Annotated in this window: 48 protein-coding genes, 3 tRNA genes and 1 rRNA gene (2 of these 52 only partly in view); 22 read left to right on the plus strand and 30 right to left on the minus strand. The window is 45.8% G+C overall.

All coding sequences use genetic code 11. The features are described from left to right. Positions 1-79, plus strand: a 5S ribosomal RNA gene (rrf, locus tag ACLWMH_RS01110) (it extends 32 nt beyond the left edge of the window). Between the two features lie 784 nt (positions 80-863). Here the strand turns inward: rrf and ACLWMH_RS01115 are convergent. The 4 genes from ACLWMH_RS01115 to ACLWMH_RS01130 all read right to left on the minus strand — a co-directional run bounded on the left by ACLWMH_RS01115 (position 864) and on the right by ACLWMH_RS01130 (position 3,272). Beyond that, entirely contained in the window at positions 864-1,019 is a 156-nt protein-coding gene (locus ACLWMH_RS01115; RefSeq protein WP_411914920.1) for a hypothetical protein, read from the minus strand. Between the two features lie 252 nt (positions 1,020-1,271). Beyond that, entirely contained in the window at positions 1,272-1,634 is a 363-nt protein-coding gene (locus ACLWMH_RS01120; RefSeq protein WP_411914921.1) for a GntR family transcriptional regulator, read from the minus strand. Then, positions 1,631-2,410 carry a hypothetical protein gene (locus ACLWMH_RS01125; protein ID WP_411914922.1) on the minus strand — a complete coding sequence of 260 codons (780 nt, stop codon included), beginning with the start codon at positions 2,408-2,410 and terminating at the stop codon, positions 1,631-1,633. The genes ACLWMH_RS01120 and ACLWMH_RS01125 overlap by 4 nt, the downstream gene beginning before the upstream one ends. Before the next feature lie 28 nt (positions 2,411-2,438). Beyond that, entirely contained in the window at positions 2,439-3,272 is an 834-nt protein-coding gene (locus ACLWMH_RS01130; RefSeq protein ID WP_411914923.1) for an ATP-binding cassette domain-containing protein, read from the minus strand. Positions 3,273-3,960: 688 nt separating this feature from the next. Between ACLWMH_RS01130 and ACLWMH_RS01135 the strand changes: the two genes are divergently transcribed. Then, on the plus strand, positions 3,961-4,410 hold the full coding sequence (locus ACLWMH_RS01135; RefSeq protein ID WP_411914924.1) for a hypothetical protein: 450 nt from the start codon (positions 3,961-3,963) through the stop codon (positions 4,408-4,410). On the opposite strand, the gene ACLWMH_RS01140 is transcribed toward ACLWMH_RS01135, so the two are convergent. Continuing rightward, a complete protein-coding gene (locus ACLWMH_RS01140; RefSeq protein WP_411914925.1) occupies positions 4,387-4,617 on the minus strand; it encodes a plasmid mobilization protein in 231 nt (76 codons plus the stop codon). The two genes, ACLWMH_RS01135 and ACLWMH_RS01140, sit on opposite strands and share 24 nt — an antisense overlap. 146 nt (positions 4,618-4,763) lie before the next feature. Between ACLWMH_RS01140 and gpmA the strand changes: the two genes are divergently transcribed. The 11 genes from gpmA to ACLWMH_RS01195 all read left to right on the plus strand — a co-directional run bounded on the left by gpmA (position 4,764) and on the right by ACLWMH_RS01195 (position 16,066). Next, positions 4,764-5,510 carry a 2,3-diphosphoglycerate-dependent phosphoglycerate mutase gene (gpmA, locus tag ACLWMH_RS01145; protein ID WP_411914926.1) on the plus strand — a complete coding sequence of 249 codons (747 nt, stop codon included), beginning with the start codon at positions 4,764-4,766 and terminating at the stop codon, positions 5,508-5,510. A gap of 21 nt (positions 5,511-5,531) precedes the next feature. After that, on the plus strand, positions 5,532-5,948 hold the full coding sequence (mce, locus tag ACLWMH_RS01150; protein WP_411914927.1) for a methylmalonyl-CoA epimerase: 417 nt from the start codon (positions 5,532-5,534) through the stop codon (positions 5,946-5,948). A gap of 54 nt (positions 5,949-6,002) precedes the next feature. After that, positions 6,003-7,556 (plus strand): acyl-CoA carboxylase subunit beta, encoded by a 1,554-nt coding sequence (locus tag ACLWMH_RS01155; protein WP_411914928.1) that lies wholly within the window; start codon positions 6,003-6,005, stop codon positions 7,554-7,556. Positions 7,557-7,565: 9 nt separating this feature from the next. After that, positions 7,566-8,552: an OadG family transporter subunit gene (locus ACLWMH_RS01160; RefSeq protein WP_411914929.1), complete on the plus strand. Its 987-nt coding sequence runs from the start codon at positions 7,566-7,568 to the stop codon at positions 8,550-8,552. A gap of 18 nt (positions 8,553-8,570) precedes the next feature. Continuing rightward, positions 8,571-8,753, plus strand: a complete 183-nt coding sequence (locus ACLWMH_RS01165; RefSeq protein ID WP_411914930.1) for a hypothetical protein — start codon at positions 8,571-8,573, stop codon at positions 8,751-8,753. 38 nt (positions 8,754-8,791) lie between these two features. Then, positions 8,792-9,217, plus strand: a complete 426-nt coding sequence (locus tag ACLWMH_RS01170) for a biotin/lipoyl-containing protein (protein WP_411914931.1) — start codon at positions 8,792-8,794, stop codon at positions 9,215-9,217. 22 nt (positions 9,218-9,239) lie between these two features. Next, entirely contained in the window at positions 9,240-10,397 is a 1,158-nt protein-coding gene (locus tag ACLWMH_RS01175) for a sodium ion-translocating decarboxylase subunit beta (protein WP_411914932.1), read from the plus strand. A gap of 346 nt (positions 10,398-10,743) precedes the next feature. Continuing rightward, positions 10,744-12,420, plus strand: coding sequence for a putative transporter (locus ACLWMH_RS01180; protein ID WP_411914933.1), 1,677 nt, complete (start codon positions 10,744-10,746; stop codon positions 12,418-12,420). 183 nt (positions 12,421-12,603) lie between these two features. Further along, a complete protein-coding gene (locus ACLWMH_RS01185; protein ID WP_411914934.1) occupies positions 12,604-13,314 on the plus strand; it encodes a succinate dehydrogenase/fumarate reductase cytochrome b subunit in 711 nt (236 codons plus the stop codon). A gap of 20 nt (positions 13,315-13,334) precedes the next feature. Continuing rightward, positions 13,335-15,278: a fumarate reductase/succinate dehydrogenase flavoprotein subunit gene (locus ACLWMH_RS01190; protein WP_411914935.1), complete on the plus strand. Its 1,944-nt coding sequence runs from the start codon at positions 13,335-13,337 to the stop codon at positions 15,276-15,278. A gap of 32 nt (positions 15,279-15,310) precedes the next feature. Further along, positions 15,311-16,066: a succinate dehydrogenase/fumarate reductase iron-sulfur subunit gene (locus ACLWMH_RS01195; protein ID WP_411915593.1), complete on the plus strand. Its 756-nt coding sequence runs from the start codon at positions 15,311-15,313 to the stop codon at positions 16,064-16,066. 131 nt (positions 16,067-16,197) lie between these two features. On the opposite strand, the gene mutS is transcribed toward ACLWMH_RS01195, so the two are convergent. After that, the gene (gene mutS / locus ACLWMH_RS01200) at positions 16,198-18,828 is read right to left on the minus strand and encodes a DNA mismatch repair protein MutS (RefSeq protein WP_411914936.1); all 2,631 of its coding nucleotides are present in this window, start codon (positions 18,826-18,828) and stop codon (positions 16,198-16,200) included. A gap of 221 nt (positions 18,829-19,049) precedes the next feature. Between mutS and ACLWMH_RS01205 the strand changes: the two genes are divergently transcribed. Beyond that, positions 19,050-20,837 (plus strand): immunoglobulin domain-containing protein, encoded by a 1,788-nt coding sequence (locus ACLWMH_RS01205; protein WP_411914937.1) that lies wholly within the window; start codon positions 19,050-19,052, stop codon positions 20,835-20,837. A 247-nt stretch (positions 20,838-21,084) separates the two neighbouring features. Here the strand turns inward: ACLWMH_RS01205 and ACLWMH_RS01210 are convergent, their stop codons facing one another. From ACLWMH_RS01210 to ACLWMH_RS01230, 5 genes are all read right to left on the minus strand, one after another. Then, on the minus strand, positions 21,085-21,666 hold the full coding sequence (locus ACLWMH_RS01210) for an HDIG domain-containing metalloprotein (RefSeq protein WP_411914938.1): 582 nt from the start codon (positions 21,664-21,666) through the stop codon (positions 21,085-21,087). A 181-nt stretch (positions 21,667-21,847) separates the two neighbouring features. Beyond that, entirely contained in the window at positions 21,848-23,185 is a 1,338-nt protein-coding gene (gdhA, locus tag ACLWMH_RS01215) for an NADP-specific glutamate dehydrogenase (protein ID WP_411914939.1), read from the minus strand. 96 nt (positions 23,186-23,281) lie between these two features. After that, entirely contained in the window at positions 23,282-24,013 is a 732-nt protein-coding gene (locus ACLWMH_RS01220; RefSeq protein ID WP_411914940.1) for a YebC/PmpR family DNA-binding transcriptional regulator, read from the minus strand. Between the two features lie 69 nt (positions 24,014-24,082). Continuing rightward, positions 24,083-26,557, minus strand: a complete 2,475-nt coding sequence (gene pheT / locus ACLWMH_RS01225) for a phenylalanine--tRNA ligase subunit beta (RefSeq protein WP_411914941.1) — start codon at positions 26,555-26,557, stop codon at positions 24,083-24,085. Positions 26,558-26,591: 34 nt separating this feature from the next. Beyond that, positions 26,592-27,539, minus strand: a complete 948-nt coding sequence (locus tag ACLWMH_RS01230; protein ID WP_411914942.1) for a mechanosensitive ion channel family protein — start codon at positions 27,537-27,539, stop codon at positions 26,592-26,594. A 568-nt stretch (positions 27,540-28,107) separates the two neighbouring features. On the opposite strand from ACLWMH_RS01230, the gene ACLWMH_RS01235 reads away from it, so the two are divergent. The 3 genes from ACLWMH_RS01235 (at position 28,108) to ACLWMH_RS01245 (ending at position 31,400) form a co-directional block, all read left to right on the plus strand. After that, positions 28,108-30,174, plus strand: coding sequence for a DUF349 domain-containing protein (locus tag ACLWMH_RS01235; protein ID WP_411914943.1), 2,067 nt, complete (start codon positions 28,108-28,110; stop codon positions 30,172-30,174). Positions 30,175-30,185: 11 nt separating this feature from the next. Beyond that, positions 30,186-30,476, plus strand: a complete 291-nt coding sequence (locus ACLWMH_RS01240; protein WP_411914944.1) for a hypothetical protein — start codon at positions 30,186-30,188, stop codon at positions 30,474-30,476. Positions 30,477-30,611: 135 nt separating this feature from the next. Continuing rightward, positions 30,612-31,400, plus strand: coding sequence for a nitrilase-related carbon-nitrogen hydrolase (locus ACLWMH_RS01245; RefSeq protein ID WP_411914945.1), 789 nt, complete (start codon positions 30,612-30,614; stop codon positions 31,398-31,400). 66 nt (positions 31,401-31,466) lie between these two features. Here ACLWMH_RS01245 and ACLWMH_RS01250 read toward each other — a convergent pair whose 3' ends face one another. From ACLWMH_RS01250 to ACLWMH_RS01265, 4 genes are all read right to left on the minus strand, one after another. Then, positions 31,467-32,504 (minus strand): endonuclease/exonuclease/phosphatase family protein, encoded by a 1,038-nt coding sequence (locus tag ACLWMH_RS01250; RefSeq protein WP_411914946.1) that lies wholly within the window; start codon positions 32,502-32,504, stop codon positions 31,467-31,469. A 112-nt stretch (positions 32,505-32,616) separates the two neighbouring features. Beyond that, positions 32,617-33,096, minus strand: coding sequence for a cytidine deaminase (locus ACLWMH_RS01255; RefSeq protein WP_411914947.1), 480 nt, complete (start codon positions 33,094-33,096; stop codon positions 32,617-32,619). A gap of 4 nt (positions 33,097-33,100) precedes the next feature. After that, positions 33,101-34,765 carry a hypothetical protein gene (locus ACLWMH_RS01260; RefSeq protein WP_411914948.1) on the minus strand — a complete coding sequence of 555 codons (1,665 nt, stop codon included), beginning with the start codon at positions 34,763-34,765 and terminating at the stop codon, positions 33,101-33,103. 73 nt (positions 34,766-34,838) lie between these two features. After that, entirely contained in the window at positions 34,839-36,380 is a 1,542-nt protein-coding gene (locus ACLWMH_RS01265; RefSeq protein ID WP_411914949.1) for a hypothetical protein, read from the minus strand. A 333-nt stretch (positions 36,381-36,713) separates the two neighbouring features. On the opposite strand from ACLWMH_RS01265, the gene ACLWMH_RS01270 reads away from it, so the two are divergent. Further along, a complete protein-coding gene (locus ACLWMH_RS01270; protein ID WP_411914950.1) occupies positions 36,714-38,174 on the plus strand; it encodes a YhjD/YihY/BrkB family envelope integrity protein in 1,461 nt (486 codons plus the stop codon). A gap of 15 nt (positions 38,175-38,189) precedes the next feature. Here ACLWMH_RS01270 and ACLWMH_RS01275 read toward each other — a convergent pair whose 3' ends face one another. Genes ACLWMH_RS01275 through ACLWMH_RS01285 form a run of 3 tightly spaced genes read right to left on the minus strand, consistent with a single transcriptional unit; the run spans position 38,190 to position 43,906 of the window. Continuing rightward, on the minus strand, positions 38,190-39,422 hold the full coding sequence (locus tag ACLWMH_RS01275; RefSeq protein ID WP_411914951.1) for a class I SAM-dependent rRNA methyltransferase: 1,233 nt from the start codon (positions 39,420-39,422) through the stop codon (positions 38,190-38,192). Positions 39,423-39,441: 19 nt separating this feature from the next. After that, positions 39,442-41,418: a DNA primase gene (gene dnaG, locus ACLWMH_RS01280; protein WP_411914952.1), complete on the minus strand. Its 1,977-nt coding sequence runs from the start codon at positions 41,416-41,418 to the stop codon at positions 39,442-39,444. A gap of 4 nt (positions 41,419-41,422) precedes the next feature. Further along, complete coding sequence (locus tag ACLWMH_RS01285; protein ID WP_411914953.1) at positions 41,423-43,906, minus strand: bifunctional UDP-N-acetylmuramoyl-tripeptide:D-alanyl-D-alanine ligase/alanine racemase; 2,484 nt, start codon at positions 43,904-43,906, stop codon at positions 41,423-41,425. Between the two features lie 236 nt (positions 43,907-44,142). On the opposite strand from ACLWMH_RS01285, the gene ACLWMH_RS01290 reads away from it, so the two are divergent. The 3 genes from ACLWMH_RS01290 to groL all read left to right on the plus strand — a co-directional run bounded on the left by ACLWMH_RS01290 (position 44,143) and on the right by groL (position 47,218). Next, positions 44,143-44,874, plus strand: a complete 732-nt coding sequence (locus ACLWMH_RS01290) for a glycosyltransferase family 2 protein (protein ID WP_411914954.1) — start codon at positions 44,143-44,145, stop codon at positions 44,872-44,874. 376 nt (positions 44,875-45,250) lie between these two features. Next, positions 45,251-45,523, plus strand: a complete 273-nt coding sequence (locus ACLWMH_RS01295) for a co-chaperone GroES (RefSeq protein ID WP_411914955.1) — start codon at positions 45,251-45,253, stop codon at positions 45,521-45,523. 45 nt (positions 45,524-45,568) lie between these two features. Next, a complete protein-coding gene (gene groL / locus ACLWMH_RS01300) occupies positions 45,569-47,218 on the plus strand; it encodes a chaperonin GroEL (RefSeq protein WP_411914956.1) in 1,650 nt (549 codons plus the stop codon). Between the two features lie 164 nt (positions 47,219-47,382). Here the strand turns inward: groL and ACLWMH_RS01305 are convergent. The 12 genes from ACLWMH_RS01305 to nusB form a co-directional block, all read right to left on the minus strand. Next, positions 47,383-47,459: transfer RNA gene (locus tag ACLWMH_RS01305), tRNA-Asn, on the minus strand. A gap of 227 nt (positions 47,460-47,686) precedes the next feature. Then, the gene (locus ACLWMH_RS01310; protein ID WP_411914957.1) at positions 47,687-48,655 is read right to left on the minus strand and encodes an NAD(P)H-dependent flavin oxidoreductase; all 969 of its coding nucleotides are present in this window, start codon (positions 48,653-48,655) and stop codon (positions 47,687-47,689) included. A 15-nt stretch (positions 48,656-48,670) separates the two neighbouring features. After that, positions 48,671-49,168: an OmpH/Skp family outer membrane protein gene (locus ACLWMH_RS01315; RefSeq protein ID WP_411914958.1), complete on the minus strand. Its 498-nt coding sequence runs from the start codon at positions 49,166-49,168 to the stop codon at positions 48,671-48,673. A gap of 42 nt (positions 49,169-49,210) precedes the next feature. Continuing rightward, on the minus strand, positions 49,211-49,723 hold the full coding sequence (locus ACLWMH_RS01320) for an OmpH/Skp family outer membrane protein (RefSeq protein ID WP_411914959.1): 513 nt from the start codon (positions 49,721-49,723) through the stop codon (positions 49,211-49,213). A gap of 67 nt (positions 49,724-49,790) precedes the next feature. Further along, positions 49,791-52,511, minus strand: coding sequence for a BamA/OMP85 family outer membrane protein (locus tag ACLWMH_RS01325; protein ID WP_411914960.1), 2,721 nt, complete (start codon positions 52,509-52,511; stop codon positions 49,791-49,793). Then, positions 52,508-53,218 carry a polyprenyl diphosphate synthase gene (gene uppS, locus ACLWMH_RS01330; RefSeq protein ID WP_411914961.1) on the minus strand — a complete coding sequence of 237 codons (711 nt, stop codon included), beginning with the start codon at positions 53,216-53,218 and terminating at the stop codon, positions 52,508-52,510. Before uppS ends, ACLWMH_RS01325 begins: the two co-directional genes overlap by 4 nt. Continuing rightward, complete coding sequence (locus ACLWMH_RS01335) at positions 53,215-53,898, minus strand: outer membrane beta-barrel protein (RefSeq protein ID WP_411914962.1); 684 nt, start codon at positions 53,896-53,898, stop codon at positions 53,215-53,217. The genes uppS and ACLWMH_RS01335 overlap by 4 nt, the downstream gene beginning before the upstream one ends. Continuing rightward, positions 53,885-55,303 (minus strand): DUF6242 domain-containing protein, encoded by a 1,419-nt coding sequence (locus tag ACLWMH_RS01340; protein ID WP_411914963.1) that lies wholly within the window; start codon positions 55,301-55,303, stop codon positions 53,885-53,887. Before ACLWMH_RS01340 ends, ACLWMH_RS01335 begins: the two co-directional genes overlap by 14 nt. Positions 55,304-55,496: 193 nt before the next feature. Beyond that, positions 55,497-55,568, minus strand: a tRNA-Glu gene (locus ACLWMH_RS01345). Positions 55,569-55,595: 27 nt separating this feature from the next. Continuing rightward, positions 55,596-55,853, minus strand: coding sequence for a 30S ribosomal protein S20 (gene rpsT, locus ACLWMH_RS01350; protein ID WP_411914964.1), 258 nt, complete (start codon positions 55,851-55,853; stop codon positions 55,596-55,598). Between the two features lie 93 nt (positions 55,854-55,946). After that, positions 55,947-56,018 (minus strand) — tRNA-Glu (locus tag ACLWMH_RS01355). Positions 56,019-56,094: 76 nt separating this feature from the next. Next, positions 56,095-57,147 carry a transcription antitermination factor NusB gene (nusB, locus tag ACLWMH_RS01360; protein ID WP_411914965.1) on the minus strand — a complete coding sequence of 351 codons (1,053 nt, stop codon included), beginning with the start codon at positions 57,145-57,147 and terminating at the stop codon, positions 56,095-56,097. 302 nt (positions 57,148-57,449) lie between these two features. Here nusB and folP point away from each other — a divergent pair, with 302 nt between their 5' ends. Beyond that, positions 57,450-57,671 carry the beginning of a dihydropteroate synthase gene (folP, locus tag ACLWMH_RS01365; protein WP_411914966.1) on the plus strand. It continues 639 nt past the right edge of the window, so the window shows 222 of its 861 coding nt (coding positions 1-222); it begins with the start codon at positions 57,450-57,452; the stop codon falls past the right edge of the window.

Consider the following 57,671-nt stretch of genomic DNA (forward strand, 5'->3'; position numbering starts at 1 on the left):
TCCCATTCCGAACAGAGAAGTTAAGCCCAATCGCGCCGATGGTACTGCGTAACAGTGGGAGAGTAGGTAGCCGCCATCTTTTGAAGAGGCATTTGAGTAGCCAAAGGCTAACTTGAGTGCCTCTTCTTCTTTTTTATTGCATCGCTGCGCTGCCTCTATTCTCTATGAGTATCTTTTGGCACGCATTTATACCTCCTTCATTTATCTATTCTCCCCTCTTTCATCCTTTCCCTCCTTTCCCTCCTTTCCTCAATCGTATCTTCTCTATACGTACTTGCGTAGCTGCTCTCTTCGAGCATTTATCTTCAGTGCGTACTATCTTCTGGTCGTACTATTCTCTTGACGTACTATCTTCTGTGCTTACTATTTTCTAGTCGTACTATCTTCTGGGCATGTCTATTGTCTACATGTATCTATGCTCTACCCCCCCTGCACGACCTACTCTTCTCCCTTAGCTGTTCGGGTTGCTTAGCTTTTTACTTTGTATACCCCTTTTTACCATCTTATCAGCTCTTCTTCTTAATCCTGCTTCCCCTTCTCTCAATATCCTTTCAATTGGCATTTCTGCTTGGCTGCTCTTGTTGCCAGCTAATTGACTTTCCTTTATACGACAGGGGTTTATCTTACTCTCTGTGTATAAGGAAATGCCACTGCTTTCTTGCAAAACTACTTGCGAGCAGGGCTGATTTGTGGTCTAGCGATTTGCCGACTTGTATGTGCGCCTACTGGATATTCTACAAGCAATTCTCAGGCTGCTTATCTTTTTAGTGCCGCCAAGTGGTGCGCCAAGTGGTGCGATGTGCATCCTAAAGCCAATCTCCCCACGATGGCTTTTTCGCTGTTTTACCTATCAATTGAAAGACTTATTCGCTGTAAAATACTTTAATCTTACGAGCTGTGCCATAATTTGCTTTTACTATTCTCTGAGAAATGTGGCGAATGGCTTGTGTTGTGCTTGGCTTTATTCCGGTAACTGCCGGTATGTTGTTAAATCGCTTTTCCAATGAAATATAGGACACAGCATTTTTTTATAGTAGTGCTATTGCAGTGCTTAGGCCTATGTGTAACCGCTGTAGAACTTGAAATATTCTATAATCCGCTCCATTTGTCGCTCCTTCCTTATTCCGTTTGTGGATGATTGGTCAGCTTATTAGAATGCATAAATAGGAAAAGATCGGCTTCCAAACGGGTGAGCCGACCTTTTTACACCAGTAAAGAGCGGTCGGAATGCTTATAGACCGCAATGTTTGTTTTTCATAGTTTGTATGGTATTATTGTGCTTCTTTTGGGTAGTTTTTATAGGCATCTACAATTTCGTCTATAGATATTTTGAGCAGTGCCATTTCTTTAAACAGAGCGGGGAGAAGGCTCTTTTTTAGCCGCTCTTTACGCTCTTCGATTATTTTCTCCGGAGCTCCGGGCGCAACAAAGTATCCCATGCCGCGTTTGTTGTATATCAGTTCATCGCGCTGCAGTTGTTCAAACGCTCTCATCACTGTATTGGGATTTACTTCTACATCCATGGCGATGTCCCGTACGGAGGGAATTCGCTCATCTACGTTGTATTCGGCAGAGAGTATTTTATCCTTCAGTGATTCCGCTATTTGGATGAATATGGATTGTGAGTCTCTCATGATCTTTGCTGAAGTTTTTTAAGCCGGAAGTAGCAGATTACGTAATTTCCGATGGTGATTAGGTAGAAAAGACTCTTACTGATAGCAAAAACTGCGTTGTAGGGATCTACATGAGTGATATAAAAATCGGGAGAGTTCCATCCGAATGCGTCCAAAAGTAGGGAAATCAGTCTTGTGATGATAAATAACGAAACGGCCAACGCTACAATGAATGTAACGGACTGCGCCATATTTCTAAAGCGAATAACGCTGTACAGGGCTATGGAACAGGCAAAGAGTATGTTCATTATTATGCTGAAAATCGCACTGAAGGAGTTATTCGTAATCCAATGATTTCCCCAAATGAACCATAGTTTGCCCGGATTTGCCCGAAAGTATGACGGATTAAGCAACGCCTCAACGAATAGAGAGCATTGTATGATGATATATCCCATTATGACCATCAGGATACCCAAAATGAGCAAGTGGGCATATCGCTCTCCGTTGGTTGCGGGGATGGTACTATACGATACGGAGGACATAGCGTGCAGCCTTCTGCTCACATACATGAAGTAGAAGAGGCTCAGTAGTACCACATAGGGTACACTCATAAAGTAGACAACGCCGGTATAGTATAGATAATCCCCTGAGAAGAGTGTGCGCAAAAGGAGCGGTACTAAGAATAGTGCGAAGGAGCCTGCGATCAAACTGAGCAGCTGAAGTCTGTTGAGCTTCAGGTCCATAAGGAGCAGTTGCCCCACACGTTTTATGGAAAAACTGTTTTTAATCTGTTTCATAGTGATATAGTGCAATGATTAGGTTGTTTTATTGTTGCAGTGTGCGGAGTATCGCTTCTTTGTTACAGGTAAGCGCATTGAAGAGTAATTCAGTAGAGAAAACGCTCTCCGGCTCTTCCTTTTCCTTGGCGAATACGCCAAATCGCCCGGCAGGGGTCATTTCCTCATATAGAGGCGTATCTCCCTGCTGTACAGGGCGGAACGTAAATTTGTCGGATAGCTCGCTGATACTACGGGTCAAGGTGATTTGGTTCTCCTGCATAACTACCAAGTAGTCAATGATTTGCTCCAAATCGCGCACTTGATGGGTGCTGATCATGATGATGCGATCCTCGCATAGGTATTTGGCGAGAAGCCGACGGAACAGACTCTTGGAAGGAATGTCCAATCCGTTGGTGGGTTCGTCCAAAAGGAGGAGATGCGTGCCGAGTGAGAGGGCAAGGGCGATAGCTGCCTTTTTTTGTTGGCCTTGCGACATTTTGTCCATACGCATCTTGTAATCCAGCTCAAACTCTTGCATCAGGCTATCGGCCTCACTTTGGGAAAAGTTGGGGTAGAAAGGGGCTACTGCCGCAAAGTAGTTCCCCACGGAACAACCTTTTAGTGTAGGGTTATTCTCGGCAAGGTAGTACACATCGCCAAGGAAGCTCACTTTCCTGCGTGCCGGCTCTTCGCCGAGTACCTTCATTTCTCCTTTTGTGGGGAACATTTGTCCCGCAATTAGCTTCATAAGCGATGTTTTTCCCTCGCCATTCTTACCCAAAAGCCCGATGATGTGCCCGGGTTCAACCGACATGCTTAGCCCCTTGAATAGGAGCGACTTGCGCGGGTACTTGAACTGTAAATCATTAATAGCAATCATACGCTGTGTTTTCCAATGGTTATTCTTCTATTTCTGTTCTATCTTTCTTTTATTCATTAGTGTATTACTAACCTAACACACCACAAAGGTGATACTAATTTGCAACCTATACAATAGTAGGATAATTATTTATAGTTATTTAACATTAGCCGGATAGCTTTTGCCGTACAAAAAAGCTCTGTAGAGCGCCCAATCTCCCTTGCGAGAATGGTACCTTTTGCGGGTAGCGCTCTTTCCCTCCGAATAGATTGTTAGAAGTACAAACGTGGTTATTCAATAAAAGATCAGTACCTTTCGGATGAAAGGTATAGATGTTTCATTTGAAGCATCTATATCTTTTGGTTGAAGCATCTATACTTTTTAAGCCGATCCGGTGGCAGAAGTTGCATGTGCTCATTTCGCTGTGAAGATTTCAGCCAAAGGCTCGCCATTTCCTCCCCTCAAATCGTTTATTCAGTACAAAAAGGATAACTTTGTATGAGTGCACTTGATAATCTGTTGTCACATTACCATAGGAATGCAACCAATAGACTGAAATAAGCTACACACAATGGCTAAGAAAAAGAAAATAGCAGAGGCGGGTACGCCCAGCCTCGAAAAACAGTCTCGATGAAAATGGACGTACGTCCATGGAACAAAGAAATGCTGACGCAAAAGCTAAACAGGAATTAGAAGCTTTACAACAAATATGGGACGCAATGAGACGATAAGAAACATATTATATTCTATCTTGGCCGTTTTTATTTTGGCTAGTTGTCAAAATAAAAATGACATCAATAAGATAGTCTCGAATCATTGGCAGCAAGATAGCATAGATTGTATTGTAGACTTTTCTTCTTGTTTTAGCTTCGACTGGGATATATGTTATTATTTCTCCAGCAAATGCTCTTTAGAGGAGATTAACAAGGATTTAGGCATACGGTTTAATGAGTTCGAAGACACAAGTGATAGAATGATTTTTGTTCAAGACAAAAGAATCATTTACACACAAGACTGGTATTATATACCAGATAAACCACAAACTGGCGTAATATTTGATCATAATATAAGAAAACTAAAAATAAAGAAAGGCGATGCGAAATTTAGAGTAGAAAAGAAACATGATATGTACTTGCTAACTCCAATCTATGTAAAGTAAGCCTGTCCTATTCGTCAAGGCAAGGATTTTTGTAAGTCTCTCTAAGTAAGAGATTGTCGAAGGGTTTTCTACGATAACCTTGAAAGTCTCTCCCAAGAGCCTTGCTCGGACAAAGTCGCTCTTTGTCTTTACTCCCCGGCTTTCGGATAAAAGTATAGAAGTTTTGGCTGAAGCATCTGTACTTTTTGAGTCGGTCCGGGGGCTCAAGTTTCAGGTTCTTATTTCTCAGTGATAAGAGACCTATTCTTCCCTTTTTTTTATTGCTCTTTCCGGCCTTATACAGTCGAATCGCTTATTGGAATAAATAAGGTAACTTTGCGACAGAGAAAACACAAATAAAAAGTAAGAATAGCATGAAAAGATTGGTTTTATTACGTCACGGCGAAAGTACGTGGAATAAGGAAAATCGGTTTACCGGTTGGACAGATGTTGATCTGAGCGAGAAGGGCATAGAAGAAGCGCATCGGGCAGGTCAGTTGCTTTTGGCGGAGAAATTCCACTTTTCGGCTGCCTTTACCTCCTATCTGAAGCGCGCTATAAAGACGCTTAATATCGTATTGGACGAGATGGATCTGGATTGGATTCCTGTGGAAAAGAGCTGGCGTCTTAACGAAAAGCATTATGGTGAGTTGCAAGGATTGAATAAATCGGAGATGTCTGCCAAGTATGGCGAAGAGCAGGTGCACATATGGCGTCGTAGCTATGATGTACCTCCAATGCCAATGACTAAAGAGGATGAGAGAAGTCCTTTCCAAGATCCGCGCTATAAGGGAGTGGAAGGGGATTTACTCCCCCTTACGGAGTCGCTTAAAGATACCGTTGCACGTATTCTCCCCTTCTTTGAAGGCTCTATTCTGCCCTCACTAAAAACTCATGATGATGTACTTGTAACGGCACACGGCAATAGCTTGAGAGGTATTGTAAAAGTACTCAAGGGAATAAGCGACAAAGATATTCCCGCACTGAATCTTCCTACGGGGGTACCCTATGTCTTTGAATTTGACGAACAGTTGAATTTGAAGTCCGACCGCTTCTTGGGTGATCAGGATGAAATAAGGAAGTTGCAGGAGGCTGTAGCTAATCAGGGGGCAAAAAAATAATCACATAACTATCGTAACAACATGGACTTAACTCATATTGAACACATTGGCATTGCCGTGAAAAGCATAGAAGAGGCCCTTCCTTTCTTTGAGGGGGTATTGGGACTCAAATGCTACAATATAGAAGAGGTAGCGGATCAAAAGGTAAAGACTGCATTCCTTAAAGTGGGTCAGACTAAGCTGGAGCTGCTGGAGCCTACCAGTGATGAGAGCCCTATAGCTAAGTTTTTGGAAAAACGAGGCGAGGGGATCCATCATATTGCCTTTGCTGTGGAAAATTCCACTGAAGCACTCAAAGAAGCCGAAGCGAAGGGCGTGCGCCTTATTGATAAGCAATCGCGCAAGGGAGCTGAAGGGCTCAACATAGGCTTCCTGCATCCAAAGAGTTGCCACGGGCTGCTTTTAGAGCTTTGTGATTGTGCAGATAAGAAAGCATAAGTTTATGTTCACTAGTAACACGACACTAATTTTCCAATCACTATATATTAAAATATGAGCCAACAAATAGAGAATATTAAAGAGCTGATTTCTAAGCGTGAGCAAGCGCGCCTTGGAGGCGGTGAAAAGCGTATTGAAAAGCAGCATGAGCGCGGCAAATATACGGCACGTGAGCGTATCGCTATGCTGGTTGACGAAGGGAGCTTCGAAGAGATTGATATGTTCGTTGAGCTTCGTTCTACCAATTTTGGTCTTGATAAGAAGAAGATACTTGGCGACGGTGTGGTAGTCGGTAGCGGTACGATAGATGGGCGCTTGGTATATCTCTTTGCACAAGATTTTACCGTGCTGGGAGGTGCTTTGGGCGAAATGCTTGCCAAGAAGATTTGTAAGGTTATGGACCTTGCAATGAAGATGGGAGCTCCCGTAATCGGATTGAACGACTCAGGCGGTGCGCGTATTCAGGAAGGAGTGAATGCTCTTTACGGATACGGAGAAATATTTGAGCGTAATATACTTGCTTCAGGCGTAATTCCTCAGATCTCTGCCATCTTTGGTCCATGTGCAGGTGGAGCTGTTTATTCGCCGGCACTAACGGACTTTAATATCATGGTAAGAGGATCCTCTTATATGTTCCTTACCGGTCCGAAGGTAGTAAAGACTGTGACGGGGGAAGATGTCTCTCAAGAGGATTTAGGCGGAGCCGATGTACACGCTTCCAAGAGTGGAGTATCGCATTTTGCAGTAGATACGGAAGAAGACGGTATCCGACTCATTCGTCACTTGTTGAGCTTCTTGCCACAAAACAATCTTGAAGAGCCTCCCTATGTAGCGTGCAATGATCCGATTGATCGCAAGGAGGATTTGCTGAATGAAATTATCCCCGATGAGCCCAATAAGCCTTACGATATGTATGAAGTAATTGCTGCTATCGTGGATAATGGTGAGTTTTTGGAAATACATGCCGACTATGCACGTAATATCATAGTGGGCTTTGCTCACTTCAATGGGATGAGTGTGGGTATTGTAGCCAACCAGCCCCAGGTAATGGCGGGTAGCTTGGATTGTAACTCTTCTCGTAAGGCTGCGCGCTTTGTACGCTTCTGCGATGCTTTCAATATTCCTATTGTAACGCTGGTCGATGTACCGGGATTCTTACCGGGTACGGGTCAGGAATACAATGCCGTTATTTCGCACGGAGCTAAGTTGCTTTATGCCTATGGAGAGGCTACGGTACCCAAAGTAACGGTAACCCTTCGTAAAGCCTATGGAGGAGCCTACATTGTAATGGGCTCTAAGCATTTGCGTGCTGACCTGAACTATGCGTGGCCCTCAGCAGAAATTGCCGTAATGGGTCCGAGCGGAGCCGTTGAGATTATCTTTGCTAAAGAGGTTGCAGCTTCAGAAGATCCGGCAAAGACAGCGCTGGAAAAGGAGGAGGAATACCGCAAAGCGTTTGCCAATCCTTATAACGCTGCTTCCTATGGGTATCTGGATGATGTGATCGAACCGCGTAATACGCGCTTCCGCATTATACGTGCGCTCGAACAGCTCCGCACAAAGAAGGAAGGAATCCCGGCAAAGAAACACGATAACTTACCGCTTTAAGCCTAATTTATGATTGCTAATAAGCAGGCTTTAGGGTGTCTTCTGCTACTTGTAGTAGCGGTGTTCACTCTGCCCTCGTGTGGCAACAGGCAACCCAAGACAGGGCCTGTTGTCCTCAACGAGGTACTTGTGGATAATGAAAGTGGCATTGTGGATGGATATGGTGAGCGCACTGCGTGGATAGAGCTATACAATCGTACGGCCGCTACAGTAGATGTGAATGGTTGCTATCTGACCAATGATCGCCACGACCTGAAGAAGTACGCTATTCCGGCAGGGGATAAAAGAACGAAGATAGCTCCCTCTCGGCACTTACTTTTCTATGCGGATGGAAACGCTTCAAAAGGAGTCTTCTACACGAACTTCAAGCTGAATAAAGGCGAAGAGACTTTTATCGCTTTGGTAGCAAGTGATGGAGAGACTATTTTGGATAGTGTGACTATACCGGCTACATTAGCGACCGACCAATCTTATTGTCGTATCCCCGATGGAAATATATCCCCCAAGGACAAGGAGGCGAATAATATTTGGAAGGTGGCAGGTGCCGGAGCTAACAGCTCACCGGTGGTTACGCCGCAAGAAAATAATGATGCTAAGAATAAAGCAGATCAGCACAGTGCACTTAAGGAGCGTGACCCTCATGGTGGGGTAATGACCCTTACGGCTATGTTAGTTGTTTTCTTAGGGTTAACCCTTCTTTTCTTAGCGTTTAAGCTAACGGGCTATATCTCCGTTCAGCTTGCACAACGCCGCTCACAAAAGACTGGAAAGAAACCTGCCAAGGGCATGACAAAAGGAGATAGTGCATTTATTCCCGGAGATGTATCAGCCGCTATTGCAATGGCTATCTACGAAGCTCAAAATGAGGTACATGATGTAGAAGGAGATGTGATTACTTTGCTGCACGCTTCGCGTAAGTACTCACCTTGGAGCTCTAAGATCTACGGCTTGCGTACCCCTCTCGGTGCTAAGGTGCCGGCTCGAAAGAATAGGTAACAGAAAGGTTTTCTTGTTATGAAAAAGGAAAAAATAGACGATCCGCGTCTTGTGGCTGCTCTGATGGCTTTAAGCGAAGAGCTTGCAGATATGCCGCATGATATGGATAATGCTAAACTGACAATCAAACGTACTAACAGTGTATCCGCATGGTCACTAAAGACTAATATGATGCGCGAGACACCGATTCGCTTATACTAAAGAAACAGATTATCTAACCCTCATCATAATATTAGATCATGAAGGAGTATAAATACAAAATCAATGGCACGGAATATGTCGTTGCGATCAACAAAATAGACGATAAGGAAGCTGAATTGGAGGTAAATGGCACTCCGTTCAATGTGGAAATACTCACAGAGAAAAAGAAGCCCGCTCCCACAGTCAAGCGTCCTCAGCCGGTAAAGCCGGTAGAGCATGTAGCTGCGCCTCAGGCCGCATCCACCGGTAGAAGCTCTGCAATAAAGGCCCCATTACCCGGGGTTATTATTGATATCCTTGTCAACGAGGGCGATCAAGTAAAGCGTGGCCAAAAGCTCCTTGTATTGGAAGCTATGAAGATGGAAAACAACATCAATAGCGACAAGGATGGCACGGTGAAAGCTATTAAGGTACGCAAGGGAGATTCTATCCTGGAAGGTACTGATTTAGTGGTTATTGAGTAATTAACCCTACTGATCCAACTATATGGGTAGTTTTTGGTCCTTTCTTGGAGAAAACTTAGAGACCTTCTACTCCTTTACAGGTTTTGCCAACGCTACCTACCAGCATCTTATCATGATACTGGTGGGGTTGGTGTTTATCTTTTTGGCTATTCGGTTTGAGTTTGAGCCTCTGCTGCTTATCCCGATTGGCTTTGGAATGCTTATTGGTAATATTCCTTTCAAGGATGCAGGTTTGCAAATAGGTATTTATGAGGAGGGAAGTGTATTTAACATCTTGTATCAAGGAGTGCGGCAAGGTTGGTATCCACCGCTTATATTCCTTGGTATAGGGGCAATGACCGACTTTTCGGCACTTATATCCAATCCAAAGTTAATGCTCGTAGGAGCCGCTGCACAGTTTGGTATCTTTGGGGCTTATACGGCTGCGCTCTATTTGGGCTTTACGCCTAATGAGGCAGGGGCTATTGGTATAATCGGAGGTGCAGACGGACCAACGGCAATCTTCTTAAGCTCTCGTTTAGCACCGGAGCTAATGGGGGCAATTGCTGTGTCGGCTTATTCCTACATGGCTTTAGTACCGATTATTCAACCTCCTTTTATGCGTCTTTTGACGACCAAGAAGGAGCGTTTGATTCGGATGAAGCCACCGCGCGCCGTATCCAAAACAGAAAAGATCATTTTCCCGATCGTGGGTTTGCTGCTTACGGCATTTCTTGTGCCGAGTGGTCTACCGCTTTTGGGCATGCTTTTCTTCGGAAATTTGCTTAAAGAGAGTGGGGTTACCAAGCGTCTGGCCGATGCAGCCAAAGGGCCTATCATAGACATTGTCACCACCTTATTGGGACTTACGGTAGGCGCCTCTACACAGGCGACAGAGTTCCTGACAGGTAAGTCGGTAATGATCTTTGGCTTAGGTGCTTTCTCTTTCATTGTGGCCACCTGCGCCGGAGTACTCTTTGTGAAGATTATGAACCTCTTCCTTAAGAAAGGCAATAAGGTTAATCCGCTTATTGGTAATGCCGGGGTAAGTGCTGTGCCTGATTCGGCACGTATCTCACAGGTGGTGGGCTTGCAGTACGATCCTACCAACTATCTGCTGATGCATGCCATGGGACCAAATGTAGCCGGTGTGATCGGTTCTGCGGTTGCCGCCGGTGTTTTATTGGGGTTCCTCGGTTGATCTACCCTGATAGCATTCTAGAGTGTTACACTTATCATAAGGCACTCTAACCTCATTATTAGGTTAGGGTGCCTCTTATTTAGTGAAAAAGCATTGTCCGGTAGGTACGTCGTACTTTACGAATGAGTTCAAGCGACTATCCGCTATTATTAGGACAATAGGCTCTTATGCTTTGAATGAAAGACATGGATCTTTTTGAAAGAAAAATATGGCTATTCTCCTCAATATAGAGAAGGAAGGGAAGAGAATATTATGTTACATTGTGTAAGTTTGCTATCTTTGTATAGGGATCCTGAGGGGTGAGAACTTCCTCAGATAGATCAAGATACTCAAGTTTTGCTGCTTTATGGACTGGATTACAAATCTATTTTTTAATGAAGGGGTCGCGCAGTCGATTTTGCTTATATCCATGACTATTGCCTTTGGGCTTATGCTGGGGAAGATCAAGATATTCGGTATCTCCTTGGGAGTTACTTTCATTCTCTTCGTAGGCATATTCCTAAGTGCTATAGGGATGCAGGCAAGTAAAGAAACGCTCCATTTCTTTCAGGAGATGGGCTTGATCCTATTTGTCTTTTCCATAGGTTTGCAAGTGGGGCCATCCTTCTTTGCGAATTTCCGGAAGGGGGGTGCCAAGCTTAATCTTTTGGCTACCTGTATCGTTCTATTGGGTGCAGTCACTACGCTTATCATCCATTACGTTACAGGCACACCGATTAGCACCATGGTCGGCGTGATGAGTGGAGCCATTACCAACACCCCCGGCTTAGGCGCTGCGCAGCAGGCTTATGTAGATGTGAAAGGTGTGTCGGATCCCTCCATTTCGTTGGGTTATGCCGTGGCATATCCATTGGGGGTTGTGGGAATTATACTATCCCTTATTGTGCTAAGAATGATCTTTCGGGTGAATTTGGATAAGGAGCAACAGAAGTTGGATGATGCTTCGGCACACAATGAAAAAGAGCTTACACCGCTCTCGCTGGTGGTGAATAATCCCTCCGTATTTGGAAAAAGTGTATCGGCTATCTCTCAGCTGCTTAAAGGTAGCCACTTTGTGGTAAGCCGTATCTATAAGCACAAGCAGGAAGAAATATTTGAGGTCGGTCCTGATACGATATTGGAAGAGAATGACAAGGTGTTTGTAATAGCTCCTAATGCAGATGTGGAAGCGGTGGTCTCCATGATTGGTTATCAGGTAAAGATGGACCGTAAGCAGTGGATCCCTACGGCTGCTAAGTTTACAGCTAAGCGGATTGTGATAACCAAAGAGGAGGTAAATGGTCGCACTTTGGAGCAGCTTAATCTGCGTGCGCTCTATGGGGTAACCATTACACGGGTAGAGCGCTCGGGCTTTGAGTTCCTTGCCTCTCCTTCGTTCCGCCTGCAGTATGGGGATGTACTTACCATTGTGGGTAGTGACTCCGGCCTGACCAATGTGCGACAAGTATTAGGCGATAGAGAAAAGCATCTCAACGATCCTAACCTGATCTCTATCTTTTTAGGAATCGTATTAGGCGTAATCCTTGGATCTGTCCCTATTTTTATTCCGGGTATTCCGCAGCCTTTGAAGCTGGGATTAGCCGGTGGACCGCTTATAGTTGCCATTCTTCTATCCAGCTTTGGATATAAATATCGTCTAATTACCTATACGACCACAAGTGCCAATTTGATGCTTCGTGAGGTGGGCATCTCCTCTTTCCTGGCTTGTGTGGGGCTTGCTGCCGGAGGTAACTTTGTAGATACAATAGTGAATAAAGGCGGATATATTTGGATCCTGTACGGCTTCCTTATTACCGTTATTCCCCTTTTGTTGGTAGGAGCTTATGCGCGTGGTAAGATGAAAATGAATTTCCTAACCCTTATCGGGCTTATCGCCGGCAGTACAACGGATCCTCCTGCCTTGGCTTATGCCTCCTCTCATGGCGACGGGAGCGCAGCGCAATTGGGATATGCTACAGTGTACCCGCTAACTATGTTCTTGCGGGTGATAGTGGCACAAGTGATGATTCTCTTTTTCCTCTAAAAAAGCGATTAGAGGGCTCTTTTGGAATGAATACCTATTTATTGGTATAATAATAGTATCTTTGAGGAGTCCAAAGCCTATGTGCGTGCGGTATGCTGTAAGAAGTATCCTTCGCTTTGTGAGGAGAGTAGACAAAAGTAAATAGGAAATATAACAAACGACAACTGATATTCTAAAACCATTATGTGGCTTTCAAAATCTTCTGTGGGCAGAAAGGTGGTGATGAGTGTGACAGGATTGGCCTTGATCCTCTTCCTTCTCTTTCACATGTCAATGAACTTAGTGGCAATCTTTAGTGCAGAGGCGTACAACATGGTTTGTGCCTTCTTAGGTGCTAATTGGTATGCCTTGGTAGCATCTCTGGCACTGGCTGTTTTGGCAGTGATACACATCTTTTATGCAACTTGGCTTACGCTGATGAACCGTAGAGCACGTGGCAACGACCGATATGCGGTTACGGCACGTCCGAAGGGAGTTAGCTGGGAGTCCAAGAATATGTTTGTCCTGGGTCTTATTATATTCTTAGGCTTAATACTGCACCTATGTAACTTTTGGGCTAAGATGCAGCTCGCTGAGTTGATGGGACAACATGATTTGGGTATAGAAGGAGTATCCGGTCCACAAGATGGTGCCGGACTGATCCGCTACACCTTTAGCAATCCTATTTATGTAATCCTTTACATCATTTGGCTTGTGGCTCTTTGGTTCCACTTGACTCATGGTTTCTGGAGTGCGCTCCAGACATTGGGATGGAACGGTAAGAAGTGGTTGCACCGCATACAGGTTATCTCTACTGTATTCGCAACAATTATAGTACTGGGCTTTGCTGTAGTGGTTTGTGCCTACTTTTTCTTCAATCTTGAAGCTGGAGCTCTTACATTCACTAATTTTTAATGGCTAAGCATAACGAAACTATGAATAAATTAGATGCCAAAATACCTGCCGGCCCATTAGCCGACAAGTGGACTAACTATAAAGATCACCAGAAGCTCGTCAATCCTGCCAACAAACGCCGTTTGGATATAATCGTGGTAGGTACGGGTTTAGCAGGCGCTTCTGCAGCTGCCTCGCTTGGAGAGATGGGCTTCAATGTGCTGAATTTTTGTATTCAGGATTCGCCTCGTCGTGCTCACTCTATTGCAGCACAAGGGGGAATCAACGCAGCTAAGAATTATCAGAACGATGGCGACTCGGTATTCCGTCTCTACTATGATACGATCAAGGGAGGCGACTACAGAGCTCGGGAGGCTAATGTATATCGCTTGGCAGAGGTAAGCAATGCGATCATTGACCAATGTGTAGCGCAGGGCGTACCCTTTGCACGCGAATATGGAGGATTATTAGATAACCGTTCCTTTGGAGGGGCTCAGGTATCGCGTACTTTCTACGCTCGAGGTCAAACGGGGCAGCAGCTTCTTTTAGGTGCCTACTCGGCACTCAGTTGTCAAGTAGCGAAAGGAAGTGTGAAGCTCTATACACGGCATGAAATGCTTGATTTAGTGATCATTGATGGTAGAGCACATGGTATTATTACACGAAACTTAGTAACCGGTGGATTGGAGCGCTTTGCTGCTCACGCAGTGGTGATAGCTACCGGAGGGTATGGTAATGCCTTCTTCCTCACTACCAATGCAATGGCTTCTAACGGCTCTGCTGCTTGGCAGTGCTATCGCAAGGGGGCTTTCTTTGCTAATCCTTGTATGGCACAGATTCACCCGACTTGTATCCCGATGCATGGAGATTATCAGTCCAAGTTAACTCTGATGAGTGAGTCTCTGCGTAATGACGGACGTATTTGGGTTCCCAAGAAGCTGGAGGACGCTAAGCGTTTGCAGAGAGGTGAAATAAAGGGTCACGACATTCCCGAAGAGGATAGAGACTACTACTTGGAGCGTCGTTATCCTGCTTTCGGTAACTTGGTTCCGCGTGACGTAGCAAGCCGCGCTGCTAAGGAGCGTTGCGATGCCGGATACGGAGTAAATCAGACCGGATTAGCTGTGTTCCTTGACTTCGATGATGCTATTAAACGGATGGGTAAGAAGGTCGTTGAGGAGAAGTATGGTAACCTATTCCAGATGTATGAAAAGATTACTAACGACAATCCTTATGAAACCCCTATGATGATCTATCCGGCCATACACTATACGATGGGCGGTCTGTGGGTAGACTATGAGCTGCAGACGACAATCCCGGGGCTCTTCGCTATTGGGGAGGCTAACTTTAGTGACCATGGAGCCAATAGATTAGGTGCTTCTGCACTGATGCAAGGCTTGGCGGACGGATACTTTGTATTGCCCTATACGATGCAAAATTATCTCGCAGATCAGATTAGTATACCTCACTTTACTACGGATCACAAGGAGTTTGACGAAGCTGAGAAGGCTATTAAGCAACGTATTGATCGCTTAATGAGCTGTAAGGGAAATCGCTCTGTGGATAGCTTGCACAAAGAGTTGGGACATATCATGTGGGAGCACGTCGGTATGGGACGTGATAAGGCCGGTCTTGAAGAAGGAATTCGTCTATTGGAGGATTTACAGGGGCGTTTCTATAAAGAACTTCACATCCCCGGAGAGGCCAACGACCTTAATATAGAGTTGGAAAAGGCTCTACGCTTTGAGGACTTTATCGGTATCGGTCTGTTGATGGCTCATGATGCGTTAGATCGTGAAGAGAGCTGTGGCGGACACTTCCGTATTGAGCATCAGACACCTGATGGAGAGGCAATGCGTGACGATGAGCATTTCGCTTATGTATCCTGCTGGGAGTATATGGGCGAAGATAAGGCACCTATAATGCATAAAGAGGAGCTTGTTTATGAGTTTACGGAGCGCTTGACCCGTAATTACAAGAGCTAATTAAGACACATCGAACCGTTATGGAAAAGAAGATAGATAAAAATATAGATATCACCGTAAAGGTATGGCGTCAGAGAGGGCCAAAGGAGCGTGGGCACTTCGAGACTTATCAGCTCAAGCAGGTTTCTCAGAGCGCCTCATTCCTTGAAATGATTGACCTCCTCAACGAACAGTTGGTGGGTGAAGATAAGGATCCTATTGCTTATGACCATGATTGCCGTGAAGGGATCTGTGGTATGTGCTCTCTCTACATCAATGGGCATCCACACGGACCGGATACGAGCATTACGACTTGTCAATTGCATATGCGTCACTTCAATGATGGCGATGTGATCACAGTTGAACCTTGGCGTAGTGCAGGCTTCCCTATCATCCGAGACTTAATGGTGGATCGCTCTGCTTACGACAAGATCATTCAGGCAGGGGGTTATGTATCGGTTAATACCGGAGGCATTCCCGATGCTAACGCGATTGCAATTCCCAAGCATAAAGCAGAGGAAGCAATGGATGCAGCTGCTTGTATCGGTTGTGGAGCTTGTGCAGCTGCTTGTAAGAATGGCTCTGCTATGCTCTTTGTAAGTGCTAAAGTGAGTCAGCTGGCCCTTCTGCCTCAGGGTAGACCGGAGGCGGCTCGCCGTGCAAAGGCTATGTTGGCTAAGATGGATGAGTTGGGATTTGGTAATTGTACCAATACACGCCAGTGTGAAATGGAGTGTCCGAAGAATGTATCCATTACGCATATTGCACGACTAAATAGAGAGTTTATCAAGGCAAAGTGCCGCGATTAAGCTGAAAGCAAAGTTCTTGCTAAACTAAAAGACAAACCCCTTTCGAGTAGCTACTCGGGAGGGGTTTTATTTGGGAGTCTTCTAAAGAGTATAATCCATTTTACATATAGAGCCCCTCACGGTTCCTTTTTCTAATATTTATTGAGAATAGCTTTCAGACGGCTTAGGGTATTGAGAGCTTCCAGCGGAGTCATGGTATTGATATCGGTTGCTTGAAGTTCATCGCGTAGCTTTAGTAGCTGCGGGTCGGATATATCAAACAGGGAGAGCTGTATTCCCCCGGAAGAGCGTTCCTTGTTTGGTTTGGAACTGCTCTTTGCGCCTTTGGGAAGCTTTGCTTGCAAGTCCCCTCCCACCCGCTCTGACTCCAGGGCTTGTAATATTTCTTTTGAGCGCACGATAATGGGAGAAGGTATACCTGCCAGTTTTGCCACTTCTATACCGAAGCTATGCTCATTACTGCCCTCTACCAGTTTGCGAAGGAAGATCATTTCTCCATTTAGTTCCTTAGCCGACACATTGAAATTATATACATTGGGTAGAGTGTCTGCCAGCTCGTTCAATTCGTGATAGTGGGTAGCAAAGAGTGTCTTCGGCTTTAAGTTTTGCTGATTGTGAAGATACTCCACAATAGCCCAAGCGATAGATATTCCATCAAATGTACTGGTACCGCGTCCAAGCTCATCAAATAAGATAAGGCTTCGAGGGGTTAGGTTATTGATAATGTTGGCAGCTTCCTGCATTTCAACCATAAAAGTGGACTCCCCCGAGGAGATATTGTCCGATGCCCCTACACGCGTAAAAGTAGCATCCACCATGCCTATGGTAGCCGCTTCAGCCGGTACGAAAGATCCTATCTGCGCCATTAGCGTAATGAGGGCTGTTTGCCGCAGAAGAGCACTCTTACCGCTCATGTTGGGTCCGGTGATCAGCATAATCTGGCACCCGTCATTCTCCAGATGAATCGTATTGGGGATATAAGGGGCGTTGGCAGGAAGCTGACGCTCTATTACCGGATGACGACCTTCAATGATATCAATAGCGAAGCTGTCGTCCACCGTAGGCAGGGTGTAGTCATACTTGGCAGCGGCAATAGCAAAGGCTGAAAGAACGTCAATCACGGCAATGGCCCGGCATGTATGCTGAAGCGTCTCTATATAGGGCTGTATGGCCTCAACCAGTTCACTGAAGAAGCGTGTTTCAAGCTCCAGTATTCGCTGCTCAGCTCCCATGATTTTATCCTCGTACTCCTTTAGCTCTTCCGTTATATAGCGCTCGCTACTAACTAAGGTTTGCTTACGAATCCACTCGGGAGGAACCTTATCCTTATAGGTATTTCTAACCTCCAAATAGAAGCCAAAAACATTATTGAAGCCTATCTTTAGGCTGGCAATGCCGGTTCGCTCACATTCTCGCTGTTGCATTTGTAGGAGGTACTCCTTGCCATGCTCCGAAAGCTGCCGTAAGTCATCCAATTCCTCATTGAATCCCTCTGCTATCGTATGTCGGTCTTTCGAAGGCGTTACGGGAGGGTCTTCCGCTAAGCTATAGCGTATACGGGTGACCAAGTCAGGCACTGTGTCGATTTGCTTTGCTAAGGTTTCTAAGTCTTCACATCCGGAGGCGAGAAGTCGCTCCTTAATAGGCACCAATGTCTCCAAAGCAATACGCAAAGCCTCTATTTGTCGCGCATTAGTACGGCGCATAGCTATTCGGGCTAAAGAACGCTCCATATCACCTACATGCATAGCTCCCTTTTTGGGATCTATAAAATCCTCATGTAGGGAAGTATTCTTATAAAAGAAGTCTACTATACGTTGTCGCCTCTGAATAGGGGATACCTCTTTTAGCGGAAAGCGTATCCACTCGCGTAGCAAACGTGCACCCATCGGAGTAACTGTTTCATCCAAAACAGAAAGCAAACTACTCCCGCCTGCATGCATTGGCTCCAGCAACTCTAAACTGTAAATAGTGAAGCTGTCGAGCCGCATCCTCTCTGAGTCGGAGATGCGTCGAATGGAGGTAATGTGTCCTAAGCTACCATGACGCGTAATATCAAGGTAATTCAGTATCACTCCTGCTGCGGTAGTGGCTAACGGATACTCTTCCAACCCGAAGCCCTTAAGGCTTTGAACACTGAAATGACGCAATAAACGATCTCGGTTGTTTGCAGCATTAAAGTACCAATCATCAGCCTTATACAAAAATGTATCGATACTAAAGAGTGCTTTGAAGCGGTCGTGTAGGTCTAACGATACAATTACCTCCTTTGGTTGATAGGCATTCAATAGTTTTTTTACAAAGGTTATATCACCCTCTGCTGCCATATATTGTCCGGTGGACACGTCCATGAATGCCACTCCGTAAAGGTGCTCTTTATCTGCTTCTACAATGGCGGCTAAGTAGCTGTTTTCCTTGTTATCAAGGATAGATTCAGTGACTGCTGTACCCGGTGTTACAAGCTCTGTTATACCTCGTTTTACAAGCTTATTGGTCAGTTTGGGATCTTCAAGCTGATCGCATATAGCTACCCGTTTGCCGGCCCGAATCAATCGCGGTAAATAGGTGTCTACTGCATGGTGGGGGAAGCCGGCCAAATCGACTCCTGCCGCCCCTCCGTTTGATCGCTTGGTTAAGGTTAGCCCCAGAATACGGGAGGCCTCAATAGCATCCTCCGCAAACGTTTCATAGAAATCGCCCACTCGAAAGAGCAATATGGCATCGGGATATTTCTGCTTTATGCGGTAGAATTGCCGCATCATAGGTGTATCCGAGCGTGCTGCTGTCCTCTTTTTACTATCGTTTGCTTCCGACACTGTGATCCTTGTATTATATACTTCTTCCTCTGTACAAAGATAATAAATGAAACCCTAAAGAAGATGCCCTATTAAGTGGACCCTGGCCAGGTACTGGTTCCCTTACGCAGTCTTATGAAATTTCGTACTTTTGTAGTGACTAATTAGAGAAATTACAATACACAGATATGAAAAAAATTACTTTTCTAATGGCACTGCTGTGGACAATTTGTTCATTTGCGCTTAGTGCTCAAAACAGCAACTCTATTCCCCAAGATGAGAGAGAGGCTTTAATTAGAATCTACAATTCGGTACGCGGTACCTCCGAAGAACTTGTGTGGAATCTTAATGCAGATCCGAGCCAGTGGAAGGGAATTACCATTGCCGATGGACATGTGATAGGAATACAGTGGGTTGACTTCGGATTAGATGCCACACTGCCGGAAGGCGCATTTAGTAAGCTGCCCTACTTACAGAGCATCAACATCAGTAACAATAAAATAACCGGCCCTTTGCCCGCTGATATAGCAACGCTCAAAGAGCTTCTCTATTTGCAGATAGGAGATAATCTCTTTACCGGTAAGCTTCCTGACTTTAGTGGGCTTTCTAAAATTGAAATCCTTACTTATGAGATGCTCTCCTTAGGAGCAAATAAGGGTAAAGTAAGTGGTACGCTGCCGGACTTTGGCAAGCTTTCTCAATTGAGGTACTTCGACTGCAACAACTCTAATCAGTCGGGTTCCATTTCCAAGGGAATAGGCAAATGCACAGAGTTAATCTCCTTTGATATATCATGTAATCATGTGTCAGGAACGGTACCTGCAGAGCTGGCTCAATGCGTGAAATTGGCCGATCTCTCTCTCTTGCAAAACGAACTCGAGGGCGAGTTTCCCGATCTGAGCGCACTTACTGATTTGGGTAATAGCGATTATCCGAATGTGTGGGGACGCTTCTTTATTTGTGAGAATAACTTCACCGGTGACCTCCCCTTATGGATCTTCTCCCTCACCAAACTGAAGCGAATTGCCGTGCAAGAAAATCACTTTACCGGTACCCTGCCTGAGGATATGAGTGCCATGACCAATCTCGTGGCTTTCTATGCCAATAAGAATGAATTATCGGGTGCCTTACCTAAGAAGTTGCCGCAAAATCTGGAAGATCTTGATCTGAGTCGCAACAAATTTACGGGTAGCATTCCACAAGAGTGGCAGACGTTAGAAAACCTAAATATAGTGCATGTTGAGCGGAATCTCCTCTCCGGTCCTGCCCCCGCTTATAGCCCCAAGATGAAGAGCCTGGAGGTGCTTGATGTTTCTTTAAATAACTTCTCTTTTGCTGACTTTAAGGACTGGCAAAGCTTTGCAAAGGATCCTGAGACGAGCTTCAACTTTGGGGTACAGCGCAACTTTGCGCCTACAGAACGCCTCGATAAGCGAAAGGGCGAATCGGTTACCCTTACTTGTACACTGCCCTCCGAACAGCCCGGACAGCTTTCCTATCAATGGATGAACGTATCTACCGGTCAGCCTGTAAATGGGGGCAACGCCGCTACGCTGCAGATTGACAATCTGAGCGAGAGCGATGCTGTGCGCTATGTATGTCTCGTTACTACAGATTACTTTGGAAAAGATCCCTCAGGAATTACCGATCACAAGGGTAATATCGTTTTGCCTATGATGGCAAGTGGCTTCTTTGATCTCTATGTGGATGGAAAAATCAATAGCGTAGATAGAGTATCACCCGAAGCTAAGGTGCATTTCTATCCCACATGCATCTCGGATGGGGTACTGCATATCAGCGATGCGAATATAGTGCGCAGCGTAGCGCTCTATTCAATGAATGGAGAGAGGGTGTGGAATGCCTCAGTAGAGGGTGCAGATTCCTTTAATTTGGGGATACTTCCTCTCGGTGGTTATTTAGCTGTAGCCCTGCTCTCGGACAATACACTCTGTACGCAAATGATCACCCTTGAATAGTAGTGTATTGTTCTATGAGGCACCATCTCCAACTCTTAGTAAGATAAATTAGGGGATAGCTATCCGCCCTAAAAAAGATCCCTATCTCTCAATTGAGAGATAGGGATCTTTTAAATGAAATGATCTGATCTGTACCTTTTTCTGCCTGCTTGGGAGAGATAGAGGAAGATCAATAGTAGCAATTATTGATAAAAGTCTTTCTCGCTCGGTGAATAGCTCCTTATAATTGTACGAAATGATGGGGTAGTTACCCAAAGAGAGCATGCATGGCAAGGAAGCGTTGCTTAGTTGCTGCAGGCGTTTGATAGCCGCTTTTGATCCAACGCGTTTCCATACCGGTTGCTATTTGCTCTACAGTTTTTACATTGTCTAAATGGGTCTTTGAGTAGAAGCAATCGGCATAGCAGATGAGCTTTTCCTCCAATGATTCGGGTTCATACGAGCGATCTAAGGGCAGTGGAAGATGGTCGCGCAAAACCTCATCCTGTGTTAAGCCGCTCGCAGTATGCCGTTCGCAAACCAGTGCATGGCAAGGAAGCCCTAATTCCCTCAGTAGCGCAGCACCTAATATGCCATGTTTGATGTAGGGTTCGCTCCCATAGCAATGTATCGTGGGGGCATTGGTAAGAAAGATCCCAATGTCGTGCAGCATAGCCGCTTGATAAACAAAATCCTTATCCATTGAGAGCTCGGGATGATGAGAAATGATTGCCAAAGCCTTCTCAGCCACATCGGTGGAGTGGCGTACTAATATGCGGTAGCAATCGCTCCCCGGCTCATAATACTTCGCTATGATTTCTAAAGGGTTGAGGTCGGATAAAAGAGACATAATATATAAGGGTAGAGAATAGAGCTAATGGAATTCAGAAAAGTAAGGGGAAAAGAGTCTGTTGATATTCTATAGAACTGAGCAAAAGTAGTCGGGCAGCCCCTTGAAATCAAGAAAACTGCCCGACGGAACCTTATCTCCCATTCATCATGGGAACTCAATAGCTGTTCAGTTCAGATGCTTAGCAAACGCCCTGAGCAACCATTGCCTTAGCAACCTTCATAAAGCCGGCGATATTAGCACCCTTTACATAGTTGATGTACTTACCTTCGCGACCATAAGTAACGCACTGTTCGTGGATGTCCTTCATGATCTGGTGCAGACGCTCATCAACTTCTTCGTTAGACCAAGAGAGGTGTATAGCGTTCTGAGACATTTCAAGTCCTGAGCAGCTTACCCCACCGGCGTTTACTGCCTTACCGGGAGCGAAGTTAACCTTTTCGGCTACATAGTATTCGCTGGCTTCAGCAGTACAGCCCATGTTAGAGGTTTCAGCTACAAGCGTTACACCATTCTTAACGAGCATCTTAGCATCTTCGATACCCATTTCGTTTTGTGTTGCGCAGGGCATAGCGAAGTCAACTTTCTGTTCCCAAGGCTTCTTACCGGCGAAGAACTTAGCGTTCGGGAATTTCTTTACATAGTCAGCTACTACGTCGTTGCCGCTGTTACGTAATTCAAGCATGCAATCAAACTTTTCGGGTGTATTGATTCCATCGGGATCATATATATACCCATCAGGACCGGAGATGGTAACAACCTTAAGACCTATTTCGGTAGCCTTCTGAGCAACACCCCAAGCTACATTACCGAAGCCGGAGATAGCAAGCGTCTTGCCCTTGTAGTCGATACCCAGTTCGTGGCACATGTTCTGAACAAAGTACACAGCACCGAATCCGGTTGACTCAGGACGGAGGCGAGAACCGCCAAATTCAAATCCCTTACCAGTCATTGTACCTGTGTGCTCGCGAGCGAGCTTCTTGTACATACCGAACATATAGCCTACTTCACGACCACCTACACCTATATCGCCTGCAGGTATATCTGTGTCAGGACCAATGTTACGCCAGAGTTCGGTCATAAAGCTTTGGCAGAAACGCATGATTTCAGCTTCAGAACGACCCTTGGGAGAGAAGTCGGAACCTCCCTTACCACCACCCATAGGCAGTGTGGTCAAAGCATTCTTGAAAGTCTGTTCAAATCCTAAGAACTTAAGGATGGACAGATTCACAGAGGCGTGGAAGCGGATACCACCTTTGTACGGGCCAATAGCATTGTTGAACTGTACGCGGTAACCGATATTGACATGAACCTTGCCATTATCATCAGTCCAAGGCACACGGAATGTAAAGATTCTATCGGGCTCTACGATACGCTCAATGATCCCTGCTTTTTCGAATTCAGGATGCTGATTGTATACATCTTCGATCGAAAGAAGCACTTCTCTAACAGCTTGGAGGAATTCTTTTTCTCCAGGGTGCTTTGCCTCAAGAGAGGCCATAATTTCACTCGTCTTCATAGCGACTAATATTATTTATTCTATCACCTACAAAGGTAGGTATTATATGTATATAAAGCTAATTCTAACTAACAAAAAGGACGGAATACTAATTACTTAAGCATCCTCTCCTTCAGGCTCTCGCATATTGGTAAAGACGTTTTGTACGTCTTCGTCTTCCTCAATCTTTTCAATGAGCTTATTTACGTCAGCGGCTTCCTCAGGAGTTACATCACGGTAATCTTTAGGAATGCGAACAAACTCGGCAGAGAGTATTTCATATCCCTGCTCCTCTAAGTAGCTCTGTAAAGCTGCATTAGTGGCAAAATCTCCATAAAGGGTGATACCATCCTCTTCCTCTTCGATATCTTCTACCCCGAAGTCGATGAGGTTTAGCTCCAGCTCTTCAAGGTCTATACCCTCTTTTTGTGCAATCTTAAAGAGGCATCGGTGGTCAAAAAGGAATTCCAAGCTGCCGGATGTGCCGAGGCTACCGCCATTCTTATTGAAATAGCTGCGGATATTGGCTACTGTACGCGTATTATTGTCTGTAGCTGTTTCAACGAATATAGCGATGCCATGCGGTCCGTATCCTTCGTAGTTGATTTCCTTATAGTCATCTTGTCCCTTTTCTACAGCACGTTTGATAGCACGCTCCACGTTGTCCTTGGGCATATTCTCTTTCTTTGCCGTTTGGATAAGGAGTCTCAGGCGCGGGTTGCTATTAGGATCCGTACCTCCTGCCTTAGCTGCTATTGTAATCTCTTTACCAATCTTTGTAAAGGTACGCGCCATGTTGCCCCAGCGTTTTAGCTTTCTTGCTTTTCTGTATTCAAACGCTCTTCCCATAGAGTTGTATTATAATCAGTCTGTTTTATAGATATGTTTTGTTTATTTCCTATTGAGGGGTGTACGCCTCTATCTCAATGAAGCTCCCAGCTGCTTAGTGAGAGCCGATTCAATATTTGACATGATGCGCTCTATTTGCTTGTCTGTCAAGGTAGCTTTTTCGTCTTGGATGCGGAAGCGTACTGCATAGCTCTTCTTACCTGCCGGTAGGTTCTTGCCTGTATACACATCAAAAAGGACGGCATCACGCAGTGATTTTCCTCCCGCTTTACGAGCAATATCCACAATTTCCTTAAACCTTATTCCTTCATCTAACAATAAGGCCAAATCGCGGGTTACTATTGGCATTCGATTGATCTCCTTTGCTTCGACAGGGTATTGAGCTGCCTCGCGGAAAAGGAGCTGTGTATCTATTTCGGCATAGAATACAGGCTGCTCAATATCAAAGGCAGCACAGGTCTTTGGATGGATAGAGCCGAGTGTGGCAAGCACTTGTTTGCTTCGTTTGCTCTTAAGTATGATCACGTCTTGGTAAAGCTCTTCCTCATCCGGGATCAGCTCTTCGGTAGAGCCTTTAGGAATATTGTAATGAGCCAGTATTTGTTCCACTACGCTCTTCAGCATAAAGAAGGAGGCACGCGAAGCAGGATGCCGCCAACTATCCTTATGTACTTCTCCGCTGAGCCATATACCCAGCATGGAGCGTTGAACAAAACGCTTATCCAACTCTTGTCCTCCTTCGGGATTCAAGGCATAGACATTGCCCCACTCATAGAATGCGCAGAGCGTCTGCATACTCTTGAAGTTACGTTCGATAGCTTCCAAGCCTCCATAGAGAAGAGTCTGTCGCAGTACAGCCAGCTCCCTACTCAACGGGTTGAGTAGGTGAATGAGCTTTTCTTGTGGGTATAGCTTCGCAGTATAATACTTCTCGTTGGTAAGCGAATTAGATAGTATTTCGCGATAGCCGGCACCTACCAGGTAATCGGAGAGACGTCTTTCGGCTGCTTGTCGCCTATCTTCTTCGGTGCGAACGCTCAGATTCGCCTTTAGATAGCCACTGAGCGGTACTTCATTGTATCCGTAGATGCGGAGGATTTCTTCTATCACATCGCACTCGCGCTCTACATCTGAGCGATAGCGAGGCAAACGAAGTGTGAGGCAGTCGCCCTCCTCTTGCTCTATCTCTATATCCAAGGCTGCCAATATGGTGCGTACGGCTTCAGGGGCTATCTCCATGCCTATAAATTCATTCATGTGTCCCAAGCGAAGTTGGCAATGACGCTCCGGAAGAACTTCCGAAACAATGTCAACAGGCTCGCCCTCCACTTCTGCACCACAGTGCTCCACAAGAAGTGCTACAGTACGCAATAGCGCCTCTGTACAGGCAGCCGGATCCAAACCTCTCTCAAAACGGAAAGAGGCATCTGTCGATATACCGTGCCGACGTGCGGCTTTACGTATGGCTGTAGCGTTGAAGTTAGCGCATTCAATAAATACCCGTGTGGTATCATCTGTTACTTCCGCTGCCGTAGCGCCTAATATACCTGCCATGCAGAGTACACGATTATCGGCATCGCATATCATGATCTCTTGTCCGCCCGCTTTGCGCTCTACACCATCCAGTGTGGTAAATGCTGAGCCTTCGGCAAGATGCTGTAGGGTAAGGTGGCTTCCCTTAATCTTATCCGCATCGAAAATATGAATGGGCTGACCTAATTCAAAGAGCACGAAGTTGGAGATGTCCACGATCGTATTAATACTCTTATGACCGGTTTCTTCCAAACAATCACGCAACCATTTGGGGCTTGCCCCGTTCTTTAGATTACGTAGTGTGATGCCGGTATATCGAGGGCATTCCAAAGAGGGTAGGTTCACCGATACCTGTACCCCTCCCTCGTGCTGCTTATGGGGCAGAGGGGGTAACTCAGGTTTCTTTGCTCTGATCGCCTGTCCTCTCTTGTGTGATAGGTAAGCGGCCACATCGCGTGCCACTCCAAAGTAGGAAGTTGCATCCACTCGGTTGGGCGTAATATCGATCTCAATGAGCCAATCCTCTTGCAGTTGAAACCACTCGGCTGCCGGTGTGCCGGCTTTTGCCTCCTTGGGGAGTACCATAATACCGCTGGTATCTTCTCCTACTCCAATCTCTTTTTCACTGCAGATCATGCCCATGCTCACTTCTCCGCGGAGCTTGCCTTTCTTTATGGTATAAGCTTCCCCATAGTAATAGAGTGTGGTGCCGATAGTAGCGACTACAACTTTTTGTCCTGCTGCTACATTGGGAGCTCCGCACACAATGGGCAAAGGTTCCTCTTCTCCAATATTAACGGTAGTAAGGTGCAGGTGGTCGCTATTGGGATGTGCCACGCAAGTGAGCACCTCGCCTATTACGAGTCCTTTGAGTCCACCTTTTATTTGTTCGACTTTTTCCACAGAAGCCACCTCCAATCCGATCCCTGTGAGAATTTCGCTCAGTTCGTCGGGGGTTAAGTCTCCCACTTCAGGTAAGTAGCTTTTCAGTCTATTGTATGTAACCTCCATTTAATTTCCTTCCAATTGGACTGTAATACGAGATTTATTCGTTCTTTTTGCCGGTATTGTTTTCTAATAAGTTGGGCTCTCCTGTGTCGGGGATTATCTTCATTGTCTTGAAAGCGAATGGGATACCCTTTTCGTTGAAGCAATCATAGATGCGTTTGTTGAAGTCCCAATAGAGCGACCAATAGTCAGTATTTTCACACCAAGCACGCAGCATTACATTAACGCTTGATTCTCCCAGCTCGCGAAGTACAATAGTGGGTTGCGGCTCTTTAAGCATACGTTTCTCTTCTGCAATGAGTGCTTCTAAGGTTGACTTTACAAAAGAGACATCTGTCTGATATTCTACGCTAAGAATCCACTGACAACGGCGCAACTTCATCTCGCTGCAATTGGTAATTGCGCCTGAGGTGAGTGCTGCATTGGGTATATAGACTTTGGAGTTGTCGACCGTTTTTAGGGTAGTAAAGAAGATGGCTATTTCGTCTACCTCGCCTTCCCCCTCCTTCGATATAATCCAATCGCCCACATGGAAGGGGCGCGTGAAAAGTATCACTATACCGGCTGCAAGGTTCTGCAACTGCCCGCTGAGCGCTGCACCGATGGCTACACCGGCACCTGCCAGAAGTGCTGCAAAAGAGACGGCTTGGAAGCCTAATACATTGACTGCTATGATAACGACTATCAGTATGCAGATTGTTTTCAGTAGCGAGGAGAGAAAGCTGATCACTGCCGGATCCGCATGGCGCCTTGCCAAGCTTCGACGAAATAGCTTGGTCAGTTTGCGGGTCAAAAAGATTCCGATGTAGGCCAGTATAATAGCAATGACAACCCGGATGCCAAAGTCTATCAGTCTATCTACCCACGTAGTCAAGTACCCTGAGTAATCGATACTGCGCAGGTCTTCTCCATTTGCTGCTTTGTCGGCAAATTCCTGAGCCAATTTTCCCGGCTGTAAAATCGTATCAGTGGTTTGTGGATCCATACCTATTTATTATGTAACTAATATTCTATTGAGTAGCTTATTAGCAATGAACTCTCTTTCTCTAATAGAATGCTCTTATTTTGCAAAGGTAATCAATCTGCGCCATTATGTGGCTGTGCTCTTTCGTCTAACATCCCTATGGATGAAAGAAATACTCTTAGTAAACTTGCCTTCAAGAATGTGTTGTCGGGAGCGAAGAAAGGTATAGATATTTCAATTGAAAGGTTCTGATATGTCATGAGAAAGATTCTGATGTTTTAATCAAAAGGTACTGTTGTTTTTTTTACACCACCTATCTCTCTAATGAGCGTGCTTTGCTTATGCCCCTTTCAACGTGCTCCTTAGAATGATTTGTAAATAAAACCCAATGTGCTCATCCAAAAGTTGCTTTCTGCCTATTTCAGTAAGTATATCGGCAAATAAGACGGATGTATGGTAATAGAAATATAATTCGTTATCTTTGTGTGAAAGGAGAGAAGGCGCATTTGCCCAAGTAGTTAGCTTAAATAATATAATAGGAAGTTGGGCAAGCGACGCTTCGTTATCCCAGTGTTTGTATATAGCCGTTATGGAAGAATTGAATCCTACCCCTAAAGAGAATCAGCCTCAGACAGAAGTGGCTCCCGAAGTGGAAGCTCAGACCCCTCAAGAAAAGCCGGAAGTGCCAGTACAGCAAGATTCCGATCCCGTGGCGAACGAACCTACCGCACCTCAAGAAGAGGCTACCCCTGAGCGCATCTCCGATAAGGATAAAGTTGAAGCGCATCCGGACGAAGCTCCGGAGGAGAATACAGAAGAGCAGATCGTTCGCTACTCCGATCAGGAGTTAATGGCGATGTCTACCGGTGAGATAGTAGATGCCTTGGCTACCCTTTTGGAGCAGCCTACGTTGCCCTCCAAGCGCTCTGTCGATACACTGCGTCGCATATTCAACAGCAAACTGCGTCGCTCTTCTTCCTCGAACGAAGAGGCACCTACAGAGGAAACGGAAGCATTGCAAATACAAGAAAGTCGTCTCAATGACTTATACCGAGCTTTTGTAGAGCGCTTCAGGGAGCAAATGGCTAAGCAACACGAGGAGGCCGTGGCTAACCTGGCTGTAAAGAAGCAGTTGGCAGCCCGCTTAAAGGCTCTTATTGAGAGTAGCGAGGACTTCGGGGTAATCACAAAGAATTTCAGAGAAATACAACAAGAATGGCGTAATACCGGCAAAGTGCCCGAAGCAGACTACAACGACTTACAACGCGAATGGTCACTACTGGTAGAGCAATTCTACGACCTAAGGCAGTTGAACGATGAGTTTCGTGCCTATGACTTTAAGAAAAATCTTGCCTCCAAGGAGGAACTAATTGAGCGTGCTAAAGCACTAACCGAAAGCCAGGACCCACCGGCAGCACTTCGCGAAATCAACGAATTGCATTTCCTCTGGAAAGAGATCGGTCCCGTTGAAAAAGAGAAGCGTGACGAAATATGGAAAGCATTCTCCGAATACTCCAAGATCGTGCGCCAGCGTGCCGATGATGTATTCCTCTCACGTAAAGCGGAGCAGGAACAGAATTTAGAGCAAAAGCGTAAAATATGCGAAGCTATCGAGGAGGTGCCTTATGGAGATCTCAAAACCCACCGTGAGTGGCGCGAGTACAGCGACAAGATTATAGATCTACAACGCAAATGGAAGGAGATCGGAGCAGTGCCTCAGGCTGAAGCAAAACCCCTCTATATGCGTCTGCGTGCTGCCAGTGACCTATTCTTCTCAAAGCGTACAATTTTCTACAAAGAGCTACACGAAGAGCAAAACGACATCTACGAGCAGAAGCTTGCTTTAGTCGAAGAGGCTGAGTCACTGGCTAACAGCACTAATTGGAATGAAACAGCCGACCGACTCAAGGCTATTCAGCAGGAATGGAAAGAGGGCGGATACATCACAAACGGACGTAAAAACAAAGAGCTTTGGGAGCGTTTGCGTGCCGCTTGCGATACGTTCTTCTCTGCCTACAACGAAAGGCGTAAGCAGCGCCGACGTGCTTATCAGGAGCAAGTGGGAAATCTGAAGCGCAAACAGCAGTTGACTAAGGATGCCGAAAAGCTACTTGCCAATGAGGAGGGGCTTGCCCGCGAGGAGGTTGAAGAGCGTTTGGGTAAGATAGTAGAAGAATTCAGAAGTGTGGGACATGTGCCCATGAAGGAAAAGGATGCCGCACACAGAGCCTTCTACGATAAAGTAAACGACACGTTGCGCAAGTTCAATATTGTGCTACGGACTAATCAAGGCCGTAACCACAATCAGACCACGGACAATAAAGCCCGCTCGGGGGAAGACAACAACACACCCATCGCGGAGATCAACGACGTAAAGCAAGCCAAGCAGCGTATGGAAGCACTTATCCGGGAGAGAGATCGGATACGTACACAAATAATGACCGCTTCCGGCAATGCAGGGCTCATCACGAGTAGTAGTGAGTGGGGCAACAAAATGATGCAGGGCGTAGAAAAGAACATTGACGTGCTTAAGCAACGCCAAGAAAGCATTATGCAAAGCATTGCTGAGTGCCGTGCTAAAATCAAAGAGCTCCGAGATGAAAAAGAAAAACCCACCCAATCAGAGGAGGGGCAAGAAAACGTAACTGAAGAGTAAATTATTAGTATATGGCGAATAAACGAGACCTAAAGCGAGATATGCGCATTATTGCCGACAATCTGGCGGACGATATCTATGCGCTTAAGCGTAGTGCGCTAAGCGATGCCGAAAGGGAAAAAGCGAAAGAGCTGATCAATCGTGTGGCTGCCTTGGAGGCTAAAGGAGTAAAAAAGGTGAGTGAGGCGGTTAAATCAGTAAAAGAAAAAGAAAGAGCATCCTCTTTCTTTGCCAAGCTCCGCCGAGAATTTAATGAAGATGTAGCACTCATCGAAACTGAGATAAAGAAATTAGTGCACTAATCGGGAATGCATCCATACCGAGACTTCCGCTCCGGTATGGATGCTTTTCTTTTACACCAAAGGAGCGCTTCTTGGCCGCTTTGGTGCCTTAACGGATAATCAACTTCTCCCTATACAGACATTTCCGCCTTCGCAATGCAAACAGATCATTTAAAGATTGGTGCTGCCCAATTGGATATAGCAATTGGCCATGCAGAAGCCAACCTTCACAAAGTACAGCAGTACACCACTCAGGCGGCAGCAGAAGGATGCGACCTAATCGTCTTTCCGGAAGTAATCACCTCGGGATTTGCCGATTTTGAACGTTTAGCCGAATTACCTCCCTATACCTCTTTAGAAACGATCAGGGAATTAGCGATCAGCCACAAAGTGGCCATTGCCTCCTCTATGCTTTTGCGTGAGGGTGACTCCATATACAATCGCATCTTTTTAGCCACTGCCGAGGGCGATCTACTTACCCAAGATAAGCGTCATCTATTCTCTCCCGGTGGAGAGGCCCAATATGTTTCTCCGGCATTAGAAAGGCATATTTACCTCTTCAAGGGCTGGCGGATTCTGCTGACAGCTTGTTATGATCTGCGCTTCCCGGTGTGGTGTCGCAATCGCAATAATGAATACGATCTTATCATCAATTGTGCCAACTGGCCACAACCGCGTCGGCGTGTGTGGCAAACGCTACTAAACGCACGCGCTATGGAAAATCTCTGCTACGTATGTGGGGTTAATCGAGTGGGCACAGATGACGATGGGTTGCATTATACCGGAGACTCGGCCATAGTAGATCCACGCGGCAATCATCTTGGCGAGGCTACACCCGAAGAAGAACAGTTTTTCTCTGCAATCATTGAACGTGAACCGATGGAGAAACTGCGTCATAAGTTCCCTGTATGGAAAGATGCCGATTTGTTCACACTTATATACTGACGTGTAGCCTATTCTGATTTATGGGAGTTAAGCATAAGCGGACAGCCGGGTGGGTACTGTCCGCTTTTACTTTAGAAAAAAGAGGGCACTTACTGCCAAATGATCGCTCACACCTCCTAAATAGTGTGTCCCTCCATAGGTGCGAAGCGGAATAGAGCGTCCATCAGCCAGACGACGCATAGATAGGTGCGGCACATTAGTTACTGATCCTACCACTACCTTTACACCTCCAAGTGTACGGTCTAACAAACTTCTTGAGACGATGAAGCGGTCCAACTGCTCTGTAATACCTCCGTAATAGTAGCTGCCGGGGTAACTGTCCTTACTCAGAAGGGTAGTAATGTCATACAAATTCGCTTGGTCGGACAAAGGGGCATCTTTGCACAAAGGCGGAAAGAGATGGATCGAGGAGCGGTCATAGGGCGTGGCATTAAAGTCCCCCAGAATAAGAATAGAGCGGTTGGGGTCTACAGCCAGCAAGGAGTCACACTGAGTAGCTAAGAAGGTCATCGCCTCGTTGCGCACTTTGCGAGATCTCCACGCTCCCCCTCGGCGAGAGGGAAGATGTACAATCAGCAAATCCAAAGGCGCATCATTGAAAAAGCGTCCTTCTACATGGAGTATGTTACGACTTCGCTTGGTAGTATCAGAGATAAACGGAATAGTCCACTCTTCCGATCCGACAATACGGAAACGATCCTCCAGATAAAGAAGCGCTACATCCATACCGCGCGGATCATCACTGCAAGAGATCGTATAGCGATAGCCGGCGGCACCCAAGGGAGTTGTAGCAAGGAGCACATCCAGCACACAGGCATTCTCTACTTCACAAAGGGCAACCAACCAGGGCCAAGTAGTACCTCCTGCGTTACTAATGGCTTCTGCTATTGCTTGTAGTTTGCGATTGTATCGTCCCGACGTCCACTCTCGGGCCGCTGTAGGAAGGTATTCAAAGTCGTTATAGCCGACATCATGGATCGTATCGCATAAGTTTTCCACATTAAAGGTCACTATACGGAAAGCCTCTTGCCCCTTTGCGGAAATGCCTCCACACCCAAAGAGCAATAGTAGCACTACTCCCCAAACTGCCTTTCTCACCGCCATAGCACAAAGATAAAGGGATCTTTGCGATATATTGCACAATGGTTATGCAAAGAGGACTGCACCTACAGCGAGTACAGCCCTCTCCAACAATCAAATGGGTTGCCCTTACCTTTTAGGAAAGAAATGAAGCATCAAATCCAAAAGGAAGCAGGAAGGAATTATCTTCTAATATTAACGCATCTCTTTCTCCCGGTAAGATAATACGAATGGGCGTCTTATATCGCGTGCTTGTCTCAAGTATTACTTGTCGGCATCCTCCACAGGGAGAGGCCCTATTCACGCGCTTCTTACCCTCTGCAAAAGCTACTATCAGTAGTTCTTTTACCGCCTTGTCGGGATAGGTAGCTCCGGCATGAAAGAGTGCGTTTCGCTCTGCACAAATACCCTGCGGATAGGAGGCGTTTTCCTGATTACTGCCTGTAACGATGGTGCCGTCTTCCAAACGAAGTGACGCTCCCACGAAGAAGCGACTATAAGGTGCATAGGCATTGCGGGCGGCTTCTATTGCAGCAGTTTCTAATTCGATTAAGGCATCGTCAAACTCTTCACGAGGCAGAAGACGATAGTTTATGTGGAGTTGTTGTTCTTTCATGGGTTTAGAAATTAATTCCAAAGGATAGAGTAGCCTTATTACTGTGCGTGTTGATGCGGATAGGATCGGGAGTTTTTATTATTGCATTCCCATTGTTATCGCAATAAGTCGGGAAGGGGTAAACTTTACTCTTTTGCGTACTATAGACATAAGCGAAGTCCATATAAAAACACTTTGTGAAGTGGTATCCTATCCCACAGGTGAAGGCATTTGCTCCGCTCTTGAACTCGTAGTGAGGTATTGTGCCGGCGGTACGTACTTTGGGTCCTGCCGTGGGGAATGTGTAATTCTCTCCTTCCACATCACGAGAAGGAGCTGTTTGCCACAATCCTCCGACACGAAGTGCCAAACGAGATATGGGTTTCACCTCTAAGCCGACACGCATCGTATGAGCGGCCTTGTAGTGCTTCGATATAGCATCATTATCTAAGGTGAAAGGTCCTATATCATCGGATATGCGCATCATACCATAAGGAACTAACTCATAATCAAAACTGATCAGCCCTAAGTTCTTGTAGGTATAGGCTATCCCGAAAGAGAGACGAGTAGGAGTCATCAGATTGTACACATAGTAGGCATCGGCCGGCGTACTTGCCGCATAATACCATTCCTTTTCGGGTAGCAAATGGCCATCCTTATCCAAGCCTTGGGAGTAACGTGAGTTGCCCCATGCTCGGTAGGTGTCGGTAAAACGATAAAAAGTGGGTGTGGTCAATGCAAATCCTAAGCGCAAGCCATCTACAGGTAATGCAATAAGCCCAAGCGAGAATGCAAAGCCGTCTCCTCGAGTCGATAATTCATTCTTTAAGTTTAGATAGTCGTCAAAGGGAAATTGCTCATTGTATTCGCTTCGATAGTTCATGCGATTATACATATACTTGAATGAGAAGCCTGTGTAAAGTATATCGCGGTAGTTGAATCCAAATGAGAAGTCGTAATCGCGTGTATAACCGGATTCGGAGAATCGGAGTAGGCTGTTTGCCGGTCCGTAGGGGAGATATCGTCCTGCGGAAGCATCGTAATACTCAAAGGCCGAAGTGTAATAGGAACCCATATCATCCTTCCGAGCAGATGTCCAGCCACTCTGGTAACCCAAGATAGCTAACCAAGAGGCCGCTCCATCTACATAGGGATCATAATTGGACCTTGAAAAAAAGTCTGTCTGAGGAAAACCGTCCGGTGTAACTTTGGCAGTGAAGTCGGCTAAGGAATATTCGGTAGGGCGGCGGGAGGATATACCTATGCTTCGATTATACACATAGCTTTGATTCATATTGAAAGCGAAGTTGAACGAATAGTCCCTCTTTTTATCAAAGAAACTTGCTACATATCCCAATTGTCCGGAGTGAAAGTCAGTCTTTCTCTTTGCATTCGTTTGATTATACCAAGACGTTCTTACATCACGTGAGTCGGTATTCATTGTATAAACGAATTCAGACTTACGAAAAACAGCCGTTGCTGCAGGGTTGTAGGCAATGGCAGACAGATCCCCTCCTAAGGCCGTAAAGGCACCGGCAAGAGATTCATAACGAGCCGTCCCGCTCAATGCTTTCTGACTCAAACGAAAGGCATCTGTTTCGCTCTGTGCACTTACCGAAAGAGTTGCGGAAAAGAAAAGCAACGAGAGCACTATATAGCAATTACGTATTTTCATTTTTCTAATATTCATATTGTGTGTTGACGTTCATTCTGTACAACAGAAGTTTCTCCCACAGGGGGAGAGACTACTGCGGCTCTATTATTTAGCGTCCTCTATGTCCTCCGGAGCTTGAGGTGGAACCGGAAGAACTTGGCGAGGAAGAGGAGGAAGAGGGAGACGAATAGCTACCTCGACCACTTCTACTTGATGGAGAAGAATAGGTATTGTCCCTTGATGTAGACGAAGGTCTTGTATTCATAGTTGAAGACCTACGCTGACTCGGCTCAACGGACTTATAAGAGCCTCTACCACTTCTGTATGATGGAGTACTTACCCGCTCTCTACGTGTGGGGGAGGTTGTAGAGGGATCTGTACGGAATACCCCGCCTCTGGAGATGCCGTCATAGCTGCCACGACCTCTTTGATCTCTACCCAATTCACGCCTTTCACGCTGATTGCCTACAGAGTTTCGTCTATCGTTGTCAATTCGCTCAAACTGACGACTCCGATTATTTGAATTGCGATCTGTGATGATTGTACGCCCTTCACCCTGATTGAATGAACCTCGCCCTCGCTCGTTCGTAACAAAACGATCGTTGTCGGTAATACGCTTATTTGGATCAGTCCAATAGGAACCGCGGTCATAACGTCCGCGCTGTATAAGCTCATCTGATGCTACACTACTTCTGCCGTTACGATTTTGAGTAGTACCATTCGAGGCTACTACACGTCCACGCTCTACACGGTTATTAGAAGCATAGGAAGAGGCTCCTCTACGTCCATTGGCGTAGTAGTTGCGACTGTAGTAACGTCCCGAATAGGGGTCGTACCCATAGCTCCCATCCCAGTATCCATCCCAATAGCCATCACGATATCCGTAGCCATAACCACCCCCGTAGCCATATCCCCAAGCATAGCCAGGCCCAAAGCCATAGCCGGGACCCCACCAAGGATCGTAATAACCCCAGCGAGATCTGCCCCAAGGCCAATAGGAATAATAGTAGTACCGTACCCAGGGGTCAGAGTAATACCAAGGACCATACCAAGGATCATACCAAGGGAAATAGGAAGAACTTCCATAGCCCCATCCATAAGAAGGATATACATTGATCGATACATTACCGTCATACCCGTAGTAATCCTCCTTGTAGCCATAATCATAATCCCCGTAACGGTCATTATCAACGATTACGACCACGTTGCCCGACTGTGTATTCATCAGTATGGTAGCAGGGTCATGGAAGCGGGCTATTCGTGAAGAGTATTGACCGGAATGACGCTTCTTCGCTTTATTCTTATAAGCTTTCTTCCCGGACTTATTGCCATAGGCTACTCCACGCTTCACTTGTGCATTGTCATTCTGGCCTCGGTGATTATAGGCATCTATGTCGTCCTCGCTCAAATCGTAGCCATCTTGTGCATATTCATCTTCTGCATAAGCCTCCTCTTGGGCTCGCTGCCGCTCCCATTCAAGGCGATCTTTCTTCATCCGCTCGGCTTCTGCTTTGCGTGCCGCTTCACGCTCTTTCTTCGCACGAGAGGGAGTATAATACACATCGTCGTCATAGTTCTGCGCCATGCTCCCGATGCTTGTCATTCCCATGATGAGAGGAATGATTAGTGCGGTTAAGATTATTCGTTTCATGTTGCTATAATGTTAGTGTATCTTGCTATATCTTTTATTACGCATTTGCGTATCTTGTGTTTTTGACGGCTTGACAATCATCTATTTTATTAAATGGGAGCCAAACATTCTTATTTATCTAATTAGAGTGCTCTTCTCGTTGGTCGTTTAATAAACAAGCATCTAAAGCCTTACATCGTAAAGATAGTAATAAAGAAAGAATAAAGAGTAACTTTCCGAGCAAACAATAGAAAAAAGGTATCTTTCCCTGACAATTAGGCAACTCAAAAATAGAGTACAAAGAGGGATTACAGCACCGCAATAAGTATTTTTCTTTGTAGCTTTACGGAGGATATGTCGCAGAATAGTAAAAACATCACAACGGAGGATCCCTTTCAAGCGCAAAAGGATGAAAATGCTCCTCAAAATAACCATACAAAGGAGCAAAAGCCTAAGCCGACCAAGCGTATTGGCTTCTTATTCAAGCGAGTGGGACGCTTCTTTGATCGAGAAATATGGCACGTTGAGCGCAATGAGATAAAGGGAATTAAGGGCTTCGGCATTAATGCCCTGAAGGTGCTTTATCTAACGATTGACGGCTTTACACGGGATCAAATTGGACGAAAGGCAACCTCGTTGGCTTATAGCACTGTACTCGCCATCATTCCTTTGTTGGCTGTAGTGGTAGGAATAGCAAAGGGCTTCGGCATACAGGACTATATATCTAGTTTCTTGTATGAATATCTGCCTACCCACCGCACTGAGCTTAACCAAGCCTTTGACTATGTAGAGAACTATCTGACACACGTCAGGAGCGGTTATTTTGTGGGAATCGGGGTAGTACTTCTCTTCTACACCGTGTTCAATCTTCTCACGACAATTGAAAATACATTCAATGAGATATGGGAGATCGACCATAACCGTCCATTAGGCAGCCGAGTAGCCAGTTATATGGGCATGCTACTGCTTCTACCGGTTATGATCACCATATCCAGCGGTCTTACGCTGATGATGAGTACGGTCAATAATACCTTTCTGAGTGAATATGCCATCATCGGTCCTGTGGCAGAGCAGCTATTTAATATTCTTCCCTATGTGCTGATTATCTTCGTTTTCACGGGACTATTCATGGCACTTCCCAATACGAAGGTACACTTTATACCGGCTCTTATATCGAGTACTATTGCGGGTATTGCTTTCCAAATCTTCCAGATGCTCTACATTAATGGCGTGTTGTGGATTACTAAGTACAATGCCATTTACGGAAGTGTGGCTGCCTTTCTCCTGCTTTTGCTGTGGATGCAACTTACCTGGATGATTACGCTACTATCTGCCAAGCTATGTTATGCCATACAGAATGTAGATAACTTCTACTATCACAAAGAGTCTGCCCGCATCTCACGACGCTATCATGATTTTCTTGCGCTTATTATAGTGGGACATATCATGAAGCGCTTTGTAGATCCTAATCAATCGGAACTATACGATGCCCCTTCGCTGGCGAAAGCTTGCGATATGCCTATTGTACTCACTCGACGTATTGTTAGAGAGTTACTTGATGTGGGGGTAATTACAGAGGTGATAAACAGAAAAAAGGATCACCGTACCCCTTCCTATTTACCTGCTATAGCACCCACTCAGCTTACAGTAGGCATGCTGTTAGAAAAGATTGATCGCTGCGGTACGGAGAATTTTAAGGTGGATTCCTCCACTCGCTTTGCCGGTGAGTGGCGGCTGATCAAAGAATCGCGAGAGGGGCTTTTCAATGCAACCGGCGAAACATTGGTCAAAGATCTTCCCCTCACTGCTGAGTAAGAGTAGCCTGTCCGATTACTCCACGTAAAGGAGAAAGCCCTTTAGATACTCTGTCTCCGGATGATATATATTGATGGGGTGGCAGGGTGCTTGACCTAATTGGCGCAGTATTCGTATTGGACGCTGTGCATCCAAAGAGGCGGTAAGAAGAGCCAAACGGAAGTCTTGTAGCGAAACTAATTGGGAGCAACTAAAAGTAAATACGAAGCCTTGAGAAGCGACCTTCTCTAAAGCCAATGCATTGAGTTTACGGTAACCACTCAGTGCATTTCTTATATTTCCTCTACGCTTTGCAAAGGCAGGCGGATCGACAATCATAAGATCGTAGGTGCCTTTTGTCAATCCACTGAGGTATTCGAAAGCGTCTTCCGTAACAGTATCGTGACGTGCGGCAATAGCTTCCTCAAAATTGTCGTTCACCGCCTGTGCTGCCGCCTCAGTAGCCCGCTTACTACTATCGAGAGAGACCACCTTTGCAGCTCCGCCTTTTAGCGCATATAGTGAGAACCCTCCCGTGTATGAAAAGAGATTAAGTACATGCTTATCTTTTGCATACTGAGCGACCAAAGCCCTATTCTCTCTCTGATCAATAAAGAATCCCGTTTTTTGACCATGCAGCCAGTCTGCCGCTATACGTAAGCCGTTTTCAAAAAGTGGCTCCTCTATGGCTTCACCTACCAAATAGCTATTGACCGTTGCAAAATCCATTGTCTCCGGTAGTGTCATTACGGATTTGTCAAATACGGCTTTTATTCCAAATTCAGGGAAATCACCCTGCAAGATATGGGCTATGAGTGTTCTTCGACGATACATGCCTACCGTATGAGCCTGCAAGACCGCTGTAGAACCATACACATCAATTATCAATCCCGGCAAGCCATCCCCTTCGCCATATACCAACCTATAGACATTGTTGTCCGAACGTATCAATCCCAGAGCAAGTCGCAAGCGGTAAGCTGCATTGAGTCGCTCTCTAAAAAGATCCTCTTCTGAGGTAAAAAGGTCCGGTGTAAAAGTAAGGATGCGCACGAATATAGAGTCACCCTCGTATAACCCCAAAGCGATCTCCTCATGCTGACAGGTTACGACCCTTACCAAATCACCCACTTCCGGCTTTCCCTCTACCTGTGCTACTGCTCCGCTAAAGACCCAAAGATGACGTCTTTTAAGGGATGTTTCACGAGAGGGCTTTAGTACAATGGTAGCACGTATCATGCTATTCTTGCTTTCGTCTATATTTTTCAACATGAGTTAAGTTATTTTGCTATTAGGGGATTATTGTACGCTGCCCAAGACTTTGTGCAAGCGCTTTCTTCAATTCGTTTAGCTTTTGCATAGAGAGCAAGATCTCGGCTAATCGCTTGCTACTCTCTTCATCAGAGGCATTGCCGAGAGCTGCCAGTTCAGCTCCATACTTATCTAAACGGCGGCTTACAAACTCTGCTTTAATCCCATTGATCAAGCGCACAACGGTATCGAGGAGGGTCTCAGGGTCAGAGAGTTCATTTTCATCATCTACCCCCATTGAATCACGTGAATAACGGCTTAGGTGGTATTTATTGCTTAGTAGGTCTACAGCCAGCTTAGCTATTTCTTCATCTTGATGGTTGGCAAAATAGGTAGCCGGCTTAGCCGAGGAATTTTCATCCAATAGGTGTATGCATTCATCTAAGCAGCGAGTAAAGATAGGGGAGCAGTCATCCACCTCATCCGCTTCCAGGGCTGCCTTTACAAAGTGCGCTAAGGTATAGCATTCTTCACTTCCGTCTTCGTTGGCAAAATGAAAAAGAAAGTCGCCCTGCCTAATAAATTCACGAAGCAGAGCACGCTCATTCACCGTGATCGGAGTTCGCTTCTGCACCTGCTTCGGCTGAGATGTTGTGGGTAATGCTTGGGATAGGGGAGGCGTAGTTGGCTGGGGCCCCGTTCGCAGCTGTTCGTAGCGAAAGTTTCTTATTTGTCGTAGGAGGAGTGCTTCGTCGGTACGTAATTCCTGTGCTACAGTTTGGGCAGAGAAACTTCGTTCAACGGGATCGGGGATCCGTGCTATTGAGCGGAGGAGGTCGTTTGTCAGCGCTGCTCGCTCTACGGGGCTTTTGGCAATTTCTTCGCTGTATAGTTTCGTTTTGAAGGTTATAAAATCGGTCTCATGCTCCTCTATATAAGCCTCAATCTCACTATTGCTGTGCGTCTGTACGAAGGAATCCGGATCGTGTTCAGGAGGCAGTACCAATACTTTGATGTGTACCCCTGCTTCAAGCATCAAGTCAATACCGCGTATTGCTGCCTTTATTCCTGCCGCATCACCATCGAAAAAGAGTGTTACATGACGAGTAAAGCGCCTAATCAGACGTATTTGCTGTAGCGTAAGGGCGGTGCCACTTGTGGCCACTACATTCTCTATTCCGGCTTTGTGCAGGGCGATCACATCCATATACCCTTCAACGATAAAGCACTTATCCTTCTGGCTAATCGTTTTTTTTGCTTGGTAAAGTCCGTATAGCTCGTTGCTCTTCGAATAGATGGGGCTTTCCGGAGAGTTGATATACTTAGCACTCTTGGTATTGCGTGAAAGAATGCGACCCCCAAAGCCTACAATACGGCCACTGACACTATAAATGGGAAACATAATTCGCTCCCTAAAGCGATCTCTGGCAGTGGAATAGGTTTCGTTAGGCGGTGTGGCTAAGCCGGTTTCGTACAGATACTTTACATTGTATCCCTCTGCTGCAGCTCGATCATGCAATGCGGTGTATTGTCGTGGGGCATACCCAATACCAAATTTGTCGACTAACGCTCGTGTAATGCCTCTGCTTCGTAAGTAGGGTAATGCTACTGCAGCTCCCTCATCCCCCTCTAATAGTTCGTTTCGAAAGAATTCTTGGGCAAACTTCTGCGTCAGATACATACTTTCAGCTTCGTTTTGCTTCTCTCGCTCCTCATCGGTCAACTCTTTTTCAACTACGGGGATATGATATTTTTGCGCCAACCGCTTTAGGGCATCAGCAAAAGAGAGCTTTTCCAACTTCATTACGAAGGAAACAGGTGTGCCCCCTTCTCCACAAGCAAAGCATTTGCATATATTTTTTGATGGAGAGACATAGAAGGAGGGTCGCCTATCATTGTGAAACGGACATAACCCCACATAATTAACCCCGCGCTTATGTAACGTTACATAGTCGCCCACTACCTCAACAATATTGGCAGCATCAAGGATTTTCTGTTTTGTTATGTCGTCTATCATTGCGTTATCCTCTGTAGTAGATACGCTGAATGCGCATAGCCATGTGCGACAATATCTCGTAGGGAATAGTGCCGATTGAATCGGCTAATTCTTGCAAATCCGGTGCTTCACCTCCAAAGAGCGTAACCCTGTCCCCCGGCTGTGCATCGCTTCCGGTGAGGTCTATCATACACGTATCCATACATATATTGCCGATGGTGGGGTAGAGCTTGCCTCGTATGGCCACTTTCCCGACTCCACAGCCGAAACGTCTATCGTAGCCATCCGCATAACCAATGGGAATAATCCCTATTTTGCCTCCCTTTGGCAATAAGCCATGCCTTCCATATCCCACAGTGCTGCCCGGTGGCATATCGGATATCTGTAGCAGCGTAGTACGGAGAGTTACCACGGGGGTAAGTTTCTCTTCCGGTGTAGGCGACACGCCGTAGAGACCTATCCCTAAGCGTACCATATCAAACGCATATTGGGGGAAACGCATAATGCCTGCTGTATTGAGGATGTGCTTGATGGGCTTATACCCTAAGACAGCTACCATCTTGTCGTATGCCTCAGAAAAAACCTTGATCTGACTCATCGTATACTCATCGTTCTGCGGCTCATCGGCAGCAGCCAAGTGAGAGAAAATACTTCGTACCGAAAGCACACTCTGACGGCTTATCCGCTCTGCTACGGCAAAAGCCTCTTGGGGAGAAAAGCCCAAACGGTGCATACCGCTATCAATCTCCAGGTGAATGGGAAAATGGTCGAAGCCCTGCTTGTCAATTTTGTAATACAATTCCTCAAACTGACTCATTGAGAAGACCACCGGATCAAGATTATAGTCAATCAGTGTGGAAAAAGCATTTACCTCCGGATCCATCACTACAATAGGCGTGAGGATCCCCTTCTTTCGAAGCTCTTTGCCCTCGTCTGCCACTGCCACTGCCAGAGCATCAATGTGGTGCTCTTCCAGCATTTTAGCAGTTTCGTAGGCACCGGTACCATAGGCATTGGCTTTGACCATCGCCATCACCTTTACCCCTTGCGGGATATGTCGGCGAATGCTTTTTACATTCTCTGCCATTGCCTCCAGGTTTATCTCCATTACCGTTTCGTTAATCTTTTGAGCCAACCGCTCCACAATAGTCTCAAACCGATAATTTCGCGCCCCTTTTACCAATATTACACTATTAGCTAACTTTCCCGGCAGGGAGGAGCGAAGGAAGCTTTCTGTATCCGTATAGAAGTACCCCTCGATCTCTTTGAAACTTTCTTGATAGGCACAGAGCTCCCGCCCGATACCTATAATCATGTCACATTCGTAGCGCTTGACCATATCGGCCACCATACGGTATAGGTTACGTGTGAGGAAGGCACTTTGCAGTATATCGGAGAGGATTAATACACGACGCTTGCCGGCATGTAAGGCGCGTCGCTGCATAAAGTCTAATGCGATAGCAAGTGAATTGATATCATTGTTGTAGGCGTCGTTGATAATTAGATTATCTTCACCGCCCTCTTTCACCTCAAGGCGCATCTCCACAGGCTCCAGCTCTGCTAAGTGTGGTGCTGCACACTTTGGTAAGTCGGGTGATAGTACCCACAGCAACAGAAAGGCATGCATGGCATTCTCCAAGGAGGCTTTATCGGTAAAGGGTAGTTGCAGCTTATACGCTTTACCATCTAAGATGCACTCAATGTGGGTAAGCGCGGTCTCTCGCTCCATCTCTTTCACGAAAAGCGGTGCTTCGGGATTTTTGGTACTCCACCCCACAGCACGCTCAAAGAGTCCGTTACGTCGAAGTCCCTCCTCTATTTCTGCATCATCAGCACGGTACACAATTCGCTCGCTATCCTTAAAGAGTCGAAGCTTCTCATCCAACTTCTCTACGGTATCGATAAAATTCTCCTGATGTGCTTGCCCTATGTTGGTGATAATCCCATATGTGGGGCGAATGATTCGCTGCAAACGCTCCATTTCTCCGGGCTGCGAAATACCTGCTTCTATGATAGCTACCTCATCGGTCGCATCTATTTTAAAGAGGGACAAAGGCACCCCCAGTTGCGAATTGAAGCTACGCGGAGAGCGCACAACTTTTTTTTCATACGAAAGCAACTGATAGAGAAATTCCTTGACGGTCGTCTTGCCATTGCTCCCCGTTATGCCCACTACCGGCATAGTGAAGTTGCGCCTCCACGCACCGGACAAACGCTGCAAGGCCTCCAGAGGATCCCGCACATAGAGCACATTACTATCAGCCAGCACACTATCGTCCAGTACGGCATCCCTTGCCACTACAAAGCTACGCACATCATGCTCATGGAGTACATTGATGTAGCGATGTCCATCGCCTGTCATGGTTCGAAGGGCAAAAAATATGGTGGTCGTGGCATCGGTAAGCGAACGACTATCGGTCAGCACATGCTCTATCTGTTGCTGCGCTTGGTGAAGCGACACTTCTACCGGATGCACACATGCGGCTATTTCCTCTATGCGATAATTCATTTTGCTTTGGTCTCTTTGTATTTGTATCTCCAACAGGACAAAATTACTGCTTTCTTGAGACCTTTGCATAATACTTACTGGGGATATTACAATCGGCATCCCGGCTCTACTAAGTATGTAGTAAGTCTCTTACTGCGAAGCCTCCATTGGGTTACCAATATACGAATAAGAAGTTGCTTAAACAATATAACACACTGAAGTCTCGTTAATATGAGTAGATTAGAAAGGCGAGACATATGGCTCCTATTAAGATATCTATCATCACTGTCTGCTACAATGCTGCGCAGGTGATTGCTCCGACGCTTCAGAGTGTCGCCAATCAGCATTATCCCCACATCGAGTATCTCATCATAGATGGAGCTTCGCAAGATAATACTCGGGAAATAGTGGCGCAAATGGTCCCCCAAGCTCAATTTATTTCAGAGCCGGATAAAGGAATCTACGATGCTATGAACAAAGGAATCTGCCGTGCCACCGGTGACTTTATCTGGTTCTTGAATGCCGGCGACACGCTTCGTTGTGACGATACAGTTTGTCGTGTGGTGAAGGCAATTGAGGCACAGGCCATACAACCGGAATTTGTATACGGCGATACCATGATCGTGGATGAAGCGGGACACGATCTTCATCTCCGTCGCCTCCGTCCTCCCAAGCAACTTAACGCCAATAGTTTCCTGGATGGTATGCTCATCTGCCATCAATCCATGCTGGTAGCACGCAGCATAGTGCTGCCCTACAACCTTTGCTACCGTCTGTCCTCTGACTATGACTGGGCCATTCGTATGATTGCGCGAAGCAAGGAAAACCTTTTCATTCCGGAGGTGTTGAGCAACTTTCAAACCGGTGGAGCAAGTACACGCTATAAGCTTCGCAGTCTGCGCGAGCGCTTCGCAATCATGCGTCGCCATTATGGTACAATGCGCACAATAGGCGCACACATCCGCTTCCTCTTCACGCCGGTACGATAAAAAAGAATTTTAAGGGGACCCAAAAAGATCTGTATCTTTCGCTCAAAACATCAGAATCTTTCAAACGAAACATCAGAACCTTTCATTTGAAACATCTATATATTTTGAAACGCTCTGCAAATAGGGTGTCGGCATTTTAAAAAGCAAACATCCAAAAAGGAGAGGTGGGGGCAGTCAGCCCTAAAACATATTGGGTTACTGTCATTCTGTCCCTAATAGGCATTTTGTAGCATAGAATCGCCTAATGATACTACTTGGCACATATATTGCATGTAAATAGTCGGTACGTATCGCCGGTAGCAGTGATGAAAAATAAGCAGGCGATCGAAGCCTTGAGTAAGAAATATAGGACATATAAAATATAGAGATAAACATTATGACAATTAAACCATTAGCAGACCGTGTACTGATTAGGCCGGACAAGGCAGAAGAGAAGAGTGCCGGGGGTATTATTATCCCTGATAGTGCAAAAGAAAAGCCCCTGAAGGGTAAAGTAATTGCAGCCGGTAAGGGCACTAAAGATGAGGCTATGGAGCTGAAGGAAGGCGATACAGTCCTTTATGGTAAATATGCCGGTACAGAGGTTGAGATCGACGGAGAGCACCTGATGATTATGCGTCAGAGTGATGTTTTAGCCGTTTTAGGATAAACTATTATAAGCTGAAAATTAGATTGACAAGAACGAAATAAAGCTATGGCAAAAGAAATAAAATTCGATATTGAAGCACGCGATCTTCTCAAGCATGGGGTTGATCAGTTGGCTAATGCAGTAAAAGTAACTCTCGGCCCTAAGGGACGCAACGTAATATTAAGTAAAACTTATGGCGCACCGCAGATCACGAAAGATGGTGTTACGGTAGCAAAGAATATAGAGTTGGAGTGCCCCTTTGAGAATATGGGTGCACAGCTCGTAAAGGAGGTTGCCTCCAAGACAAATGAGGATGCAGGTGATGGTACGACTACAGCAACCGTGCTGGCACAGAGTATTATCAATGTAGGGTTGAAGAATGTAACGGCCGGTGCCAATCCGATGGAGCTGAAGCGTGGTATTGATAAGGCTGTTTCTGTAATAGTAAAAGATATTGCTTCTCAGAGTCAGGCTGTAGGTAACGATTTGAAGCGCATAGAGCACGTGGCTAAGATATCTGCCAATGGGGACGAAGAAATCGGTTCTCTCATTGCAGAGGCTATGGGCAAGGTGAATAAGGAAGGTGTGATCACAGTTGAAGAGGCTAAGGGTACCTCAACCGAAGTTCAGGTGGTTGAAGGGATGCAGTTTGACCGCGGTTATATCTCTCCCTACTTCGTGACCGATACAGAGAAGATGCAGTGCGAGATGGAAAATCCCTATATCCTGCTTTATGATAAGAAGATCTCTGTGATTAAAGATTTCCTGCCCTTACTTGAAAAGAGTCTGCAGACAGGTCGTCCTCTTCTCATTATTGCAGAAGATATAGATAGCGAGGCTTTGGCTACATTAGTAGTAAACCGCTTGCGCGGTGGTCTGAAGGTGTGCGCTGTAAAGGCTCCGGGCTTTGGCGATCGCCGTAAGGAAATGCTGCGCGATATAGCTGTATTAACCGGTGCAACCGTGATCAGCGAGGAAACAGGGCTTACCTTGGAAATGGCTACCATCGATATGCTGGGACGTGCCGAAAAGGTTACTGTAGACAAGGATAATACAACTATTGTAAATGGTCTTGGTAATAAGGAAGACATCGCAAGTCGTGTAGCTCAGATCAAGGGTCAAATCGAAAATACAACGAGTGATTACGATCGTGAGAAACTGCAAGAGCGTCTTGCTAAGTTGGCAGGCGGTGTAGCCGTCCTCTATGTAGGAGCTGCCAGCGAGGTAGAGATGAAGGAAAAGAAAGACCGTGTAGACGATGCACTGAGTGCAACGCGTGCGGCTATTGAAGAGGGTACCGTGCCCGGTGGTGGTATTGCTTACATCCGTGCTGCAAAGGCTTTGGAAGGACTAAAGGGAGATACGGACGACGAAACAACCGGTATCGAAATCGTTAAGCGTGCTATTGAGGAGCCGCTTCGCCAGATCGTAGCTAATGCAGGCAAGGAAGGTGCCGTAGTGGTACAGAAGGTAAGAGAGTCGGATGGTGATTACGGATACAATGCGCGTACCGATAAGTTTGAGCATTTGAGTGAGTCCGGTGTGATCGATCCTGCTAAGGTATCACGTGTGGCATTAGAGAATGCTGCTTCTATCGCCGGTATGTTCCTCACAACTATGTGTGTGGTAGCGGATAAGAAGGACGATAAGGCAGATGCCGCTTCAGCAGCTGCAGCCGCAGCCGCTATGGGCGGAGGTATGGGTGGCATGATGTAAAAGCCGCACTCATAACAGATTAATTGATACGTACAGAGTCTCTTAGGCAATGCAGCCTGAGAGACTCTGTCATTTTATAGGTAACGAAAGAATACCGTTCTACCTAATAAAAAAGGTAGCCTTGAATACTCAAAGCTACCTTCGTAAACTGCAATTATGACTTTTGGCGCTCCCTCTTGGGCTTGAACCAAGGACCCCCTGATTAACAGTCAGATGCTCTAACCAACTGAGCTAAGGAAGCATTTCCAACGACAAAGGTACAACAAAAATGCAACTTTGCAATACCTTAACCTATTTCAGACAAAATATTTTTCTCTTTCTCCTCTATTCGCTCCTTCTTATCCTCCTTTAAGGTTACTTATTGCACCAAATAATCTTAAGAAAAAAGATCAAAACAAAAGCAACGAAGTAACTATGCAGCTGCATGAATTACCTCGTCGCCTCTTATATGAGATTATCAGCGTCTATTTACTCCTCTAATATGCGTTGCTTAGCAGCTGCATATTGCTCTTCAAGCTCTTTGAAGATGGTAGCGACGCTCTTTATCTCGGATACCATTGCATGCACTTGACCGATTTCTATCTCACCCTCGTCAATATCACCTTCAAATATGCCTTTTTTGGCGCGAGCCCGTCCAAGTAGTTGCTGTAACTCCTCTTTGTCGGCACCATGCGTCTCTAATTCGATAACACGTTGGGTGAATTCACTCTGTAGAAGTAAACGTGTGGGAACGAGCTTTTTCAGTACTAAACGTGTATCGCCTTCGCCCCCTTCAATGCAGACCCGCTTGAAGTTTTCGTGTGCGCTGCTTTCTTCACTCAAAGCAAATAAGGTACCGATCTGTACCCCTTCAGCACCTAAAGCTTTTGCAGCAAGTATAGAGCTTCCACGGGCAATTCCGCCTGCCGCCACTACCGGTACGGAGACAGCCGCTGCTACAGACGGAATTAGAGCCATTGTAGTGGTCTCTTCCCTGCCATTGTGCCCTCCAGCTTCAAAGCCTTCTGCAATGACAGCGTCTACTCCTTCCTCCTCTGCTTTGCAGGCGAATAAAGTACTACTTACTACATGTAAAACTTTACACCCGGCTTCCTTAAGGCGTCGTGTGTAGGTCCTCGGTGAGCCTGCTGCTGTAACCACTACCGGTACTTGCTCGGTGCAGATTATATTTATTATTTCCTCTATATCCGGGTACAAGAGGGGAATATTTACCCCGAAAGGCTTATCCCCGAGTGCCGTGCGGCACTTTGCGATATGCTCGCGCAGTACCTGAGGATACATAGAGCCGGCTCCGAGTAGGCCTAACCCTCCCTCTTCGCTCACGGCTGAAGCAAGGCGCCAGCCACTGCACCATACCATTCCCCCGGAAATAATAGGCTTCTCAATATTGAGAAGCCTAGTAAGTCTGGTTGAACCAAATGAATTTGTGTGACTCACAGTGTGAAAGCGTGCTTATTTAATGCCCAACTGAGCCTTGATCTTCGGTGTGATGTCAATAGCCCCTTTGCCTACATAAAGCATTAATGTGCTATCCACTACATATGTGATACCTTCTGCTTCACTTACCTTCTTGATTGCCTCGGAAACTTTCTGCTGAATAGGCGCAAAGAGAGCTTCTTGCTGCTTCTGTATATCTTGTTGCATTACGTTAGCAGATTGTTGAATGCGATTTTGCATGTCAATTAGCTCCTGCTGACGACTTTTTTTGATTGCATCAGAGAGTCCGGCTTGCTCATTGACGAATTGCTCGGTCTTCTTGGTGTATTCGTCTTGCATGGTCTGTAGCTCCTTGGTATACTTTTGGTCAAGCTCTTGAAGACGCGTTTGAGCATCTTTACTCTCTTGCATGCTAGTCAAGATTTCTTGAGAATTGACAAGGGCAACCTTCTGTTGCGCAAATACCATCAAAGGACAAAGTGCCAAAAGTAGGCTGATAAAAACTTTCTTCATGATTTGTGTTCGTTATTAGGGAATTAATTATTTCTAATGTTATTAGTGTGCGTATCCTAACTTCTTGAGTACGGAGTCGCTAATGTCAATACCGGGGTTTGCATAGATAATGCCACTTGTGGCACGGTCTAATACTAAGTAGAAATTGTTGTTTTTAGCAATCTCCTTGATGGCATTCCAGATCTCATCTTGGATAGGCTTCATCAATTCATTACGCTTCTTATAAAGTTCGCCCTCAGGGCCAAAGTACTTAGTCTGAAGCTCGGTGGCTTCTTGCTCCTTCTTTACAATAGCATCTTCACGCTCTTTCTTTTGTGCTGCACTAAGGTAAACGAGGTCACTTTGGTACTTCTTGTACATAGTTTCTGCATCGAACTGTAGCTTTTTGACCTCTTCACCCCATTTCTTGGAGACGGCATCCAACTGCTCATTCATCATTTCATAGTCAGGTATATTCTTGAGGATATACTCCATGTCGACGAGTGCATATTTCTGTGCTACGGCAAAGAGAGATGCCGCCAACATCATCATAATGGTGATAAGTCCTTTTCTCATTGTCTTATACGTTTTTAGGTTACTCCTCTTACAAAGATACTAATTCAGCAGAATTGGTAATCTAAACTTAGAACTCTTGCCCTAAGATAAAGTGTACATTACTACCGCCTCGCACGGAAGACCCGTCCGGCTTGTCAAATCCGTATCCCCAGTCAACCCCGATTAGTCCCACCATGGGTAGCGTGACACGCACTCCGACACCAGCTGAACGCTTGAGGGAGAAAGGATTGAAGTCGGCTATCTCACTCCAGGCATTACCAGCTTCAAGGAATGCTAGGGCCCATATATTAGTTTGTCCTTTGAAGAGAATCGGTACTCTCAGTTCGGCAGAGAGACGTAAGAAAGCGTAAGCATAGTCGTAGTTATTACCGGCAATAGACCCATTGCTATATCCGCGTAACCCAATAGCCTCATTCATGTAGCTGCCCACGCCGCTCATACCATCACCGCCCATATAGTATGTGCCAAATGGCGAAAGCTTATACTTAGTATAGCTGCCAATAAAGCCCATATCAAAGCGAGTCATTAGGACCGGTGTATATTGGACAACAGCCGGATTGAGTAGTGGGGCAAATACTTTTCCACTGAAGCGCCACTTGTGGTATTCAATGAAGCGGAACCGCTCTTTAGAGGATAGACGGGGATCGCTGTAGTCCTTTTTGTCAAATAGAGAATAGGGCGGAGTAGCAGTAACCGAAAGAGAAAAATCACTTCCTCGACGCGTAAAGACGGGATTATCGATAGAGGTCCGTGAAAAACGTAGCTGGAAGCTAATATCATTGGCATTACCATTGTGGAATCCTCTGAAGGTATCGTAAATCCAATCATTTAGCATATAGAGATTATAGTTGGCGGACAGGTACAGCTGGAACCAATTGTCCGGTTTATTCAGTCGTTTCCCGAAACCGATTGAGGCTCCCAATATTTGCAAAGACTGGTTAGGATTATAGGCATTCTCCATAAGAGAGTTATTCCCATAGCCTCCATAACCGCCATAATCTCCGTATCCACCGTAGCCATAGCCTCCATATCCGTAGCCATAACCTCCATATCCATATCCGTATCTTCCTAAGCTTCCAATTTGGTTATTGTAGTAGCGTGTATCCAAAGCGGTTTGCCGAGAGTAGAAAAAGCTGGTACTAAAATAATTTGGCTTCTTACCACCGAACCAAGGATCAATGAAAGAAATACCATATTGTTGGTAGTATCGCCCATTGGTCATCGCATCTATGGAAAGTGTTTGTGCGTCTCCCTGTGGTATGATGCCTTTGTACATCTTAGGATGGAAGAGGTTGTAGATGGAGAAGTTAGTAAACTTCAACCCTACACGAAGAATAAGTCCCGCTTGGCTCCACCCTAAGGAGATTTCAAACTTATCACTACGCTTAGGCTCAAGATTATATTCAATATCTACGGTACCATCTTGAGGGTTAGGAATAGGCGTCGGGTAGGAACGCTCCGGGTCGAATTGATCAAGTTGATTGAGCGCCATGTAGGAGTTGAGCAAATCATCTTTACTAAAGAGCTTGCCCGGCTTAGTGAAGAGCTCGCGGCGCACTACATTATCATACAATATATCATTTCCTTTGATGATAACCTTATTGATAGTGGCTTGAGGCCCTTCCATTACACGAAGGTCTAAACTTACTGAGTCGCCCTTGATAGCTGTTTCAATGGGATCAATATGGGCAAATATATAACCGTTGTTGTAGTAAATGTTGGCTACAGCGTCCTCATCGGTAGTAAGGCGTCCATCCAAACGCTTCTGGTTGTAAGTATCGCCCGGCTTTATCCCGAGTACAGCGGAAAGGTATTCGGATGGGTACTTGGTATTGCCCACAAATCGAAGGGAGGATATGTAGTACTTCTTCCCTTCGTTGATACTGATCTCTATTTTGATGCGTTTCTCATTCTTTTCATCTCGGTAGATGGTATCGGATACAATCTCGGCATCTCTGTAGCCGGCTTCATGATAGCGACTGATGATGTTGTTAAGGTCTTCGCGGTATTCTTTTTCAATGAACTTCTTTGAGCTGAATATCTCCAATATACTGCTCCATGCACGTCCTTTGCTCAAGCTGAATAGCTCGTTGGTCTTTTTCATTGCCTTGCGAAGTTGCTTGCCGGAGAGTGCTTCATTCCCCTTGAATATGATCTCACTGACCTTTATCTTGCTATTCTTACGAATGTCGACCAATACATTCACATGATTCTTTTGGGATAGATCGTCGGTAGTGATTACGTCAACAGCAACGTCACTGAATCCTTTTTCATTAAAGTACTTAGTTACGAGTTGAATCGTTCGATTCGCTGTATTGGGGGTAATTTGAATACCGGTACGGAGTCCTAAACGCTCTTCAAGTTCCTTCTTTTCACTCTGCTTGATGCCCTTATACTCTACGTTGCTAACCCTTGGACGCTGTAACAAATCTATTTTCAGCCATACCTCTCTCCCCACAACCTTTGAAATACTGATAGTGGCATTCTGAAAGTACCCGCTTCTCATGAAGCGCCTTACCGCATCACTAATAGCTATTCCTGGGATGTCAATCTCGTCTCCCACATTGAGTCCCGATAAACTCAGCAGTATAGTTTCGTCGTAGCCTTCGCCTCCTGTCAACGAAATATCCGCTATTCTATAGTTTTGCGGCACGGCATAGTTGATTTCAACAGAAGGGGTGAGTTGGGTACTATCCGTTTGTGCCTGTACGGGGAGAATGGCCGGCAGTAATAGTATTGCCCACGGAATAAGACGATAAAAAACGCTCATTGGAAAAGTTGTACTCATGGAGTTGTATCAGTGTCAGGAAGCGCTCCATAACGGCGCTCTCTGGAATTAAAGTCTTTTATTGCTGCTTCCAGGTCTGCTTTAGAAAAGTCAGGCCAAAGCGTAGATGTAAAATATAACTCGGTATAGGCCATTTGGTAGAGTAGAAAATTACTTATTCTCTGTTCTCCTCCGGTTCTGATCAGCAGATCCGGATCGGGTATACCGGCAGTTTCTAAAAAGGGCTCAATGGGATTATCGTAAGGGTTTAGTTGCTTGTTGCGGCAAGCCTCTAACCCGTTAACAAAAGCTTTGTTCAGCTCCCATCGGGCTGAATAGCTCAAAGCTACAATAAGCGTAATAGTGTTGCATTCGGCAGTTGATGCTACAGCCTGGAGGAGGTGGGCCTTGTGGTCTGCTCCTAAACGGCTTAGGTCTCCTATAAAACGCAACTTTACGCCTGACTCTACCAATTTGGGGGTGTATTGTGTAATGCTCTCTGCAAAGAGTGCCATCAAAGCATCTACCTCGCCTCGCGGTCGGTTCCAATTCTCTGTACTGAAGGCATAGACGGTAAGATGCCGAACCCCTAAGTCGGCTGCATTGCGGAGTGTATCGTGCAGGGCGCGGACCCCTGCAGCGTGCCCTTCTCCGCGCTCTTTGCCTCTTGCTAAGGCCCAACGGCCATTGCCGTCCATTATGATTGCTATGTGCTGTGGTACATTCATAGGTTATTGCATTGAGCCTTAATGTAACCAAATTCATAGGTGACAGCCACTACAACAGCAATGATTCCATCCCCACCCTTCCACGGAAGTGCGCTGAGACGATAGGGATTGTTTAGGAAGTCGCTTTCTGCAGTGGGCGTATCCAGTCGGTCGGAGAAAAAGTGCATGCCTTGTACTTCCAAAAGAAGGTTCCACCTATTTGCTATCTTGTACTTGAGTCCAAAAGATGCGGCTACGCCCGGCAGAAAGGCAGGGGATCGCTTCGTAAAAGCTATACCGAGTGGAAGCCCTAAGGATAGGAAGGGTACTAATCTTCGGGTAGATAGGAAGTGAAACTTATCGCTGTAGGGATAAAAGTTGTATTCAAATCTGGGTTGAAAGAGTATAGCCGAACTATTGAACGAAATGGCCTGGCCGGATGGAAACTGCTCCGGATGTCGCTTCGTAGAGCCTCGGAGTAGGTAATATCCCAATGTGCCACTGAAAGCCATGGAGAGGTTCATATTATAGCGTCCTACTATTTGCAAGGAAGCTCCGGGAGCGGCAAAGGGAATAGTCGGATTGGCATCTCCCAAATAACCGACAGTACCCAGGGACGCCCCTACGTCGTAGCGGTATTCCTGTGCAGAAAGTGCGGCTGCGGTTACAAAGAGAAGAAGACTCAGGCTAAGGTTGCGCATAGATCTTCGGATAGCCCACCCAAACTTCTTCCTTCCACTCTTTTTGCGGTGTTTGTCCCCCTATGAGCCAGACTCTATGACCCGGTGTGATCATACCTACCATAGCACTGCGGCCGGTGCTTCTGAGATCCCCTTCGGGCATTGCCAAGTCGCGGTTCATAGGAAGCCACGTGATGGCATCTGAGCTTGTAAGTGCTATTTGGTTGACAAAATAGAAGTAACAATCAGCCTCTCTGTCGTATAAGAATAGGGGCTGCGCTGCTAACTTCGGTAGGGAGTGCTCTGCGGACTTCTTCAAGCAGAGCCAATCTAATGCTGTAGTGGTACTCCAAACGCCATCGCACAGATTGCCGTCTTGCGAATAGCCTCCGGCCAACATGAGTAAAGGATAGTTGGCTTGTGTACGATTGAGATGCCCAAAGCCATGAGTAGGGAAAGAGTCCGGCACGGCTTCTCCCTTTCTTATTACAAGTTTGTTGTCTACTACAGAAGCGGCTGCAAAGTAGCTTTTATGCCCATTATCCGCATCTTGTATAATAAGGGCTGCCGTAGGATAAAGATCACCCGGCTTAATAAACCCACCCAAGAGAGTTTGGAATCTCAAATCTTTAGTCTCTATTTGGGAAGCAAGCTCGCCAAATGTACTCCATGAACTTAAGTTTAGCGTAATGGGTGAGCCATCTTTTGTCACATTCTCTCGCAACAATGTGTAGCGGAAGTCTCTATCGGCATCCGGTATGTAGACCATGTCTATAGCGTGGTTTACTTTTTCGGCTTTCTCTTTTACAAATGGGCTATTTCTATGTGGATAAACTACACTGTAGACCTCTGTCGCTCCATTACGATAGAGCAAGTAACGACCGCTTTGTTCCTCGGCTCCATATGTCGAAGAGGGGTAAAAATCAACGCGCTCCACATTTGTCATATGGGGAAAGCCAAAGTGGTCATTCTGCTGCCAGATGTAAGTCTCAGGATCGTACTCATACCTGTTAATCTCCACCTTGTAGCGCTTTGACATAGTTGAGTCGCGATTGGTAATCTGCACCTCAATTCCTTTCTCCCAGCCACTCAGGTCAATAGAGTCTGTCGAGATCGGCTTCCTTACTGCTCCATCTACGAAGATAGTGGTTGTATTCGTTTTGAAGACGGCTATTGTAAGCTTAACGGTATCGAAGGAACTACGATAAGGGAGCGGGATAGCATTATAGATGCGTCCATTACGGTGGTCAATAGAGAAAAAAGTTTGTGCAAGCTCCGGTAGATTCTTGCTTTCCATCTTGAAGCGGGTTATTTGCACCGTGTTTACGTTGCTGTCCACCACCTCCTTTTTATTATTGAGGCAGCCTGAAGCGAGCCAAACGAGTGCCAGCATCGCCGGAAGGGCATTCCATAATAGTCTCTTCATTATAGTGACCGATCATTAAGTTAACTACAAAGATAAGAAAATCCATCAGTCAATCCTTACTTTGTGGAGCTCTCTCTCTATTACAATAGACGATTGAAAGATGTAAATATTGCGAATAATAAAGGAAAAAGAGGGGCGGCAAAGGACAAAAAGGAGCACTCCGCAAAAGAAGTGCTCCTCTAAAACCTTTAAGTAGCCCCTGGGGGAATCGAACCCCCCTTTCAAGGATGAAAACCTTGCGTCCTAACCGATAGACGAAAGGGCCCCTATGAGCGCATAAAACGCCTATTCCTTATGCACGTAATGAATTGACGTGCAGTGCAAGCTTGCTCTTTAGGTTTGCTGCCTTATTCTTGTGGATAATTCCTCGCTTAGCCAGTTTATCCAACATAGAGCTAACGCGTGGAAGAGCTTCAAATGCTTCCTCGTAGTCTGTCGCTGCTCTGAGCTTCTTTATTGCTGTACGTGTTGACTTCCCGTGGTATCTGTTAGCGATACGACGAGTTGAGGTTTGTCTGATTCGTTTTTCTGACGACTTATGATTTGCCATTATAGCTTCTTACTTCTTAATTAGCATAGCTTTCTCTCTCTATCGCCATGCTGTCCTATATAAATGTAACTCTGCTTCAACCAAACAGTTGAGTAGCCCCTGGGGGAATCGAACCCCCCTTTCAAGGATGAAAACCTTGCGTCCTAACCGATAGACGAAAGGGCCTTTATTAAGCCATCCTTAGACGCTCTAAGGACTTCGTGGGTGCAAAGGTACTACTTTATTTCTAATCTACAAAAGGTTATAAGGGTTTTTGTATCGAACCCTCCTTATTGAGGTCTTTGGCTATCTTGTCCAGCAATCCGTTTACAAAGGCTCCACTCTTTACGGTAGAGAACGCTTTGGCTATTTCTACATACTCATTTATGGTAACCGATACCGGTATGTTGGGGAAGGTTAGGAACTCAGCCGTGCCCATCTTTAGCAGAATTTTGTCACAAGTAGTGAGCCGGTCGCTATCCCAATTGACCAAATAACTATCAATAAAGTCGGCTTTATGCTCTCCGTGGTGTAAGGTAGCACGGAGTAGCTCGTAGGGGAATACCTCATCTTCCTTATCCCGATACATAGGCATGAGAATACTATCCAGAGGCTCCTCTTCGCATGAGCGTTTGAGCGTCTTGAGGGCGAAATCCTTCTGTACCTCAACGGGAGCGATAGCAAGTCGTGTCGAATTGTACACATTCTCTTCTTCCTTGAGGGCTTTGACGGTTTGCTCTATTTCGTCTGTGTGAGGCATCTCCTCTACTTCAATTTTCTCCGTATAGTCGTAGCTTCGGTCCCAGTAAATGCTGATGTCCTGCAAAAGGTCGTCTAAATGCGTATTGCGAAATGTGTAGCGTGAAAGCACTGTAACCCAAAATGCAGCATCCTCTTTGTAGGTATGGTACTCCTGAGCGGAGTATTGCTTGTAGATATCGGTTGATAAAATTTCCTCCAGTAAGAGTCGAAGCGTCTCATCATAGCGTCGCCACGACAGATCTTTTTCTCTGAGTGTATCGGCAAGTTGGTCACAATTATCAATCTTTTGGGCAAGTAGATTGCCTGACAATACCATGTTGGGATTTTCATCCTCCTTGCTTCGAATAAGCCGTTTGCGGCATCGCTCCTGCTGCTCTGTGTAGAGGGCTGTTAGAGAGGGTACTAAATCCAATAGAAAAAGGTATAAACTATGTGTGCTTTCCAATGAGAGGCGAAGCTCGCTCTCTGTCTCTCGCACTGTCGTGCCCTCACCAAGGTTGTATGCGTATAGGGCTTGGAATACCCTTATTCGTGCCAATGATCGATTTATCATATTTTCTCCCTTTTCCTATCCATTCGGGGCTACAAAGGTAACCAATTGAAAGAAATAGAGCGAATAAGTTAGCCTAACAGTATTAAGCTTCTTATCGATCCGCCCCCAAGTAGAAAGGCGCAGAAAAAAGATATAGATGTTTCAAATGAAAGGTTCTGATGTTTCGTTTGAAAGATTCTGATGTATTGAACGAAAGATACAGATCTTTTTTCTTGTGCAGCAATGTCCTTAATTCAAAGCGTTTTACTACTTTTGATCAAAGAAGGGCAGGAGTAGCGCTCTTAGTTACGAAGAAAAAAATAATGGAAAGGCAGCGTACACTCAATTTAAGGGGACAACTGATGGATTTATCCACCCCTCAGGTAATGGGTATTATCAATGTAACGCCGGATTCGTTTTATGCCGGAAGTAGGAGAAGCGGAGAGAAAGCCATCACGGAGCGGATAGAGCAGATACTACGTGAAGGCGGTACTTTAGTAGATGTAGGCGGATGCTCTACACGGCCCGGCAATCGTCTGCCTGAC

Source organism: Porphyromonas miyakawae (genome assembly GCF_045865415.1).
GTDB lineage: Bacteria > Bacteroidota > Bacteroidia > Bacteroidales > Porphyromonadaceae > Porphyromonas > Porphyromonas miyakawae.

Bases quoted from the DNA above. Each gene is read 5' to 3' on its own strand.
- ACLWMH_RS01250 (WP_411914946.1), bottom strand. From the start codon at position 32,504: ATGGCGGTGAGAAAGGCAGTTTGGGGAGTAGTGCTACTATTGCTCTTT.
- gpmA (WP_411914926.1), top strand. From the start codon at position 4,764: ATGAAAAGATTGGTTTTATTACGTCACGGCGAAAGTACGTGGAATAAG.
- mutS (WP_411914936.1), bottom strand. From the start codon at position 18,828: ATGATGCGGCAATTCTACCGCATAAAGCAGAAATATCCCGATGCCATA.
- ACLWMH_RS01260 (WP_411914948.1), bottom strand. From the start codon at position 34,765: ATGAATATTAGAAAAATGAAAATACGTAATTGCTATATAGTGCTCTCG.
- ACLWMH_RS01275 (WP_411914951.1), bottom strand. From the start codon at position 39,422: ATGTTGAAAAATATAGACGAAAGCAAGAATAGCATGATACGTGCTACC.
- ACLWMH_RS01285 (WP_411914953.1), bottom strand. From the start codon at position 43,906: ATGAATTATCGCATAGAGGAAATAGCCGCATGTGTGCATCCGGTAGAA.
- ACLWMH_RS01125 (WP_411914922.1), bottom strand. From the start codon at position 2,410: ATGAAACAGATTAAAAACAGTTTTTCCATAAAACGTGTGGGGCAACTG.
- uppS (WP_411914961.1), bottom strand. From the start codon at position 53,218: ATGAATGTACCACAGCACATAGCAATCATAATGGACGGCAATGGCCGT.
- ACLWMH_RS01205 (WP_411914937.1), top strand. From the start codon at position 19,050: ATGAAAAAAATTACTTTTCTAATGGCACTGCTGTGGACAATTTGTTCA.
- ACLWMH_RS01245 (WP_411914945.1), top strand. From the start codon at position 30,612: ATGCAAACAGATCATTTAAAGATTGGTGCTGCCCAATTGGATATAGCA.
- nusB (WP_411914965.1), bottom strand. From the start codon at position 57,147: ATGATAAATCGATCATTGGCACGAATAAGGGTATTCCAAGCCCTATAC.
- ACLWMH_RS01320 (WP_411914959.1), bottom strand. From the start codon at position 49,723: ATGAGAAAAGGACTTATCACCATTATGATGATGTTGGCGGCATCTCTC.
- ACLWMH_RS01190 (WP_411914935.1), top strand. From the start codon at position 13,335: ATGAATAAATTAGATGCCAAAATACCTGCCGGCCCATTAGCCGACAAG.
- ACLWMH_RS01295 (WP_411914955.1), top strand. From the start codon at position 45,251: ATGACAATTAAACCATTAGCAGACCGTGTACTGATTAGGCCGGACAAG.
- ACLWMH_RS01240 (WP_411914944.1), top strand. From the start codon at position 30,186: ATGGCGAATAAACGAGACCTAAAGCGAGATATGCGCATTATTGCCGAC.
- mce (WP_411914927.1), top strand. From the start codon at position 5,532: ATGGACTTAACTCATATTGAACACATTGGCATTGCCGTGAAAAGCATA.
- ACLWMH_RS01180 (WP_411914933.1), top strand. From the start codon at position 10,744: ATGGACTGGATTACAAATCTATTTTTTAATGAAGGGGTCGCGCAGTCG.
- ACLWMH_RS01270 (WP_411914950.1), top strand. From the start codon at position 36,714: ATGTCGCAGAATAGTAAAAACATCACAACGGAGGATCCCTTTCAAGCG.
- ACLWMH_RS01120 (WP_411914921.1), bottom strand. From the start codon at position 1,634: ATGAGAGACTCACAATCCATATTCATCCAAATAGCGGAATCACTGAAG.
- ACLWMH_RS01130 (WP_411914923.1), bottom strand. From the start codon at position 3,272: ATGATTGCTATTAATGATTTACAGTTCAAGTACCCGCGCAAGTCGCTC.
- ACLWMH_RS01230 (WP_411914942.1), bottom strand. From the start codon at position 27,539: ATGGATCCACAAACCACTGATACGATTTTACAGCCGGGAAAATTGGCT.
- ACLWMH_RS01175 (WP_411914932.1), top strand. From the start codon at position 9,240: ATGGGTAGTTTTTGGTCCTTTCTTGGAGAAAACTTAGAGACCTTCTAC.
- ACLWMH_RS01155 (WP_411914928.1), top strand. From the start codon at position 6,003: ATGAGCCAACAAATAGAGAATATTAAAGAGCTGATTTCTAAGCGTGAG.
- ACLWMH_RS01265 (WP_411914949.1), bottom strand. From the start codon at position 36,380: ATGAAACGAATAATCTTAACCGCACTAATCATTCCTCTCATCATGGGA.
- ACLWMH_RS01290 (WP_411914954.1), top strand. From the start codon at position 44,143: ATGGCTCCTATTAAGATATCTATCATCACTGTCTGCTACAATGCTGCG.
- ACLWMH_RS01325 (WP_411914960.1), bottom strand. From the start codon at position 52,511: ATGAGTACAACTTTTCCAATGAGCGTTTTTTATCGTCTTATTCCGTGG.
- gdhA (WP_411914939.1), bottom strand. From the start codon at position 23,185: ATGAAGACGAGTGAAATTATGGCCTCTCTTGAGGCAAAGCACCCTGGA.
- rpsT (WP_411914964.1), bottom strand. From the start codon at position 55,853: ATGGCAAATCATAAGTCGTCAGAAAAACGAATCAGACAAACCTCAACT.
- ACLWMH_RS01185 (WP_411914934.1), top strand. From the start codon at position 12,604: ATGTGGCTTTCAAAATCTTCTGTGGGCAGAAAGGTGGTGATGAGTGTG.
- ACLWMH_RS01335 (WP_411914962.1), bottom strand. From the start codon at position 53,898: ATGCGCAACCTTAGCCTGAGTCTTCTTCTCTTTGTAACCGCAGCCGCA.
- ACLWMH_RS01135 (WP_411914924.1), top strand. From the start codon at position 3,961: ATGGGACGCAATGAGACGATAAGAAACATATTATATTCTATCTTGGCC.
- ACLWMH_RS01255 (WP_411914947.1), bottom strand. From the start codon at position 33,096: ATGAAAGAACAACAACTCCACATAAACTATCGTCTTCTGCCTCGTGAA.
- ACLWMH_RS01210 (WP_411914938.1), bottom strand. From the start codon at position 21,666: ATGTCTCTTTTATCCGACCTCAACCCTTTAGAAATCATAGCGAAGTAT.
- ACLWMH_RS01220 (WP_411914940.1), bottom strand. From the start codon at position 24,013: ATGGGAAGAGCGTTTGAATACAGAAAAGCAAGAAAGCTAAAACGCTGG.
- ACLWMH_RS01160 (WP_411914929.1), top strand. From the start codon at position 7,566: ATGATTGCTAATAAGCAGGCTTTAGGGTGTCTTCTGCTACTTGTAGTA.
- ACLWMH_RS01340 (WP_411914963.1), bottom strand. From the start codon at position 55,303: ATGAAGAGACTATTATGGAATGCCCTTCCGGCGATGCTGGCACTCGTT.
- dnaG (WP_411914952.1), bottom strand. From the start codon at position 41,418: ATGATAGACGACATAACAAAACAGAAAATCCTTGATGCTGCCAATATT.
- ACLWMH_RS01315 (WP_411914958.1), bottom strand. From the start codon at position 49,168: ATGAAGAAAGTTTTTATCAGCCTACTTTTGGCACTTTGTCCTTTGATG.
- pheT (WP_411914941.1), bottom strand. From the start codon at position 26,557: ATGGAGGTTACATACAATAGACTGAAAAGCTACTTACCTGAAGTGGGA.
- ACLWMH_RS01235 (WP_411914943.1), top strand. From the start codon at position 28,108: ATGGAAGAATTGAATCCTACCCCTAAAGAGAATCAGCCTCAGACAGAA.
- ACLWMH_RS01170 (WP_411914931.1), top strand. From the start codon at position 8,792: ATGAAGGAGTATAAATACAAAATCAATGGCACGGAATATGTCGTTGCG.
- groL (WP_411914956.1), top strand. From the start codon at position 45,569: ATGGCAAAAGAAATAAAATTCGATATTGAAGCACGCGATCTTCTCAAG.
- ACLWMH_RS01165 (WP_411914930.1), top strand. From the start codon at position 8,571: ATGAAAAAGGAAAAAATAGACGATCCGCGTCTTGTGGCTGCTCTGATG.